The sequence below is a fragment of the Flavobacterium azizsancarii genome (assembly GCF_027980145.1).
Lineage (GTDB): Bacteria > Bacteroidota > Bacteroidia > Flavobacteriales > Flavobacteriaceae > Flavobacterium > Flavobacterium azizsancarii.
Genome location: NZ_JAMZNK010000016.1, coordinates 57672 through 115342, shown reverse-complemented (window position 1 = coordinate 115342; position 57671 = coordinate 57672). Strand labels below are relative to the sequence as shown.

General features: G+C 36.0%; 40 protein-coding genes and 2 riboswitches (2 of these 42 cut by a window edge). Of the genes, 14 read left to right on the top strand and 26 right to left on the bottom strand.

Translation table 11 applies throughout. The features are described 5' to 3' along the window. Nucleotides 1-1455, top strand: partial view of a glycoside hydrolase family 130 protein gene (locus tag NJT12_RS11900; protein WP_271336131.1) — the 3' portion only. Its footprint begins 12 nt before the window's first position; only the last 1455 of its 1467 coding nucleotides appear in the window; the start codon falls outside the window, past its left edge; the stop codon is at nucleotides 1453-1455. Nucleotides 1456-1529: 74 nt separating this feature from the next. On the opposite strand, the gene NJT12_RS11895 is transcribed toward NJT12_RS11900, so the two are convergent. The 3 genes from NJT12_RS11895 to NJT12_RS11885 all read right to left on the bottom strand — a co-directional run bounded on the left by NJT12_RS11895 (nucleotide 1530) and on the right by NJT12_RS11885 (nucleotide 5344). Next, nucleotides 1530-2864: an anaerobic C4-dicarboxylate transporter family protein gene (locus NJT12_RS11895; protein WP_271336130.1), complete on the bottom strand. Its 1335-nt coding sequence runs from the start codon at nucleotides 2862-2864 to the stop codon at nucleotides 1530-1532. Nucleotides 2865-3021: 157 nt separating this feature from the next. After that, nucleotides 3022-4071 (bottom strand): type II asparaginase, encoded by a 1050-nt coding sequence (locus NJT12_RS11890; RefSeq protein WP_271336129.1) that lies wholly within the window; start codon nucleotides 4069-4071, stop codon nucleotides 3022-3024. 31 nt (nucleotides 4072-4102) lie between these two features. Beyond that, complete coding sequence (locus NJT12_RS11885) at nucleotides 4103-5344, bottom strand: DcaP family trimeric outer membrane transporter (protein ID WP_271336128.1); 1242 nt, start codon at nucleotides 5342-5344, stop codon at nucleotides 4103-4105. Between the two features lie 661 nt (nucleotides 5345-6005). Here NJT12_RS11885 and NJT12_RS11880 point away from each other — a divergent pair. After that, a complete protein-coding gene (locus NJT12_RS11880; protein ID WP_271336127.1) occupies nucleotides 6006-7394 on the top strand; it encodes a S41 family peptidase in 1389 nt (462 codons plus the stop codon). A 67-nt stretch (nucleotides 7395-7461) separates the two neighbouring features. Here NJT12_RS11880 and NJT12_RS11875 read toward each other — a convergent pair whose 3' ends face one another. Together NJT12_RS11875 and NJT12_RS11870 are read right to left on the bottom strand one after the other, a co-directional pair. Next, nucleotides 7462-8559, bottom strand: coding sequence for an SDR family oxidoreductase (locus tag NJT12_RS11875; protein ID WP_271336126.1), 1098 nt, complete (start codon nucleotides 8557-8559; stop codon nucleotides 7462-7464). A gap of 95 nt (nucleotides 8560-8654) precedes the next feature. Continuing rightward, nucleotides 8655-9227 (bottom strand): Crp/Fnr family transcriptional regulator, encoded by a 573-nt coding sequence (locus NJT12_RS11870; RefSeq protein WP_271336125.1) that lies wholly within the window; start codon nucleotides 9225-9227, stop codon nucleotides 8655-8657. A gap of 285 nt (nucleotides 9228-9512) precedes the next feature. On the opposite strand from NJT12_RS11870, the gene NJT12_RS11865 reads away from it, so the two are divergent. From NJT12_RS11865 to NJT12_RS11845, 5 genes are all read left to right on the top strand, one after another. Continuing rightward, nucleotides 9513-11621 (top strand): M13 family metallopeptidase, encoded by a 2109-nt coding sequence (locus NJT12_RS11865; RefSeq protein WP_271336124.1) that lies wholly within the window; start codon nucleotides 9513-9515, stop codon nucleotides 11619-11621. Nucleotides 11622-11960: 339 nt separating this feature from the next. After that, a complete protein-coding gene (locus NJT12_RS11860; RefSeq protein ID WP_271336123.1) occupies nucleotides 11961-14639 on the top strand; it encodes a T9SS type A sorting domain-containing protein in 2679 nt (892 codons plus the stop codon). A 212-nt stretch (nucleotides 14640-14851) separates the two neighbouring features. Then, nucleotides 14852-15445, top strand: a complete 594-nt coding sequence (locus NJT12_RS11855) for a hypothetical protein (protein WP_271336122.1) — start codon at nucleotides 14852-14854, stop codon at nucleotides 15443-15445. Between the two features lie 335 nt (nucleotides 15446-15780). After that, complete coding sequence (locus NJT12_RS11850; RefSeq protein WP_271336121.1) at nucleotides 15781-18165, top strand: TonB-dependent receptor; 2385 nt, start codon at nucleotides 15781-15783, stop codon at nucleotides 18163-18165. A 60-nt stretch (nucleotides 18166-18225) separates the two neighbouring features. Beyond that, nucleotides 18226-18963: a hypothetical protein gene (locus NJT12_RS11845; RefSeq protein ID WP_271336120.1), complete on the top strand. Its 738-nt coding sequence runs from the start codon at nucleotides 18226-18228 to the stop codon at nucleotides 18961-18963. A 127-nt stretch (nucleotides 18964-19090) separates the two neighbouring features. On the opposite strand, the gene NJT12_RS11840 is transcribed toward NJT12_RS11845, so the two are convergent. Further along, nucleotides 19091-19396 carry a VOC family protein gene (locus tag NJT12_RS11840; protein WP_271336119.1) on the bottom strand — a complete coding sequence of 102 codons (306 nt, stop codon included), beginning with the start codon at nucleotides 19394-19396 and terminating at the stop codon, nucleotides 19091-19093. An 11-nt stretch (nucleotides 19397-19407) separates the two neighbouring features. Further along, nucleotides 19408-19536, bottom strand: coding sequence for a VOC family protein (locus NJT12_RS11835; protein ID WP_271336118.1), 129 nt, complete (start codon nucleotides 19534-19536; stop codon nucleotides 19408-19410). A 71-nt stretch (nucleotides 19537-19607) separates the two neighbouring features. Here NJT12_RS11835 and NJT12_RS11830 point away from each other — a divergent pair, with 71 nt between their 5' ends. Continuing rightward, entirely contained in the window at nucleotides 19608-19937 is a 330-nt protein-coding gene (locus tag NJT12_RS11830; protein WP_271336117.1) for a winged helix-turn-helix transcriptional regulator, read from the top strand. Between the two features lie 168 nt (nucleotides 19938-20105). On the opposite strand, the gene NJT12_RS11825 is transcribed toward NJT12_RS11830, so the two are convergent. The 7 genes from NJT12_RS11825 to NJT12_RS11795 all read right to left on the bottom strand — a co-directional run bounded on the left by NJT12_RS11825 (nucleotide 20106) and on the right by NJT12_RS11795 (nucleotide 33272). Then, nucleotides 20106-21602, bottom strand: coding sequence for an aminotransferase class V-fold PLP-dependent enzyme (locus NJT12_RS11825; protein ID WP_271336116.1), 1497 nt, complete (start codon nucleotides 21600-21602; stop codon nucleotides 20106-20108). A 14-nt stretch (nucleotides 21603-21616) separates the two neighbouring features. Next, nucleotides 21617-23077: an amino acid permease gene (locus tag NJT12_RS11820; RefSeq protein WP_271336115.1), complete on the bottom strand. Its 1461-nt coding sequence runs from the start codon at nucleotides 23075-23077 to the stop codon at nucleotides 21617-21619. Between the two features lie 414 nt (nucleotides 23078-23491). Then, entirely contained in the window at nucleotides 23492-25657 is a 2166-nt protein-coding gene (locus tag NJT12_RS11815; RefSeq protein ID WP_271336114.1) for a S9 family peptidase, read from the bottom strand. An 18-nt stretch (nucleotides 25658-25675) separates the two neighbouring features. Then, nucleotides 25676-26917, bottom strand: coding sequence for a M14 family metallopeptidase (locus NJT12_RS11810; protein WP_271336113.1), 1242 nt, complete (start codon nucleotides 26915-26917; stop codon nucleotides 25676-25678). 639 nt (nucleotides 26918-27556) lie between these two features. After that, nucleotides 27557-28546: a TlpA disulfide reductase family protein gene (locus NJT12_RS11805; RefSeq protein WP_271336112.1), complete on the bottom strand. Its 990-nt coding sequence runs from the start codon at nucleotides 28544-28546 to the stop codon at nucleotides 27557-27559. A 79-nt stretch (nucleotides 28547-28625) separates the two neighbouring features. Beyond that, nucleotides 28626-30083, bottom strand: a complete 1458-nt coding sequence (locus tag NJT12_RS11800; protein WP_271336111.1) for a RagB/SusD family nutrient uptake outer membrane protein — start codon at nucleotides 30081-30083, stop codon at nucleotides 28626-28628. An 18-nt stretch (nucleotides 30084-30101) separates the two neighbouring features. Beyond that, nucleotides 30102-33272 carry a SusC/RagA family TonB-linked outer membrane protein gene (locus tag NJT12_RS11795; protein ID WP_271336110.1) on the bottom strand — a complete coding sequence of 1057 codons (3171 nt, stop codon included), beginning with the start codon at nucleotides 33270-33272 and terminating at the stop codon, nucleotides 30102-30104. Nucleotides 33273-33528: 256 nt separating this feature from the next. Further along, nucleotides 33529-33628: riboswitch (SAM riboswitch) on the bottom strand. Between the two features lie 654 nt (nucleotides 33629-34282). On the opposite strand from NJT12_RS11795, the gene NJT12_RS11790 reads away from it, so the two are divergent. After that, a complete protein-coding gene (locus tag NJT12_RS11790) occupies nucleotides 34283-35440 on the top strand; it encodes a BamA/TamA family outer membrane protein (RefSeq protein WP_271336109.1) in 1158 nt (385 codons plus the stop codon). A 158-nt stretch (nucleotides 35441-35598) separates the two neighbouring features. Here NJT12_RS11790 and NJT12_RS11785 read toward each other — a convergent pair whose 3' ends face one another. From NJT12_RS11785 to NJT12_RS11755, 7 genes are all read right to left on the bottom strand, one after another. After that, nucleotides 35599-36021: an MgtC/SapB family protein gene (locus tag NJT12_RS11785; RefSeq protein WP_271336108.1), complete on the bottom strand. Its 423-nt coding sequence runs from the start codon at nucleotides 36019-36021 to the stop codon at nucleotides 35599-35601. 271 nt (nucleotides 36022-36292) lie between these two features. Then, nucleotides 36293-37513 carry an ABC transporter permease gene (locus NJT12_RS11780; protein ID WP_271336107.1) on the bottom strand — a complete coding sequence of 407 codons (1221 nt, stop codon included), beginning with the start codon at nucleotides 37511-37513 and terminating at the stop codon, nucleotides 36293-36295. Beyond that, nucleotides 37500-38261: an ABC transporter ATP-binding protein gene (locus tag NJT12_RS11775; RefSeq protein ID WP_271336106.1), complete on the bottom strand. Its 762-nt coding sequence runs from the start codon at nucleotides 38259-38261 to the stop codon at nucleotides 37500-37502. The genes NJT12_RS11780 and NJT12_RS11775 overlap by 14 nt, the downstream gene beginning before the upstream one ends. A 94-nt stretch (nucleotides 38262-38355) precedes the next feature. Beyond that, the gene (locus NJT12_RS11770) at nucleotides 38356-39633 is read right to left on the bottom strand and encodes an efflux RND transporter periplasmic adaptor subunit (RefSeq protein WP_271336105.1); all 1278 of its coding nucleotides are present in this window, start codon (nucleotides 39631-39633) and stop codon (nucleotides 38356-38358) included. Nucleotides 39634-39643: 10 nt separating this feature from the next. Continuing rightward, the gene (locus tag NJT12_RS11765) at nucleotides 39644-40984 is read right to left on the bottom strand and encodes a TolC family protein (protein WP_271336104.1); all 1341 of its coding nucleotides are present in this window, start codon (nucleotides 40982-40984) and stop codon (nucleotides 39644-39646) included. A gap of 455 nt (nucleotides 40985-41439) precedes the next feature. Beyond that, complete coding sequence (mgtA, locus tag NJT12_RS11760) at nucleotides 41440-43992, bottom strand: magnesium-translocating P-type ATPase (protein ID WP_271336103.1); 2553 nt, start codon at nucleotides 43990-43992, stop codon at nucleotides 41440-41442. Nucleotides 43993-44085: 93 nt separating this feature from the next. Further along, the gene (locus tag NJT12_RS11755; protein ID WP_271336102.1) at nucleotides 44086-44439 is read right to left on the bottom strand and encodes a winged helix-turn-helix transcriptional regulator; all 354 of its coding nucleotides are present in this window, start codon (nucleotides 44437-44439) and stop codon (nucleotides 44086-44088) included. A 159-nt stretch (nucleotides 44440-44598) separates the two neighbouring features. Here NJT12_RS11755 and NJT12_RS11750 point away from each other — a divergent pair, with 159 nt between their 5' ends. After that, nucleotides 44599-45129 carry an NAD(P)H-dependent oxidoreductase gene (locus NJT12_RS11750; protein WP_271336101.1) on the top strand — a complete coding sequence of 177 codons (531 nt, stop codon included), beginning with the start codon at nucleotides 44599-44601 and terminating at the stop codon, nucleotides 45127-45129. A 455-nt stretch (nucleotides 45130-45584) separates the two neighbouring features. Here the strand turns inward: NJT12_RS11750 and NJT12_RS11745 are convergent, their stop codons facing one another. The 3 genes from NJT12_RS11745 to NJT12_RS11735 all read right to left on the bottom strand — a co-directional run bounded on the left by NJT12_RS11745 (nucleotide 45585) and on the right by NJT12_RS11735 (nucleotide 50066). Then, nucleotides 45585-46796 carry a cell surface protein gene (locus NJT12_RS11745; protein WP_271336100.1) on the bottom strand — a complete coding sequence of 404 codons (1212 nt, stop codon included), beginning with the start codon at nucleotides 46794-46796 and terminating at the stop codon, nucleotides 45585-45587. Between the two features lie 79 nt (nucleotides 46797-46875). After that, entirely contained in the window at nucleotides 46876-48021 is a 1146-nt protein-coding gene (locus tag NJT12_RS11740; RefSeq protein ID WP_271336099.1) for a YncE family protein, read from the bottom strand. Then, entirely contained in the window at nucleotides 48018-50066 is a 2049-nt protein-coding gene (locus NJT12_RS11735) for a TonB-dependent receptor (RefSeq protein ID WP_271336098.1), read from the bottom strand. The genes NJT12_RS11740 and NJT12_RS11735 overlap by 4 nt, the downstream gene beginning before the upstream one ends. 110 nt (nucleotides 50067-50176) lie before the next feature. Continuing rightward, nucleotides 50177-50380, bottom strand: a riboswitch (cobalamin riboswitch). Nucleotides 50381-50806: 426 nt separating this feature from the next. Between NJT12_RS11735 and NJT12_RS11730 the strand changes: the two genes are divergently transcribed. Beyond that, complete coding sequence (locus tag NJT12_RS11730) at nucleotides 50807-54085, top strand: T9SS type B sorting domain-containing protein (protein WP_271336097.1); 3279 nt, start codon at nucleotides 50807-50809, stop codon at nucleotides 54083-54085. Between the two features lie 137 nt (nucleotides 54086-54222). Here NJT12_RS11730 and NJT12_RS11725 read toward each other — a convergent pair whose 3' ends face one another. After that, entirely contained in the window at nucleotides 54223-54471 is a 249-nt protein-coding gene (locus NJT12_RS11725) for a hypothetical protein (protein WP_271336096.1), read from the bottom strand. Between the two features lie 220 nt (nucleotides 54472-54691). Between NJT12_RS11725 and NJT12_RS11720 the strand changes: the two genes are divergently transcribed. From NJT12_RS11720 to NJT12_RS11710, 3 genes are all read left to right on the top strand, one after another. Beyond that, nucleotides 54692-55255 carry a Crp/Fnr family transcriptional regulator gene (locus NJT12_RS11720; RefSeq protein ID WP_271336095.1) on the top strand — a complete coding sequence of 188 codons (564 nt, stop codon included), beginning with the start codon at nucleotides 54692-54694 and terminating at the stop codon, nucleotides 55253-55255. Between the two features lie 173 nt (nucleotides 55256-55428). Further along, nucleotides 55429-55818, top strand: a complete 390-nt coding sequence (locus NJT12_RS11715; RefSeq protein WP_271336140.1) for a RidA family protein — start codon at nucleotides 55429-55431, stop codon at nucleotides 55816-55818. A 420-nt stretch (nucleotides 55819-56238) separates the two neighbouring features. After that, nucleotides 56239-56484: a hypothetical protein gene (locus tag NJT12_RS11710; protein ID WP_271336094.1), complete on the top strand. Its 246-nt coding sequence runs from the start codon at nucleotides 56239-56241 to the stop codon at nucleotides 56482-56484. A gap of 28 nt (nucleotides 56485-56512) precedes the next feature. Here NJT12_RS11710 and NJT12_RS11705 read toward each other — a convergent pair whose 3' ends face one another. Next, on the bottom strand, nucleotides 56513-57671 hold the 3' portion of the coding sequence (locus NJT12_RS11705; protein ID WP_271336093.1) for a glycoside hydrolase family protein. The gene runs 356 nt beyond the window's last position; 1159 of the gene's 1515 nt are visible here — the last part of the coding sequence; its start codon lies beyond the right edge, outside the window — the gene reads right to left on this strand; its stop codon occupies nucleotides 56513-56515.

The window sequence follows — 57671 nt, the reverse complement described above, 5'->3', positions numbered from 1 at the left end:
GTCATCCGAAAAAATATAAAATTTACCCCAGATTCCAAAAGAGTTGTTGCCCGATATTTTATAAATGGTGATGAGCGAACCCAACAAATGGTTGCCCGAATAATGATGCTTGATGAAAAGCAGGTATTAGAAACACTGGAACAAACTCTACGCGAGTTTGCGAGACGCCATCGAAATATTTCGGCTATATTTTTTAGACACTGCGAAAAAATAAGACCCGTAATAGAAGGAATGCAAATAGATTATGAAGCCATTTCTCTGGATCGAAAAATGCTGATTGGTTCTTATTGTACAATGGAATATGCAATAGAATCTGCTGCAATTTTTAATCCCTCTATTATAGAAGATTTTGATCAGTCTGGTTTAGAATTGGGAGAAAAACGCGTTATAATTTCGTTTCGCGCAACCGGAGAAGGTCATATCTCATCAATTGTTTTTAGAAGAGGGATTCTTGACAAAGACAATAACCTTCAGGTAATGAAAATTGGTCATAACATTGATAAGGCCGAGATTGAGCATAAAACCTTATTTAATAAAGAGCGATTTCTATTGAAATTGTCTGAAATGCATACTCAGGATAAATACATCGCGCAAATCATGCAGGATCTGCCCGATGAATTTGAGTTTGCAGTATTAAAAAGTATGGTCAATACAACCCTAAGCGATCCATCGATTCGTCAGGAAAGAAGAACAGCGCTCGAAGAAATCATCTGGTTAGCCGATTCGTTTTATGACCTGCAATTCAAACATGATTCTGATATTACAGAACGTGTTATATTTCCGATATCAGACTCTGAAAGCCGTGGTATCGAAGATGCCCGTTTTGTACGTTTTACAGATGATGATAATTCGTCTCGTGTTATGGCGACCTATACGGCTTATAATGGTCATACAATATTACCCAAACTTATTTCTACCGAAGATTTTTACACCTTTAGAGTCATGCCACTACATGGTATTGGGGCACAAAATAAAAATCTTGCTTTGTTTCCCCGAAAAATAAAAGGCAAATATGCAATGCTTGCCAGAATAGATGGCGTAAACAATTATATTATGTACTCTGACAGAGTTACCCAATGGAATACGCCAATTCTTCTGCAAGAACCACGTTATACCTGGGAGTTTACACAAATAGGAAACTGCGGATCTCCACTATGGACCACAGAAGGATGGCTTGTTATTACTCATGGTGTGGGTACAATGAGACGTTATTGTATTGGCGCATCATTGTTTGATCTTGACGATCCGTCTAAAGAAATTGGAAGACTTGAAGAACCGTTGCTTTCACCGCTGGAAGATGAACGAGAAGGTTATGTGCCTAATGTGGTCTATTCCTGTGGTGCCATTATTCATAATAACAGCTTGATATTACCTTATGCCGTATCTGATTATTCCTCTACTTATGCTATAGTCGATATGGTGGATCTTATCGATGCTTTGAAAAAAAGCAAGTAATTAAATCACAAACAATAATAATTTGTTCTCCTGAAATTTACAGTTCAATTCAGGAAACAAATTATTAATTGATATTATAAAAACATACTTAGAAAAAAACCTGAAGCAATTGTAACAGCAACAGTAACAATACCGGGAATCATGAAACTATGATTCACTACATATTTGCCAATACGGGTTGTACCTGTACGATCAAAGTCCATGGCAGCAACCAAAGTAGGATAACCCGGTAAAATAAAATCTGAATTAACAGCAGGAAACATTGCGATAAGATGTGGCTGTCCAATTCCCAAAGACAATCCTATTGGCATCATGATCCTCGTAGTAGCGGCCTGACTAAAAGTCAATGCGCCCATAATAACTAATGCAAAGGTAAAAGTAAAAGGATACTCTGATGTAATATCCCTGAAAGTACTTTCTATCAAAGCTTCATTCGCGCCCATAAAAGTAGCACTCATCCATACGACACCAAGCACGGATACAATTGCGGTAGCCATTGAGGTAAACAAGCTCATTTTTGATACTAATACAGCAGATGTTTTTGTTATAATCATTATCAATGCCGAAGCTGAAAGTGTGATTATTATTATTAATGCCGTAAGATTAATTGCGCCATCTGCTCCTACTGCAAATCCTGCCGCGCCTGGACCAACATTTGGAAGAAATTGCGGAAAACCGCCAAAGAATATAATTAGTAATATGGCGCCTGCAAAAATAAAAACAGCCGTTTTGGCCCCGGGTTTTAATTCCCTGTTTGATTCTGATGTTTTGTCTATACTTTCTGCAAATTCAGGATCCTTCATTTTTTCGATAAATCCCGGATCTTCATCAAGCTCCCTGCCTTTCTTCCATACAGAAATTACACCGGCAATTATTCCTATCAAACAAGCAGGAATACATATTTTCATTATATCTACAACAGCTGTAGAATAAGCAAGTATCGCAGCCAATGATGCTGTTGCTGCGCTCATAGGACTTCCTGTAAGCGCCATATGAGATGCAATAACAGATATGCTCAACGGTCGTTCCGGTCGTATTCGTTTCTTGGCAGATACTTCGGCAATGATAGGAAGCAGCGAATATACAATGTGTGCCGTACCCGCAAATAAACATAAAAAATAAACCGTAAAAGGCGCTATAAATGTGATATACTTAGGATTGCGACGAATAATTTTTTCGGCAATGCTCACCAAATAATCCAAACCGCCTGCAGCCTGTAATGTAGCGGCTGTGGTAACAATGGCTAAAATAATAAGTAGTACTGCTATAGGCGGCTCTGCCGGACGCATATGAAAAAACAAAACAAAAATAAGCAACCCTACCATTCCCATAACCCCCAAACCTATTCCTTTAAGTCGCGACCCAATAAGGATCATTGCCATAAGTATTGCAAACTGTAATAGTATCATGAAGTGATAATTTAGGATTAATACGCTTTTTTTATAGGCTAAATAAGTAAAGTTGCTGATGCTGTACTACTGCCAATTGTACTTAAAACCTCTTTGGCCTGTATTCAGAAAAGTCATTTTGTTTACAATATTTACTCCACTGTTATTTATTAAATGATTAAAAACGGAAGAAATAATCTTGTATCTCTTTTTTATTTTTTGTTTTGGTAAGCCCAAGCATCAGTAATATTCTTGCTTTCTGCGGACTTAGATTGTCTGAAACTACAGTTCCTAATTCATTGTCATTCGTTTCGCCATCCAGCACCACTCTGCCTTCGATACAACGACTCGCACGACATACTGCAATATTCGCTTTAGTGGCTTTTTTTATAGCTTCAGTAAAAGCTTTCGAAAAATTTCCGTTGCCAACACCAGCAATTACAATACCGTCAACTTTTTGTTTCACCAGATAATCAATATAAGCAGGAGATGCATCAGCATACATATAAACGATTTCTACTTTAGGCAATTTTGTACTTGCATTTACCCCAAAAGGTCCTTCTTTAGCAATTTCTCTCACTGATGATTTATAATATACCACACGTCCGTCATATACCTCACCAAGCGGGCCAGAATCCGGAGACTTAAAAGCATTTACTTTTGTAGTGCTCGTTTTGGTAACTTCTCTCGAATCATAAATAGATTCATTAAAAGATACTAATACGCCACGTCCTTTACTTTTAGGATCAGCAGCAACCGTAATGGCATCAAAAAGATTTTTAGGCCCATCTGCACTAATAGCTGTTGCAGGGCGCATAGAACCTGTAATTACTACAGGCAATTCATGCGGTAAAACCAAATCAAGAAAATAAGCACTTTCTTCCTGAGTATCTGTACCATGAGTTATAACAACACCATCGGCCTCATTTTTACTAAATATTTCATTAATACGTACAGCTAGTTTTTTCCAAATTTCAAGACTCATATCCTGACTGCCTACAGATGATATTTGTTCCCCGCTAATATCTGCAATAGCATTTACGCTTGGGATACTGCCTATAAGATCTGACACAGGAATTTTACCAGCTGTGTATCCCGCTCTATCCGAAGATTTTCCTTCGCCGGCAATAGTTCCGCCCGTTGCAAGAATTATAATTCTTGGCTTTTGTTGGGCAAAAACCAGAGATGTTGCAATACACAACAAAAATACAAGTAGTAATTTTTTCATTTTTTCAATATTTATAAAGTTAATCCTGTTATTAGAAATTAAAAAGTATTCCAAAATTGATCCGGACAGCATTCGCTCCCTGCGTGCTGCCATTATCATACTGCAGTTCTTTGTAGCCAATTTGCGGCTCCAGCCCTATCGTGAGATAATCAAAGAAATCATAAGAGGCATTAAGTGTAAATTGGTAGTTGGTCATTTGATCCCAACCCGCCTGAGTACCTGCTCCTTCATAAAAATGATTATAAGATGTCATTATCATTGAGTGAAACTTTGTATTCCAATATTTCTGATAAGAAATAAATCCCGCATGTACCGGCAGAAGATTCAGTTTTCCTGAAAAATCAGATTTTGCGAAACCATCCAGACCCGAACCTCCTACGGCTAGAAAGTAGTCACTTATCCCCTTACCAATCGTCCATTGTGCTTGTAGATTATTTACTAAACCTGATTTTTTTCTAAAAAATATACTAGTAATAGCGGTAACCCCACCACCGTTTTTAGAAGCAAAATCAAAATCAGTTTCTCCTGTGGCAATATCCTGCGAATCATAAGCTACACTGCGATAAAGTCCCGCAAGTTTCATAAATCCAGCATTATCAAAAGTATATCGTATCCCTGCTACAGCATCAGGCGCCCTTGAAGGTGCATAATCAACCCCATAACCTGGGCTCAAAGTATAATCATACAAACGTCGCGGTTCCATGTACTCTGCCGAAAGTTCAAAAGAAGTATGACCATTTTTCCTGAAATTTGCTGTATATCGAACCTGAATCCTTCTGGAAAGTACCATTCCCGTAGGTCCATCCCAGTCTAATAATGATGCCGGCCATAATGAATAATCCCCAAAATTTGACCAGTTCTGACCAATCATCCAATGATCGTACTGAATCCAGGCGTGACGAAGCCTAAACTGAGAAGTATTGTTTGCACCCTCAAAATCAGCTTCTAACATTGATTTTAATTCTTTACCGTTACTTAATTGTATAGTGCTTACAAAACGCAATTGCGATTGTCTCATATCCATACTAAAAGCAGGTATATCAAGACCGGAAACATCGTTTTTATGAATAAGAAAAGAACTATTACCATTCAGACTTCCCTTAATATCGTAAATACCATTTAGTTTAAGCCTGCCTATAAGTCTTGCTGTAACTTTTGGTTTTCCATTCAGCGTATCTTTAGATTCAACCGCCATTAATTGCGCATTAACAGTATTGGATAATAAGATGCAGGAACAAAAAATGATCAACAGTAAAATTTTGTTTTGTTTCATAATCAATAAAAATTGAAGAAATAGATTAAATGACAGCTTACTGAAATTGATGGTAATTATAACGTCACTGCAAATTCAGAATATGACGCAGTATGAAGCTTATAAAGATTAAATTATTAGAATCGTAGAAGTGTAGATGTCACGCGGTACGAAGAATCTAATACGAATGCTGACCGAAGATTTAATACATTCAAAAGGAATGAATTTTATTTCCATTACTAAACGATTAGCGAAGACTAATGAAAACTGCCGATAAAATGATATCTTATTCATATAATTTCTAGTATTAGAATTTATTTTATAAAATCACTGATCACACAAATATAAAAAAAATACCGCAAAATCTTACAAAATATCATTTGTTTATTCTCAAATAATTGCGTACTATATAATTTATCCCTAGTTAAATTTCAAATAATTCATTTTTATTAAAAAAATTGAGTTAAAATTAAACATTTAAATAATCCAATCATTTAAAGTTGTTTTTGAAACTTGTCTATAATTGAAGCTAAATTTTTCTTTACTGTAACATCTTCTTTTATTTTATGTCTCTTTAAAAAAGAATATTCAATTACTTTTTTCAAATCACGATGATATTACTCTTTCGTTTTTCTTGTGATTTTAATAAAATAGTAATCATCTAATAATCAAAAAAGAATCTATGTCCTATTTCAAAAGAATTTTAGCTATTTCTACTTTATTATGCGGAGTTTCCGGATTTTCACAGCAAATCAATGTTGTACAAAATAGTTTCTGGCTGCAAGAAGGTTACGATCGTACCCTGACCATAAAAGATGCCGATTATGCTTATTATAATATCGACAATGCAAACTGCAAAGCATTTGTTGAAGGAAATTTTGCCGGTAGATTTTCCGTTGTTTCTGCAACAGACAGCTTGTTGGTACTAAATCCGGGCGGCATTGTAGATTATCGTTTTAGACGTATTAATAAACTGCCTGCTCTTTGTACAGAAACTGCAGTAAAAGACCCTTCTTTCGAAAAAAACTTTAAAATTTTCTGGCTTACTTTCAATGACAATTATGCCTTTTTTAAAGAGAGAAATATCAAATGGCAACAGGTTTACAAAGACTATTTGCCAAAAGTTGAAAAAGTTGAAACAGAACAGAAGTTTGCTGCAATACTTCGCGAAATTGTCCAGGAGATGAATGACGGACATATTCGTCTTGAAATCCCGAAAGCCTTAAATCCAAAAGTTACCCAGACCGTTACCAAACCTTCAAAATCCAAGAAAGAAGTCATTGCAGATTTACAGCAAAAATATGCTGAGAATATGAAATCCTATAATGATGGAGTTATACAATGGGGATTTTTGAAGAGTAGTAAGACAGGATATATAATCATTAACGACATGAATAATTTTGCAGATTATGTTCCTGCTTCAGAACAAAATTCTAAAGACTTTATCAAAAAATACGAAACAATTAGCACAACTAAAGTTCCCTTGAAAATGTTTGAAGATGAACTTAATGGTGTCGAAAAAATAATGAAGATTATTCTTGATGATTTAAAAAATACAGAATCGGTGGTGATTGATCTTAGATTTAATGGCGGTGGATATGAAACTGTTGCGCTTAAACTGTTAGGTCATTTTGTTTCGGACAACAAAACCATACTTTCAGTAAAGGCAAAAACTCGTCTGGGTTTCTCCGCCAGTCAGCACTACAATTTAGTTCCTGCACAAAATCCTTACCGTAAAAAAGTATATGTACTAACAAGTCATAATACGGCCAGTGCAGCAGAAATCTTTACACTGGGTACTTTAAGTTATCCTGAAATCGTGCGAATTGGCTCTCCGACAGCAGGAATATTTTCAGAGTTATTATGGAAAGAACTTCCTAACGGCTGGGAATTCAGTTTGTCTAATGAAGTCTATTCAGATAGTAAAAATAAAAGTTATGAGAGCGTTGGTATTCCTGCCAACTATGAAATAAATTACCCAAAAGAACGTACAGCTCTTTATGATAGTTTTTACTCAAGCAATGGTTTTACAGACAAAGCGCTTGAAAAAGTGTTTCTTTTAGAAAAGTAGTTTTTTTGTTTTTTTATAATTTTAAATACGAAACGCTCCATATTGTGGAGCGTTTTGTATTTAAAATTTACGGTATGATTTTATCGTTTCTTAATTGTGTAAACAACTCAAAAAACGAATCTTTTGTACTTTTATAGGCTGTAAATCCAAGTTTTCGGCTTTTCGACATATCTGTCATAACTTCTAACGGACGTCCCAGATCAAGATCGGTATGCCATGCAGAGGCTAACTTATTCAGATTTTTTTCCGTTAATTCATTCTCTTGCACAATTTCTGTCCAGATTGATTGTTTATCATTTAATACACTTTCAAGCGGCCTTATGGTTCCATTGTAACCTTCAAAATCAATTTCGAACCATTGCGCTATTTGTGGCCACAACCATTTCCAGCGAAAAACATCTCCATTTGTTATATTAAATGCCTCATTGTGCGCTTCGGGTGTTGTTGCTGCCCATATTAGCTGTTCTGCCAAAATTTTAGCATCCGTAACATCTGAGATTCCGTTCCATTGTTCAGCAGATCCCGGCCAGATCAAGGGTAAACCTTCACGCTTGCAAATACTTGCATACACCGCGAGTGTAGTCCCCATATTCATCGCATTGCCAACAGTTTTACCAATAATAGTATGTGGGCGATGTACATTCCAGGTAAAACCGTACAATGCAGCAGCTTCATAAACTTCGTCTTCCTGAGCATAGTAAAAATTTTCAAGGTCCAATCGGGGCATTTCCTCTCTTAGTGGTGTTTCCGGCAAAGTTCCTTTAGCATAAGAATCAAAAGGTCCCAGATAATGTTTTAAGCCCGTTACCAGCGAAACATGTTTAATACATTTTTTAGCAGATAAAACTTGTAATAAGTTACGAATCATGGCACTATTTACCCTGATATTTTCTTCTTCAGTATCATTTCGCATCCACGTAGTAAAAAATATATGTGTAGGAAAAACATCTTTTAATGCTGAAGATAATGGGTTACTGTCCAATAGATCAGCGGCGATTGGGGATAATCCCTCAATATCACTTTTTGGATTTCTGGCAAGACCATAAACTTTCCATCCTTTTTCTATCAATTTTGAGGCAAGATTACTTCCTGCAATTCCGGTTGCTCCAACTACCAGGGCTATGTTGTCATCTGTAGAAGGTGTAGCTAATTTTTGAGTATTCATAATTTAAATTTTTATCAAAATTACTTCTAAAACAACGCTCGGAAAGATGACCTAAAACAAGAAATTCGATTGATCTAAATCAAGTATTGTTGTCCCTACATTACATTCTTTTTTAAACGGCTTAAGGTTTCAGGAGAAAGTCCCAGATAAGAAGCCAGTAAATTTTGTGGTACACGCCTGATCAGATCGGGATTCTTTTCTACCATATGCTTGTATTTCTCTTCGGCAGTATGTGTATGAGAACTTATTAACCTTCTTTCTTTTGTAATTAAGCTGTTTTGAAAAAGCAAGCGGAAATACCGGTCCATGACAGGAACCTGCAACGTTAGGTTCTCAAAATCTTCACTGGTGATCACCAGCACTTCTGAGTCCTCCATTGCATTAATACTGTAAAATGAAATTTCTCCCCTGAAAAAACTATTCATATCTGATGTCCACCAACCTTCAGGCGTAAACTGATTGATGTGTTCATTGCCTTTTTCATCTGTATTATACGCTTTTAAAAGACCTTTTGTAACAAAACTTAAATATTTGCAAACATGCCCTTCCACAACCAAAAATTGTCTCCTTTTTAGTTTTTTAGGCGTAAAGAAGCTGGCTACAAGTTCTTTTTCGCCTGAAGTTAAGCTCACTTTTTCTTCAAGATGTTTGAAAAGTATATCGTACATACGGGATATTGTCTAATTGATTACTATAATAAACAAATGTAAGATATTTATTTTTCAGCTTTTTGTGATTACTAGCCTATACCACCTTGCCTCATACTTTTGAAATCACTATCATTTTCAATCAGTTATAACATTATTAACTTTTAAATAATATTTTTACATCAGTCGTAAGTTCAATTTCAGGCTTTCAACACAATAGATTAGTTAATTAAAAAAAATCTATTCGCATTTATACAATCATAATTCAAAATCGAAAGCTAGCTTTGGCGCGTTAAAAATCGTAAAATGAAATATAAGACCAAATTTTTAAAATTGTTTACTGCATCTAAATTCCCAAAAACCTTGTCGATAAAACTGATAGGGAAATTTAGTATTATTGTCTTCCTTTTTTCTAATCCCTATACTATAAAAGCCCAAACAACAGATGCTACAAATGGTAAAGCAACTTTTGGAGATTGGGGAATCGAAACTCAGTTCATAAGTAAGAAAGTATTACCGGGAAATGATTTTTATAAATACGTTAACGAAGGCTGGCTGGAGTCTAAAACGATCCCGGCAGGTGCTTCAGGATTTAGTAATTATAGCGAAGCTAAAAATAGAATTGACGAAAGAATAGCTTATATTATTCATGACGGCGCAGCCAAAATCAAGACGAGCAAAGGTGCAATAAAACAAGTAGGAGCGCTTTATCTGGGGTATACCGATACTGACAACATCGAAAAACTGGGACTTAAAACAATTCAGCAGGATTTAGAACAAATACTTGCTTTAAAAAGTTACGAAGACGTTGCTAAGTGGATGGCAAATCCAAAGTCTTTTTCGATTATCTCTATTCACACAGCTCCTGATATCAATAACAGAAGCCGATTTCTTGTTGCATTGGGTGATAGCGGTATAGGACTTCCCTCGCCGCAATGGTACGAAAAGCAAGATGGTCTTTATCCGGGATATCGCAAGGCATATAAAGAATATATTGCACGTACTTTTGAACTTGTCGGTATTTCTAATGCTGAAAAACGCGCTAATGATATTCTTGAAATTGAAACTCAGTTGGCAGCAGTACAATGGACACCTGCACAAATGCGTGACAGCAAGATTAATTCACGCTTGTTGCCCACATCAGAACTCTCTACTTATGCTCCGGGTTTTCCCTGGAAAGTTTTTTTGGCCAGCAGACAGGTAGACCATGTAAGTGAAATAATCTTGCAGGCCGACTCCGCAATAAAGGCAAAGGCGGCCTTATTTGCAAATACATCAACAGACATTTGGTCCTCTTATCTTGCGTTTCACTGGATTGTGAATCATTCTACTCTTTTACCCGAGCAATTCCGCAAAAATCAATTTGATTTTTATTCCGGTACTTTAAGTGGAATTACAAATGATGCTTCAAGAGAAAAAAAATCAATTTTATACGTAAACAATCGTCTGGGGCAAGTCGTTGGGAAGCTCTATGTCGAAAAATACTTTTCTTCTGAATACCTGAAAAATACTAAGGATTTGGTCGATTACATCCGAAAGGCATTTTCTATCAGACTGCAAAAACTGGACTGGCTGGACGACAGCAGCAGAAAAGAAGCAATAGCAAAACTAGACGCTGTGACGGTAAGAATAGGATATCCTGAAGTTTGGCGCGATTACTCCTCGTTAAAATTTGATATCAAAAATCCTATTGGTAATGAGCAGCTTATTGCACAATCGAACTGGGAGAATGAACGCTCGATGCTGCAAAAGGTTTACACTAGTAAAAATTGGTATCAGGTTCCGCAAACTGTAGATGCGACAAGCAGTAAACTATACAATTCGATCGAATTTCCTGCTGGTATTTTGCAGGCTCCATTCTTTGATCCCTTTGCTGATCCTGCAGTAAACTTTGGTGCGATAGGTGCAATAATCGGACATGAATTAGGGCATTGTTTTGATGACGAAGGCTCTAAGTTTGATGGTAATGGTATAATGCGTGACTGGTGGACTCCACAAACCCGAAAATCATTTGAAGAACGTACCACGAAACTTGTTGATCAATATAACGCTTTTTCGTCTGATGGAATTCATGTTAACGGAAAACAAACGCTTGGAGAAAACATTGGCGATCTGACCGGAGTAGTCGTTGCTTATGAGGCTTACCAACTTTATCGTGCCGATCATCAAAATATTCCCTCAGTTTTAAATGACTACACAGATGACCAACGCTACTTTTTATCTTTTGCCCAAACCAATCGGAGTCTTTACACTCCGGAAGCATACCGTATAACGTTATCGCAGGATTATCACGCACCTGCAGATTATCGTGTAAATGGTGTTGTTCGTAATGTTGATGCCTGGTACAAGGCTTTTAATATAAAACCGGAAGACAAACTTTATTTGTCACCGGAGGAACGGGTACGCATTTGGTAATGATAACAAAGTTCAACTCTACAGTCCTCACTCTAAAAATATAACCTGATAGAATATGTATCAAAAATTACAATCTTGTACCTGTCAGGCCACAACAAATTGTCTTGTTTTAAAGTTTGAAAGCTACTTCTGACTGATTTCACAGCCTGTCACAATTTAAAATGACAAAACAATAATTTTATTTTCATCAAAATTTCCATAAATAATAAACACAAAAATCAAACAAACCGATTCAAAATAATTAAATCGATTATTTTTTAACGTTATATTAATATTTTTCTTATCATTGTAGCACAGTATAGAATAGTACTGCATCTTAACTAATTAGAATGAATTATTATGCAAGAAAAAATTACAAAAGAAAAATTATCATTTAAAATCTTCCTTACCACATTATTGCTGTTATTCGCAATATATGGCTCTGCTCAAACTTATGAATTCGAAAATGGTGTCCGCACTAATAGTGCCGATATACAAAACTGTGATTCCTGTTCAGGCAAAATAGTAGGCAATTTGGGCGGTACAAGCAGTGTTTCGGTAAACGTGAATGTTACGGCGAAAGGCTGGCACAATCTGCAATTATTCTATTGCACGGGCGACCCCAGAACTATTCGCTTAACAGCCGGATCAGCTACAACCATTGCTATTCCGTGTGAACCAAGTGGCGGATGGAGTACTGCTGCTTCAAAAAATATAAGTGTTTATCTTAACAGCGGAACCACTACCCTTCTCTGGGACAATACGAGTTCATGGGCTCCAAATCTGGACAAATTTGTTTTAACACCAATGGGTTCTTCCAATCTAAAAACAGTGCCTTTTGGTAATAATAATGCTATTGTCTATAACTTTAGCAATAAAACGTACAACATAAAATTCAATGGCAGTACGGTAATTACCAATGCGTCAGCGTATGCTTATAGCGATCAAAAATATGCGAGTGGTAACTTCGCCTCGGCAACTTACACCTCAGAATCTTTTACGGATAATATTGGCAGTGGAACTAAGCATATTTTTACTTTAAATGGAAATTACACATTGGGTATGCAGCAAATTTTTTATACCTATACTAATAAAAATTATCTGGCTGTACAGGTTGTCCTTACAGGAAACGGAGCTAACTGCTATAAAATGTCTCCATTGACGAGTTATCAGGTTACACCCAACTTTGGCAGTGGAGACACCAGGGCTCTTTTTGTACCTTATGACAATGATGCCTGGATTCGCTACAATGCCTTTCCCCTTAACTCAGCTGATTTTACAGCATCTGAGGTGACGAATATTTATAATAATAACAATCGCAAAGGTCTGGTTATTGGCTCGCTGGAACATACAAAATGGAAAACCGGCGTTACAGTAAGTGGCGGCGGCACATCATCAGCCTACGTTTCGGTAGTTGCAGGATGGACAAAGAAAGATGTTACCCGAGATACCCGTGATCATGGTTGGGTAAATGTTGGACAAACAAGCTGTCCTTCGCCGAAAGTAATGATAAATGCAACTCAGGACTGGCGAACAGGTTTCGAGGAATTCGCGCAAGCCAACGCTGCCATGCAACCTAAATACATTTTTGACTGGACTGCTCCTAAACCTATCGGATGGAACAGCTGGGGCGCCATGCAGTCTAATATTACTCTGTCTAAGGCCAATGCTGTTGTAGATTTCTTTCATGATGATTGCCCGGCGTATAAAACCGAAGACAACACACTATTTATTGACCTCGACTCGTATTGGGATAATATGACGGATGCCCAGCTGGCACAGTTCGTTACCTATGCAAAAAGCAAAGGATTTAAAGCGGGTATTTACTGGGCGCCTTTTGTAGATTGGGGCAAATACAACCGCCAGGTCGAAGGAAGCTCTTACAATTATGATCAGTGTTGGACAAAGGTCAACGGGAATCCTTTTGAACTTGATGGCGCCTATGCCATGGATCCTACAAGTCCGGGAACGAAGTCCAGAATAAAATATTTTATAAACCGTTTTAAAGCGGCAGGATTCGAAATGGTAAAAATCGACTTTTTGACTCATGCGAGTATCGAAGCAGATGGTTTTGCGAACAATCAACTGCATACCGGTATGGAAGCGTATCAGGAAGGAATGAAGTTTTTGATCGATGAGATTAATGGGACAATGCTGGTTCAGGCAGCCATATCGCCTAATCTGGCAACAGGACCGTTTGTACATGTACGTCGGGTTGCCTGCGATGCTTACAGTAGTATTAGTGAAACAGATTATACACTAAATAGTACAACTTATGGTTGGTGGCAAAACCAAATATATGATTATCTCGATGCTGATCACGTGGTTTTTGGCAACGCTTCTATAGGAGAAAATCGTGCCCGACTACTAAGCAGCGTCGTAACGGGTACTATCACAAGCGGTGACGATTTTTCTGTGGAAGGAGCCTGGAAAGCTAAATCACAAAACCTTTTACAAAATAATGATGTTATGAATGTTGCCCGTGCAGATATGCATTTTATTCCTGCTGATGGAAATACGGGTTACAATGCAGCCAACATTTTCTCCGCCACGCATAACAATGTCACCTATGTAGCAGTGTTTAACTACAGTGATAATGCAAGTACAAATACGATAAGTTTAAGTCGGCTTGGATTAGGTTCCGGAAATTATACAGTCAAAGAATTGTATTCCGGCACTACAAGTTCAACACAAGGAACGCTAAATGTAAAACTGCCTAAAGCTGATGCGGCTTTGTATGCCATATCGCAAGGATCAAAATTCAATATTCCGTTCTGTAACTGGAATACACCAACCAATTATATTTTTCCGAATCCTGCATCATCAACCTTCAGGATAAAATTTGATCACCCTATAAATGGATCTGTCGCAATTGGGGTTTATAACATTTTCGGGAAAGAAGTATTAAAAACCACTACTGTAGTTCAGGACATGACGAGTTCAGAAGTACCTGTAAACAGCTTGCCTAAAGGAATCTATATGGTAAAGGTTTCCGAAACCGGAAATACGATACAATATTTGAAGTTCATTAAACAATAAATTCCAACAATGACATAAGAACCTGATTTTCAAGAACAATGAAAATCAGGTTTTTTATTACTGACACTTCAGATAAAATCAACAGTTCCGTAATACTCTTAAATAAATTTTAGGCGAGACAATAAATGATTGAATTAAATGTTTGTATGTAAGAATTAATCTGTTTAAATTTAAGGATTGATTGCTTTTATATATTAAAACATTTAAAGTTTATGAAAAGGATATTATTTCTGATTATTATAATGAGCACTGCTCTGCAAGGATATGCACAAAAAGAATTGAAGGATAAATACAAGCCTATCCCATCCAAAAATTCTGAAACCAAAGAAAGTCTGCCGCCACCAGAGACGCCACCAAACCCGGAAACGCCACCTCTGAAAGACGGGACGGTTTTAAAAATCAATCCGGATGATCTTTATAAAAATAACATTCTGTATAAACCGGAGGCCAATGTCGAGGGAATTTTTTACAGAAGAAATGAATACTTAGGAAGTTATGTAACCAATACAGCCACTTCTACAGTGCGTTATCGTGATGCAGCTTTTGTAGACGGGGATAAAATCAGGGTTTACCTGAATGATAAAGTTATTGAAACAGAAGTCACTTTAGAAAGTGCGTTTCAGGGTTTTAAAATAGATTTGGTTAAAGGAATTAATAAAATTGATTTTGAAGCGTTAAACGAAGGTTCCGCTTCACCAAATACAGCTGAATTTCAGGTTTTTGATGATAAAGGAGCGGTTATTAAATCCAGTCAATGGAATGTTGGAACCGGATATAAAGCTACAATTATCTTGTATAAAGAATAAATTTGGAGCTGTTTCAAATACAGTTCCCTCCTGCACAATCTATTGTGCAGCACTTTTAGAAATTTTTCCAATGCCTTAAGTTTTCTCTCATCGAAAGAACTTAAGGCATTTTTTTTTGTGATAAAATCAAATCGATTGTCACTACTTTTCATTTTTATTTTGTCTTCTTTATTATACTTGAATATTTTCTGACAATCTCTCCTTTGCTTCTAACTTTCAACAACAGATGAATGTTAAATCTTTTGATGAATTAGTATTTAGAAACCTTTATCAAGACTAATTCTAAATAATTGTTTATTTTTGCGCCCATTAAATAAACACCTTATTTTAAATTTATGCACCATTTTTTACGTTGTTTTCTGGTAATGATTGTACTGGCAAACCTAAATACTGCTTACGCCCAAACTACGGGTACAATTTCTGGTCAGATAAAACTTGTTGACGGACAACCATTTGCCTCTGCTTCGGTTTCTATTACAGAACTAAACAAATCTACTCTTACAGATGAAGAAGGAAATTATAGTTTTAAAAACATTCCACCTGCAAACTATCGTATCATGATACAGGTTTTGGGTTCTGCAGAAAAAATTATTGAAGTCACTGTAGTTTCAGGACAAATTACAACAGCAGATTACCAATTGCCTAAAGAAAACGTTATGGCATTGCAAGAAGTTACTGTTTCAGGAAATGTAAATAGGTTTTCTAAAAAAGAAAGTAAATATGTCGCTCGTTTACCTCTTAAAAATCTGGAAAACCCACAGGTCTACAATACTGTATCAAAAGAACTTATACAAGAACAATCTGTTGTTGACCTTGGAAGCGTCTCTAAGAATGTACCTGGTGCCGGTATCCCGATGATTGCCAATCAGGGACGTGTAACTTTTCGTTCCCGCGGTTTTGAGACAGAACCAAATGCACGAAATGGTGTAGCCGGACAAGCTTTTTCTTCTATCGACCCTGTTAATCTGGAGCGTGTTGAAGCTATCAAAGGTCCCTCGGCAACATTGTTTGGAGCAAGTGTCGCAAGCAGTTATGGCGGAGTTTATAATCGTGTGACCAAAAAACCTTATAACGATTTTGGCGGCGAAATAGCCTATGTTGGCGGAAGTTACAACTTTAATCGTCTTACAGTAGATGTTAATACTCCTGTAAACGAAGACAAAACAGCTTTATTCCGACTAAACGGAGCCACAACGCAACAAAAAAGCTTTCAGGATCTTGGCTTCTCAAAAAACATCAGTATAGCACCAAGTTTCTCTTATCAGATTACTGACAAGTTATCACTTTTGCTTGATGTTGAATTTGGTCAGGAAGAAGGAACATCTGTTGTACGTTTTAATCCGTATAACAAAAGCAATACAACAAGATCTATTGTAGATATCGCTTTTCCTTACAAAAGGACTTTTATGAGTAATGACCTGGTTTACAACACTCAGATGTTGAATATATTTGGACAAATTAATTATAAAATATCCGAAGAATGGACGTCTCAGACTATTTTCTCAAGAGCACGTTCTACGATCGATGGTAACATCACCGCAATAAACGCTTTGAGCGATACCACTGCCCGTGTTCAGGTTATATCAGGAAACACAAACTTTATTGCTACTGATATTCAACAGAATTTTATTGGTGATTTTAAAATAGGAAGATTTAGAAACCGTATGGTTGTGGGCTTAGATTATTATAACAATTATAATGATTTTGACCGACTTACAATCACTACAGATGCTTTTGATTTCATAAATCCACCGGCAAACTCTGGCGCAAACTTACAAACCGTAAATTCTCTTGCACAAGCAGGAAAAGGAGTATTACGCAAGGAGAAAAACAGGGACAATACATATGCTGCTTATGTATCTGATGTTTTTAATATCACAGATCGCTTATTGACTATGGTAAGTTTACGTGTAGATCGTTACGAATATCTTGGTGTTTATAATATTGCAACAGGTGTAACCGCTGGCGGAATTGGCGCTAATGGTACATCAGCAGGACCTTATAACCAAACTTCGCTATCGCAAAAACTTGGTGCTGTTTACGAATTAAGCAAAGACCATTTGTCATTGTTTACGAATTATATGAATGGTTTTCTTAACAAAAGCGGACAAGCGCTTGATGGTACGGCGTTTAAACCGGAGCATGCCAATCAGTTGGAATTTGGTGTAAAAGGTGACGTATTTAACCATCGTCTTGTGGGAACACTTAGTTATTATGACATACAAGTGGCTAACTCATTAAGACCGGATCCAACAGATACAAATTATTCGATACAAGACGGAACGCAACAAAGCCGTGGTTTTGAAGCTGAATTTACCGCAAATCCTTTCTCAGGTTTCAATGTGGTAGCGGGATATGCTTATAATGATAGTAAGTATACAAAAGCTGACCCAACTGTCAATGGCTTACGCCCTGCTCTTTCTGGTCCGGCAACTACAGTAAATTTCTGGTTGAGTTATCGTATTCCTGAAGGTAAATATCAAGGTTTAGGCGCTGGTTTTGGTGGTAATTATGGTACTATGTCCTATGTTATCAATACTCAAACTACTAAAGTTACTATTCCTGAATATACGATGCTTGATGCTGCTTTATACTATGATCAGCCTAAATACAGAATAAGCTTGAAAGTAAATAACCTAACTAGTGAAAAAGCCTGGAACGTGAGACTTACTCCTCAAATGCCTGCTCAATTTTTAGGTAGTTTTGCACTGAGATTTTAAAACCTTTTATTTAAGAGCAAAACGGTATCAGATCAAAAATAATAAAAAGAGAATGTCTTTATGAAAAACAAATCTTTAACCCAATTTTATATCACATTTTGCTTGTGCCTGCTTTCTTCTGTTCCTGCAATGGCAAGCGCTTACTGGATCAATGTAAAAGGTTCCGGCAAGATAAATGAGCCTGTAAACATCGAATTATGTTATGGCAGTATGGATGAATTTGGGGTGAGACGCAGAGATGCAGGTAAAGAACTTGAACTGACAGGTGATTTTCAGATTAGGATTGTTGATCCAAAAGGCAACCAGCAACTACTTGAACTTATTATGCAAAAGGATCATTGGCTGGCTGTTTTCACACCTAAAAGCGAAGGTCAGTACAGGATTCTAGGAATAAATGACAAACATCCTGTAATTGATCGCTCTGCATCAAAAGGCGAAAATGTTCTCCCTATTGATTATATAGCATCAGTTTATAATGTTGGTACTTTGATTGAAACCAACAACAATTCTTTGCAGACACTTGATATCATAACTATTGTCGAGGAAAAAAAAGTAACGCTTAAAGCTTTTTTTCAAGGTAAAGCTTCAAAAGCAGGAACTAAACTTCGTGTTTTTAATCCTGAAAACTGGGAAAAAGAAATTGTGCTTGATAAAAATGGTGAAGCCGTATTTTATACTACGATGAAAGGTTTGTATATCATTCGACAAGATTGGATCGAACCCGTTTCAGGTGAATACAAACAAGTGAAATTTAATAGTAAACGCCACCGCTGCAATTACTATTTATTAGGACAATAGAAGTACTTTATAATACAAAAAAGCCATTCTGATAATTATTCGGAATGGCTTTTTTTTAGCATTTTGTGGCACTATAAAAGATTTTACGGCAAAATGTGTCAAGATTTAGGCAAAGTTTATAAGATTCCTAAAAAGCAACAGATTCCAGAAATTCAATAACTTCCCCATTCGGGCTATAAACCAGACTATTGCTAACGGTTACCGTTTTTATTTGATCTCTTAATTCTAACGTTTCTTTGGGAGACAAAGGTTTTGCACCATTTTCTATCGCTTCATCGTATGCTTTTTTGGCATCTCGAACTGTAAAACAAATATGCAAAAGAGAATTTTCGACATAAGGATCTCCTTGTTTTCTTTTGCGTCCCTGTGTAGGGAAATCAGCATTGCTGTCGCATATTTCGATATGGCAGTCAAATGCTTTATTCTTGAGCATTACACACTTTTCTAAATTAAATTCCGGTAAACTCCAACCATGCACCCTTCAAAATTAAGTGTTTCGTAGAATTGTACTGTTTTTTCAAAATCCTGTGCCTTAATGGCAAAATGATGAAATCCTATTATGTTATTATTCATTATGATTACTTTTGTGATACAAATATAGTTTCTTATGGCTGTGACATGGCCACCTTACAAAATTGTTAGCGATGCGAAAAGAAAGTTCAACCAACTTTGAAAATCAACAAACTCTTACTGATTTCTGCAATGCTTCTAAAACCCTACTGCTTATTTCAGGGCGATGGAAGCTTTCTTTACTTTTTTGCTTATTGGAACATGATTCCAGAACATTTTCTGATTTTAAACAACTTCTGCCGTCTATAAGCGATCGAATGCTGGCACTTCATCTCAAACAATTAACGAATGATTTTTTGATCATTAAAGAGAAAAAACATGAATCAGTCTGTTATTCATTAACTAAAAAAGGAAGATCGCTTGAAGATATTCTATCTGGTCTGGCGCAATGGCAAATTAATTAATCGCATCAAGGAAACAGAATGGGCAAACACGAATTTCACGAATTTGAACTAATTCGTTTGTGAAATTAATTACACAAACTTGGCTACATCATTAAAAATTAGTGCAAATTCGTGAATCTAAACTGAAGCCGAACAGACGAAGTGGTTCGTGTTTATTATAAACCAAACCTATTCTAACCAAAACCATTCCTTTACATCCCTCTCGATACTTGATTCTGTTACAATACTTTCGTATTCGTTTGTAGCGCTATTGTGCTCGTAATCTCCCTGCCAGTTTTTATAATTTAAAACTACTTGTTGTATCGCATCACAAATAAACAGAAGTTCTTCATTAGTCATGATAGGATGCAACGACAAACGCACCCATCCCGGTTTATTACTCTGATTTTTTTGCAAAAGCTCTTCTGTTATAACATTAGATTCCGCTTCGTCAATATCAAACAAATAATGGGCATATGTACTTGCACACGACCAACCACCACGAACCTGAATTCCGAAACGATCGTTCAGAAGTCGGACAATTAAATTATAATGAATATCCTTAATTATAAAAGAAACGCAACCAATTCGATCTGTTTCAAGATCTCCTAAAATAGATAAACCCGGAATTTTTTTAAACTCTGAATAACACAGGTACAGCAATTCTTTTTCTCTTTTTTTGATGTTTTCAATTGCCATCTGATCTTTCAATTTCAGGGATAAAGCTGTTCTTATTACTTGCAAGAAACCCGGAGTTCCGCCATCTTCCTTTACTTCAATTGATTCACTATAAGAATAACTGCCCCAAGGATTTGTGTATTTTACATTTCCTCCACCCGGATTGTCCGGAACATCGCTTTTGTACAAATTTTCATTAAAGACCAAAACACCGCAACTTCCGGGTCCGCCTAAAAATTTATGCGGAGAAAAGAAAATAGCATCCAATCGTTCTTCAGGATCTTCCGGATGCATATCGATTTGTACATATGGTGCAGATGCAGCGAAATCAACAAAGCAAAATCCATTGTTCTGATGCATAATTTTAGCCAGTTTATGATAAGGCGAAATAATTCCCGTAACATTTGAACAAGCCGAAAACGAACCAATTTTCAATGTTCTGTCTTTGTATTTTTCAAGTAATTCAGAAAGCTTTTTCGGATTTACTAAATTGTTTTCATCAGGCGGTAAAACTACCACATCGGCATTGGTTTCGTACCAGGAAACCTGATTCGAGTGATGCTCCATATGAGTGATAAAAACTACCGGTTTATCAATATTATCAAACTGAGCTTTAGATTTATTATCAGCAGCACGCAATCCTATATAACGCTGTAATTTTGATAAAGCAGCCGTCATTCCTGTTCCTGTGGTTACTAAAACATCTGATTCATTGGCATTGACATGTTTTTTAATCACTTGTCTGGCATGATTATAAGCATAAGTCGATGCTTTGCCTGTTTCGCTTGAAAAAGAATGTGTATTCGCAATCATTGGGCCTATTTTATTGAGCATAATATCCTCAATAGGCAGATATAATCTTCCGCTTGCGACCCAATCAGCATATAACAGTTTTTGTTCTCCGTATGCCGATTCGAATGTATGATTTACTCCAATTGTATTTCCTCTAAACTTAGAAAAATAGTATTCTAATTGACTTGGTTTCGTTTTCTTTTCAACTGCATTCATTTCCTTATCTTTAATTATTTCTTTAATTCCTCATTTTCTTTTCTTAATTTACTATGTCGTTTTCCGTATAAAAAATAGAACACGATACCTATTGCCATCCAGATAAACAATCGTTCCCAACTTTCAAGAGGAAGTCCCGTCATTAGGAATACACATACTCCAATACCTAAAATGGGTACAAAAGGCACGAACGGGACTCTAAATCCCCTTTTTATCTCAGGACTTGTTTTTCTTAGAATAATGATCCCCAATGCAACAAGCGAAAAAGCAAATAATGTTCCGATACTTACCATATGTCCTAAATCTGAAATGGGTACAAATCCGGCCAGAATACTCACAAATACCATAAAGAAAAGGTTGCTTTTCCATGGGGTTTTAAACTTGCTGTGTATATCGCTGAAAAAAGAAGGCAAAAGTCCGTCTTTAGACATGCTGTAAAAAACTCTGGATTGCCCCATTAACATCACAAGAATTACAGAAGTATAACCTGCCAAAATCGCAATAATCAGCGCACTATTCAGAAAATGATACCCTGTTACAGCAAAAGCTGTTGCAGCGGGACTGGCATCTCCTATAAAAGTTTTATACGAAACCATTCCGGTCATCACGTAAGAGAATGCAACATACAAAACGGTAGCAACCAGAAGTGATCCTATGATCCCGATTGGCATATCTTTCTGAGGATTCTTAGATTCCTGAGCTGCTGTCGAAACGGCATCAAAACCTATAAAACCAAAGAAAACTACTGCGGCTCCCCTAACAATTCCTGACCATCCAAAATGTCCAAATTCTCCCGTGTTTTCAGGTATAAACGGATGATAGTTTTCGTCCTGAATAAAAGACCAGCCTAAAACAATAAAAAGAACAATTACGCTCAGTTTTAGCAATACCAATAAATTATTCATTGTAGCAGATTCCTTTGTTCCTTTTGCAAGCACAAGCGAAAGCAACGCCACAATAACTATTGCAGGCAAATTGACGATACCTCCCGCTAAAGTTGATCCGTCAGCGAGCTTTACCGGATCAAATGGAGAACTTGTTAATTCCGGAGGTAAATTGATATGAAGCTGTGCCAGTAATTTTGTGGCATAACTCGACCAGCTTACCGCAACCGTAGCAGAAGCAAGCGCATATTCAAGAACTAAATCCCAACCGATGATCCAGGCCATAAATTCTCCCATTGTGGCGTAAGTATACGTATAAGCTGAGCCTGCAACAGGAATCATCGAAGCATATTCGGCATAACATAAAGCACAAAAAGCGCAGGCAACAGCGGCCAGAATAAACGACAGAATAACCGCAGGTCCAGCATTTTCTGCCGCTACAATTCCTGTAAGAGAAAATATTCCCGCTCCAACTATTGCACCTATTCCAAGAGCGACAAGATTTATTGGGCCAAGGGAACGTTTTAGTCCAGCTCCTTCACTTTGCTCATTCTCAGAGACTAATCTTTCTATTGATTTTTTGAATAACATAATTTTATTTTTGAATATAAACGATTCATTTAACTGATAAGAACGTTTTTTCCAGGCACATAGAAACATAGCTTTTGAACCTTAAGAAGGTATTTCACTTTTTATAATTCACATAGCCAATTGCGCCGGAAAATCAGAACAAAGTTACGGAGGGGCGCCATATTTATAGCCAATTGACCTAATAAACCAACATAAATCTCCAACGTGGCGACATATTTATAGCCAAACGACATATTTATAGTCAATTAACTTAAAACACCAACGCAAAGCCCCAGCGGAGCGACATAACGTTTTTTATTTATAACTAAATAAGACATCAGATGGGTTTTCTTAAATAATTTTCTATAAACATGTTGTCCGACTGGTACTTAAAAAATAAATACATTCAATGCGTATCTTGTTTACTCATTTTTACTAATAATTGAATCTTTCAAAGAATTCAAAAGTTCGAAGCAGTTGATCTATTCTTTGTCGGTTATCACCACTTCTGGTAATTTCATGGCTTGCGCCGGGTTGTCTTACATATTCGACAGGTTTACCAAGCACTTTCAGGCTTTTGTAAAGCATCTGGCTTTGCGAAACTCCTGTACGATTATCATTATCACCATGAATGATTAAAAACGGAATGTTGATATTTTCTACGTAATTAATTGGGGATTCACGTTCCAGAATTGCTTTTGTTTTTTCTTCCCACGGATATCCTCCAAAATATCTTGGAATCATGCGCCAAACATTGGCTTCTCCAAAGAAAGTCCCAAAATCATAAACACCACGCTGACTTGAAGCAGCTTTAAATCGTTGATCGTGACTGATAATCCATGTGGTTAAATAACCGGCATAAGATCCTCCTGTAATAAACAATCTGCTGGTATCTGCCCATCCCTGTGCAACCGTTTTATCTAATGCTATCAATACATCGCTGGCTGGTCCTGTACCCCAATCGTTGATGTTAGATCTCAGGAATTTTTCGCCATAACCTGATGATCCTCTCGGATTACTATAGACTACACCATATCCCTGAGCACAGAAAAACTGATATTCCAACCACATACTACCATCGCCAGGACCAAACATTGAAGCGGGTCCACCATGAATTTCAGTTAGTAACGGATATTTTTTTCCTTGTTCAAAATTGATGGGTTTCATAATCCAGTATTCTACTTCAAGACCTTTATCGTTTATAAAAGTGCCTTTTTCAGAAAAGCTGATTTCTTTATTTTTAAGCCAGAATGTATTAAAATCAGAGACTAATCTTGGTGCTTTCAACTTGAGATCAGACACATATAATTCAGATGGATTTTTGACATCTGTTTTAGCGAAAGCCACTACTCCATTATTAACATCATAATCTGTTATTCCCTGATCGACAGAACTCAATATTTCTGGTTTAAGTGTGTTTAGAGAAACGTTTACGAGAACATATCCTCCGTTACTTGACGAGATGAAATAAAGCTGTTTCTCGTCTTTAGAAAACCTTACATTGGTATTATTTCGATCGTAATCAATTACTTTAGTTTTGGCTGAAAGATTTTCTAAGTTGAAAATTTTTAGTACCGGAACAGACAAATTATTAATGGTACTTTCCTGATACGCCAATTGTTTTCCCGAAGGAGAAACCGCTAAAAGCTGAAACACCAAATTTTCTGCGCCCAGCAACTCCGTTACATTTGTTCCGTCAGTATTAATCGTGTAAATTTTAGTTTCTAAAATTCTGTCGGGATGTCTTTTTTCATTAAGATTTCCGTTGAAAGCAATTTTGGTATTGCTTACGAAATAAGGATTTGTGTACGAGTAAAACCCTTTTGAAATGGCGTATTCTTTGACTCCGGGTTTGGCATCTATAATGAAGACATAAGAAAACCTCAGTTCGCTGGTAAGTCCGGTTTCAGTTTGAAACTGTAACTTATCTATTACTTTTGCCTTTTTATCTTTTTCGTTAATTTCAAGATAAGCCCTAATCGCTTCAAGGTTTCCGTTAGGATCTGCTTTTATTTTGTTTACTTTCAGGTTTTCGTTCGCAGCAAAACCGGGTTTTTCGAAACTCCAGATTGGCAATTCTTTTTTAGGATTTAAAACCGAATCCTTAACTAATTCGTTGATTAGAATTGAGGCAGTAAACAAAAGCTGCTTACCATCCGGACTCCATTTTGGGTTTGATGCGCCGTATTTTGAATCGGTTAACTGAACGGCTTCTCCACCTTCATCTACCTTTAAAAGAAATACTTGCGATTTTCCTTTTACATTTCTCGTAAAGGCAATCTGTTTTCCGTCAGGGCTAAAAACAGGAGAACCCGATCCTTCTTTTCCGAAAGTTAGTTGTCTTGGTGCACTTTTATCTAAAGTTTTTGCTAACCAAAGTTGCGTATCGTAATCATAATCCAATGAATTTTCAGCATTTTTGATGATGCTTTTTACCGTAAATACGGCTGTTTTTCCATCTTTCGTTAATTCTACATCTCCAACTGTTTTGATTTTTAGAAGATCAGTAACCTGAATGGGCTCTTTTTTTTGCTGACTGAAACAACAGACAGAAGCAATCAGCGCTAAAACAATGTAAATTCTATTTTTGATTTTGTTCATCTCTATATAATTATAAAATTATTTGACAGTTGCCAATATTAGTTTCATAAATTCTTCTCCGGAAACTTCTCCTTTCTTTTTGATAAAATCCTTTGGTGTATTGTCTCCAATTTCAAATACCAATGCTTCTGTTTTATAGGTTTCAAACAAATAACTGAACAAGGTAAAAGTTGGAGGTTTGAAATACAAAGGTTTTACGTGAGGCGTATAACCCGGAATTCCATCTTTGACTTTATTTAGCCAGTTGGGTACAAAACCGGGAATATTTCCTTTTAAATTTGGATCAACTGTATAATAAATATCATCATGAGTAGAGTGAAAATCAATTGAAAACAATAGCTTATTTGAATCTTTGATTTCACGTTTCAAAAAATCACGAACTGCTCGGGTTTCGGGTTGATTGAATTCATTATAATCCCTGTTTAAATCGATTCCTCCCGAATTATGCCTCCAAAACCCTCCATCAACTCCGTCAGGATTTAATAACGGAATAACATATACCTGAAATTTGCTCCTGAATTTTTTTGCCAGCGGAGTATCTGCTGTTAACGATGCAACAAAAGCTTCCAGCGCATAATGTCCTGTAACTTCCGGTGGATGATTGCGTCCCGAAATCAGGATTTTATTTTTGGAAGAAGAATTTCCGATACTAAACACAGGTATTTTTCGACCTTCAGCAGTTAATCCGATAGACGTTTCTGCAGTATTATTTTTATTTTTTAATGTCGAAATCCATTCGTTTATATCTTTAGAGGTTTTAAGTTCCTGCGCAGCGATCCAAGTGGTGTCTTTGCTTACATTAACTTTTAAAACATAATTAGAATCTTTTTCTGTTTTTACAAAAGTTCCGTTTTCAGAAGCGATCCATTTTTTTCCATCTCCGCTGATTTTCGCATTATAGCGATGTTTTACATTGGGCGGATAATCAAATCTTATTTTAATTTCCTTATTAGTTTTAGACCAAACTTTAAAAGCATACCAAGGACTTCCGTTAATGGGCGTATTTTCAGGCGTAATCAAAACGCTGAACGTTGTATCATCAATTTTGACTACTCCGTTTAATCGCGCTCCGGTAAAATCATTTCCGAAAAAAACCTCATCACCCGTTTTATCAAAAACTCCTTTCCATTGTTTCTCAACCGGACGTGTTACGGTCGAAACCGCCGTAATAGGATCTTGCCCCTTAAAGCCGCCTTTGACTTGTGCATTCGCTGAAATAGCTAGTAACACAGCAGCTGAAAAAAATAATTTCGTTTTCATTTTTCTTGTTGTTTTGTATTTATTTTGAAATAGAGACTATGACTGTTTTGTATTTTAATATTTTCCGCATAATTATTTTAACACATAGAAACATAGCTTTTCTTTGTTTGTAAAGGCTTTTATTTAAAGCCACATCGCTATTTGTGAAAAACTACCAAGCTATGTTTGTCATTTCGACGGAGGAGACTCAAGCGATAGAGAACAGGCGAAGCAAATCACACTCGCTGATCGACAAAGACTTGTTCCTTTCTTTGTGGAGTTTCTCGTGTGATCCCTCGTTCCTCGGGATGACAAGATTGTGTTTTTGTCATTTCGACGGAGGAGAAATCACACTCGCTGATCGACAAAGATTTGTTCTTTTCTTTGTGGAGTTTCTAGTGTGATCCCTCGTTCCTCGGGATCACAAGATTGTGTTTTTGTCATTTCGACGGAGGAGACTCAAGCGATAGCGAACAGGCGAAGCAAATCACACTCTCTAATCAACAAAGATTTGTTCTTTCCTTTGCTGAGTTTCTCGTGTGATCCCTCGTTCCTCGGGATGACAAACTGTACGGTTACTTTATGAACAATCCTTTCCCTCTATACTCTTTGCTCTATACTCTATATTCTATATTCTTTTCCACTTTCCACTCTCCCAAACTAATTATTCTGATTCAAAAGTGATTTAAGAGTCGATTGTAATTCTTCTCCACGAAGATTTCTGGCTACGATTATTCCTTTAGAATTTACTAAATAGTTTGCAGGAATGGCTCTCACGCCATATAATTTGGCGATTTCGCTATTCCAGTAAATTAATTCTGAAACTTGTAACCAGTCTAAGTGATCGTCTTTAATCCCTTTGATCCAGTTTTCTTTCTTTTTATCCAGAGAGATTCCGATGATGTTAAATCCTTTATCGTGATATTCTTTATAGGCTGCTACGATATTCGGGTTTTCTTTTCGGCATGGCGCACACCACGAAGCCCAAAAATCAACTAACGTATATCCTTTTAGATTTTCTGAAAAACGAACTGATTTTCCATCAGGATCTTTAGACGTAAAATCCGGTGCTTTTTTTCCGACTTGTAATCCGTTTAGCACGGTTACCAATTCCTTTAATTCTTTTACGTAAGTAGAATTTTGCTGACTTTTATCTAATAGTGCAATATTCTGTAAAATTTGCTCCGGAGTCAATCGGTACGACCAGTTTCTATATAATACATAAGCTGAAACTATAGAGCTGGGATGTTCTGTGATAAATTTACTTATATCAACATTTTGTGTTTTCTTGTACACATCGAACAAATCCTGAGATGCGGAGCCTGATACAACTGAATTGCTGTAATATTTGGCAGGACTCAATTTTACGGTGATCGGTGCTTTTTCAAGGAATATATAAAGTGGGGTATTCGCTGTATTAACGCTTAATCCGTACAATTCAGGAAGTTTTACTTTTGTTTTAAAACTAAAATTTCCATTAACCACTTTTACTGAGTCTATAGTGGTAAACATCTTGTTATGGAATTTCTGCAAGTAAACATATTGGGCGACAGTATCTACAACTGTTCCTTTTAGCTGCACATTGGCTTCTTGTGCCTGAGTCGCTGTTGCTCCAAGGCAAAGCGTAAGAAATAATAGTATTTTTTTCATTTTATTTGAGTTTAAGTAAAACTTTGTCAAAGTTTTGAACTTTGACAAAGCCCACGGTTGATTATTATGAATGATTTTTTTAATATAATTTATTGGTTGCCAACTCTGTATTTGCCGGCGGAAATATATAATTAGCATCAGAAGGTGTTACTGCGGGAGTTTGTAATTTACTGTCGCCTTTGGCAGGAAGTGTCTGCAGATTTCTTAGCAAATCCGGTCCACGGAAACCTTCTCCCAATAATTCGATTCTTCGTTCTTTCAAGATGGCATCAATTAACTGGTTTGGATCTGAAAGTACTGTGGGAGCAAAAGCATACGAAGCATCTGAACGCTGGTGAACCGCTTTAAGGAGATTAGCCGAAAGGGCCAGGTTTCCGGTTTTTGCAGCAGCTTCGGCGTAATTCAATAATACTTCAGAATATCTAATTACTGGAATATAATCCAGGAATGGCGATGGTTTTGCGTACTTTTTAAAATATTGTTTTCCTGAAACTGTTCTGGTTAAGTCGCGGCGTTTATCAGTTGTTCTCCATTGCGCATCTCCCAAAATACCTGTTGGATTTAGATAATACTCTAAATTGGTATTGTAGATGTAAGCGATGGAAGATTGCCCTGTATAGGAATCTAAAGAACTCATCGGAATACTGAAAATAGATTCGACCGTTGCATAATTTGAAGAAAATAAAACCGTAATATCCGGCTGTAAAGTGTGTTTTACATCACTTGCAGTAGTAGAAAATGGTGCTTGTGCCTGAGGGGCTAATTTTACAGCTTCTTCAATTACTTTTGTCCAGTTGTTCATGGTCAGATATACTCTTGTTTTTAGGGCAATTGCGGTACTTACGTGTGCTCTGGTGGTATTAAGATCTGCCGTTGCATAACTTTGCGGCAATGCAGCTTCAGCTTCATCTAAGTCTTTCAATATCTGCTTGTAAATTTCTGCAACAGAACTTCTTGCGAGATTATTATTGGCTGCTCCTGTTTCTGCTTTTAAACGAAGCGGAACTCCTTTTGAGGCTCCGGCATCTTTATTATAAGGCTGTCCGTAGCTGATGATCAGACTGTAATAAGAAAGCGCACGAACCAATTTGGCCTCGCCAATGTATTGCTTTGCTTTTTCTTCTGTAATTACACCTTGGTTTATCGCCAGTCCTTCAATCAAAATATTAGCATTATTAATTGCTGAATAAGCTGATCCCCAAAGGTTATTAATATCATTTGAACCTGAACTGTATGAGTTATTCCAGCTTTCGTATCCTGTAAAGTTGTTGGCTGTAATATTGATAAAATCTTCTCCGCGCTGATCCTGATACAAAAGGAAACGTCCTCCGTATAAACTGGCGCCTTTAAAAGCTTTATAAATTCCGTTTACCAAACCTTCAATTCTTGCCGGAGTTTTAAAAATATCCTTATCAGAAACGGTTGTTTCCGGTGCTATGTTCAGGTCTTCGTTATTTTCACAAGAAGTAAAAGCAATCCCTGAAAGCAGTAATAAGGCAACAACTAGTTTTTTATATAATTTAAAATATGTTTTCATTTTGTTTTTTATTAATGATTAAAACCCGACGTTAAGACCAAATGTGAACGTTCTTCCCTGCCCTACAGAATTTTTCTCGACTCCCATAGAAGTTGTTGATGCTCCGTTTGAGGAGGTTTCCGGATCTGATCCCGTATAAGAAGTAATCAGGAAAAGATTGGTTGCCTGCGCATAAACCCTGATAGAAGATAATTGTGCTTTTTCAAGGATTTTTTTGGGAAGTGAAAAACCAACCGCCAATTGCTGTAATCTTAAGAAATCTGCTTTTTCGGCATTCTCAGAAATTGCAAAACCACTTGAACCATTCGAAATAACGTCGTTATAAACTAATTTAGGAATATCAGTTACCTGCCCCGGAGTTGTCCAACGGTTCAGAACATCCGTAGAGTTGTTGTAAAAACGCTGGTCTAAAAGTGTTCCTCTGGTATTATTCATTACTTTATTACCTCCTGAATACGTGAAACCAACCGTAAAGTCAAATGCTTTGTATTGAAATACATTTGTTAAACCTCCGTACCAAACCGGTAATGCATTACCCAAAACTTGATAATCTGCAACTGTAATGGCCGCCGCAGTTCTTCCGTCTAAATACGTCCAGTTGCTTTGCCCTGATGGCACTGCGGCACTGTATTGTACTTTTTCTCCATTTTTATTGATGAAAATTCTGCGCCCGTTGTCCGGATTTACGCCTCCGCTTACTGCTCCGTAAAGACTTCCGGCAGAATATCCTACTCTGGTAATATTATTGGCTTCTGTAGTTACCTGCGTGTAACCAATAATGTCTGTGTTTCCTTCGGCAAGTGCTGTAACTTCATTCTTTACGTGTGTGTAATTGAAGGACGCTTTCCATTGAAAATCTTCCGTATTTGCAATTGTCGCGGTAAGTCCAAGTTCGATTCCTCTGTTGTACATTGATCCAACGTTAGAAAGAATGGCGTCTCCGGGAATTCCTTTTGAAGGTGATTGAGGAGTACTTAAGATCAATCCGTTTACATTATTATTGAAATAATCAGCGGTAAATTGCAATCTGTCTTTAAAAAATCCTGCTTCAAGTCCAATGTTGGTCTGATCGCTGGTTTCCCAACCCAGATTCTCATTTCCTGCCTGAGAAATTGCCCAGGTCGATGCTGATCCATAAATGGATGCGCCGTAAAGATTTTGTGAAGCATACGCTGATGAAAGGTTTCCGTTACCTACTCTTCCCCAGCTTCCTTTTAGTTTAAGTGAACTTACATAATCTGTAATTTGACTGTCTTTAAAAAAAGATTCTTCACTTATGGACCATCCGGCAGAGATACCTCCAAAATTTCCGTATTTATTATTTAAACCTAAAGCTGAATTTCCGTCTTTTCTGAAATTTCCTGTAATGAAATATTTTCCACCATAATCATACGATAATCTAAAAAAAGAGGAAAGAAAAAGTCTTTCTGACAAGCTGTTTCCGGAAGACCTGATTGTTCCCCATGTTCCCTGATAGTATTCAAAGAAAGGATCAGAAACGTTGGTTTGATTGGCTCCCCACGAAGAGTTTTCATATTTCTGAACATCATATCCTGCCAATGCTGCAATGTGATGTTTGGCTCCAAAACGCCTGTCGAAAGTAAAACTGTTGGTAAAATTGTAATTGTTTCTTAGTGCAGCAATATTAGTTGCAGAACCACCTGTAGAAAATGCAGAAGATCCAAGATTAGGACTTAAATAGGTAATATTCTCGGCTCTTAATCTGTCGATTCCGTAATTACTGTCGAATTTAAATCCGTCGAAAAAGGTAATCGTAGCATGAATATTCCCTACCATATGATCGTTTGAACTGGTATATTTACTGTTTTCAAACAAGGCGCCGGGATGCCATAATGTATTGGTAAATAAGTTATTTCCCGAACTTGCAGTTCCTGTCGAACTTAAATTATAAGAACCATCAGCATTATAAGCTGCAACGTTTGGAGGCAATACCAATGCAAGACGTGCTGCACCAATCAATAACAAACCGCTGCTGCTTAATGATCCTGTATTTTGAGCCTGATTGAAAGTATTGTTATACGATAGATTTCCTCCCAGTTTCAACCAGCTGTTTACATCGTGATCGATATTAAACCTTGCTCCTTTTCTTTCGAACTCATTATCTTTTGTAATTCCTTCCTGTTTAGAATAATTGGTAGAGAAAAAATACCTTGTTTTGTCTGTTCCGCCGGAAATACTTAGGTTATGATTTTGAGAAACCGCGTCGCGATATACCTGATCCTTCCATTTTGTATTGACACGTGTACCATCTGCGTTGAAAGACGGAAAGAAAAGTGCTGAGGCTACAGCAGGATTATTTTCATTTCCGCTTAATATTTTGCTATTCAGTACGGCTTCATTTTTAATGTCTTCGTATTGTGTATTGTTTAAAAGGTCAGGTAATCTGGTGGCTCTTGTAATCCCTACCCAGGCATCATAATTTACTTTAGCTTTTCCTGCTTTTCCTTTTTTAGTAGTTACTAAGATTACTCCACCAGCTGCACGTGAGCCATAAATTGAGGTAGACGCTGCATCTTTCAAAATATCTATCGATTCAATATCTGATGGATTAATATCGGATAACGGATTATTGGCTACTGAATTTGTTGTAGAAACATCACCGGAATTAACCGGTATCCCGTCAATAACAATTAATGGAGAAGTACTTAACGAAATTGAATTTACCCCTCGAATTCTAATTACCGGAGGATCGTTTAATACCCCACTTGGCGTAGAAACATTTACTCCGGAAGCTTTACCAATAAGTGCCTGCTCAAAACTTTGCACGGGAATGTCCTTAATTGTTTTCGAGGTTATTCTTGCGGCTGATCCTGTAAATTCTTTTTTACTTTGAGTTCCGTAACCTACGACTAAAACTTCTTTTAAAGCAGTATTAGAGGGATTAAGCCGAATGTTGCTAAAGGATGAACCGGCTCTTTTTTCGAGTGTTTCATAACCAACATAATTGATAGAAACTGTATTGTCTTGTGGCGTTATCGAAAGAGAAAATTTTCCGTTTCCGTCACTAATAGTAGATTTACCACTTTCTGTGGCAATGATTGTAACTCCGGGTAACGGTTCTCCGGTATCAGAACCTCTGACGGTACCACTGATCGTTCGGTCCTGTGCGTGTAACACACTGGGAAGTATGCTAAACAAAAAAATTAAGCTGAGTAAGATTTTTTTCATTTTGGTTGGGTTAATTAAAAATTGGACATAGAAATTCCCGGACCACTCTTAGAATGGCCTATCATTTTATTGATAAAAAACAGGAGATTGGTTAATTAAAAGCTAAGTGTATTGCATTCGGAAAACGTGGACATGGTTCTCCTCTTTCGAAAATTCAGGTTGTTCTGATTGGGCGTGTAATATTAGTTGCGTTTTCATTCTAAAAAATAAATGACTTTAATAATAATGATCTTACTCAGATTTTCTAAAGAAATCTTTCTTATCTGTCCACCGCAGCGGAAGGATTTAGCACCTTATTGAGTAACAGGTTGCTAAGACATCATCGGGCCTAATCCCTCAGTCTTTCTGGATAAGTTCACGTAGATTTTTTCTACTCTGCAAATATATATATAAATTCTATGTAATTAGTAGAGTTTAAATTTATTTTTTAGAAAACAGAACTTAATAAGCAGTAAAATTAGTTGCAATCTCCCTTTATACAGTTAAAAATAAATGCTCTTAAAAAACAAATAAAACACACAAAATCAAAACATTACAACACTACAATACGTTATTTTTTTTTACAGATACATACTTTTGTAGCTTTATATATTTTTTTATTTAATTTTTAAAAGCTGAATTCAAAGCAAAAAAAAGATTACAAAAATTTACTTTTCGCTAATAATTTCATCCGGTAATACCACGTTATTTCTTAATAAAGCCATATCTAAAAGTCGTCTAAAGAAGAAATAAAACGATATTAAAAACTGCTTTTCTTGTTATGCACTTCTACCCTTTTGTCATATTAACAAATTTTTTTTTTTCTTTAAGTACTACAAAATGTAATTATACAAATAGAGAAAGCGAAAGAAATCCTGTTTTTTATTTACTTTTTTAAGGCATACCCTAAAAAAATGCATCGCGTAAAAGCAATACATTAAAAAAATTTACCATAGCAGTATTATTTTTTGACATACATTCTGAGAATACATTTACCGGTTTATAATGCATAACTTAAAAATAAATCCACAATGCAGAAAAATTCATTTTTTATATTTCTATTCTTATGCTGTTCTCTGGCATGGTCTCAAACAAAATTGGCTGATAGCACAGCAACGACACCTAAACCAAAGGTCAAAAATATTGATTTCAATATAATGCCTTACCTTAATTACAACAGAACTCTGGAATTTATGTTTGGTGCGATCCCAATGATGATGTACAAGGTGAACAAAGCAGATACAATTTCGCCTAAATCGTTATCCGGTATTTCTGCCGTTTATAGTACCAACAAATCTTATTTTATTGCCTCTTTTAATAAATGGTACATTAAGGAAGATAGCTGGAGGGCACAACTTTTTTTCGCAACAGGCAATCAAAACGCACAATTTTATGTAGATGATATCGACGTACCTGATTTTTACGATTATGGAACTAAAGCGTCGATGGTAAACTTTATCCTGCAGCGTAAGGTTATAAAATCCTTATACGCCGGTATTGGTTATGCGTATGCGCATTATGACACAAAATATGAAGATGACATAAAACCCTCTTCTGTGACTCACACAAATGGCCTGCAATTTAATTTGATGTATGATACCCGTGATGCTGTTTATTATCCTACCAAAGGTGATAAAATAAAGCTGCGATGGCTTACGTATCCGGAATGGTTTGGCAATGATGTGAATGCCAATAAAATTCTTTCTGAGTACAATACGTATTTCCCAATGCGACACGGAACAGATGTACTGGCCGCAAGATTTTCAGGTAAATTTGGCTTAGGAAATATTGCTTTCGAACAACAGGTTACGATTGGTAATGAAGATATCAGGGGATATTCTGAAGGGAAATATCGTGGCGACGGACTTATGGCGATACAAGGCGAATACCGATATAATTTTAATAAAAAAATGGGATTGGTTGGATTTGCAGGAGTAGCGACAATTTACGGTTCTGACACATCAAGTTTTAACTGGGGTTTATATCCCGGAGCTGGTGTAGGATATCGCTACAGGGCTTTTAAAACCGAAAAATTCAATATTAGGATTAGATGCCGCAGTAGGAAAAGGAGATTGGGGACTTTATTTCCGTATTGGAGAAGCTTTTTAAGGGGAAATAATTTTAAAAATTTTACCAAATACTTGTTTGTCTTAAAAAGTGCTTCCGTAAACATTACCAATAAGAGATAATCCCTCAGGATTTACATATTGGTAACAAAACACCTACCAGATAAAACTATCCTCTTTATTCTATAATCTTTATTCTATCCTCTTTATTCTTTCCTCTTTATTCTATAATCTTTATTCTATAATCTTTATTCTATAATCTTTATTCTATTCTCCATTCTCTACTTCCTATTTCTCAACCATTTATCTACAGGTTCTAAAACAGTATTCACAGTTGTTACTAAAAAAGTACAAATCAAAGCTTCAATAAAATAACCTGATGCAGCAATACAGCCAATTGCGGCACTGCACCATATTGTGGCGGCAGAATTTAGGCCGTGTACATTGGGTCCTTCTCTAAAAATAACTCCCGCTCCCAGAAAACCAACTCCCATAACTACTTGGGCCGTAATACGTGTAACATCTATATTGGGTTCTGTTGCGGCAACTTTTATAGACAATAATACAAAAGTAGCTGCTCCTGTTGCTACCAGCATATTGGTTTTTAATCCGGCTTCTTTATGATGCCATTGTCTCTCAAAACCTATAATTAAGCCTGCGAATAAAGCGATTATAAGTCGGGTAAAAAATTCTGTTGTACTCAAAATTATTGTTTTATATTATTAAATATTCTTATTCCCTTTTTTTAATAAAGAAATACAAATTGTTGTTGGTAATCATTTTAACACATAGAAACATAGCTTTTAGAATCCTGTAAAAGACCGTTTCACTTTCAATATTACCACATAGCAATGTGAAGCAAATATTTGCTTATTTTGATCTTTATTCAAAATAGAAAAAAATCTATGTTTTTATGTGTTATTTCTTTACTCTCAATGAGCTTATTCAAAACAACAAATATAAGAATTTTCAGCATTATTCAAAATGCAAAGCTTCAATTGGATCTAGTTTGGATGCTTTTAATGCCGGATAATATCCAAAGAAAATACCGGTTATCGCACAAACCAGAAAAGATAGTATCACCGAAGATTCTGAAATCAAAGTAGGCCAATGCAAAAAGAATTGTATTAACTCAGAAGCTACTATTCCTAATACAATCCCGATTAATCCTCCGGTAAGGCTGATTAATATGGCTTCGACTAAAAATTGCAATAAAATATCTCTTCCGTTTGCGCCTATCGACATACGCAATCCTATTTCTTTGGTTCGTTCTGTAACCGAAACATACATAATATTCATAATGCCGATTCCGCCAATCAATAGCGAAATTCCTGAAATAGCGGTTAACAATACGGTCAATAACTGACTGGTAGAACTAAAAGTATTGATTAATTCGGCTTGTGTTCGTACGGAGAAATCGTCTTCATCTTTTGCTTTCAATCGATGTGCTGTGCGCATAATTTGCTCAATTTCATCTGTTGCCAGTTGTGTCTGACTTTCATCGACTGTCGAGGCATAAATGTTTTGAAGATAAATTGAGTTGGTTATCCTTTTTTGTACGGTGCTGTAAGGAGCAATAATGATATCATCCTGATCTTGTCCAAACGCATTTTCTCCTTTTGATTCTAAAACCCCAATAATCCTAAACGGAATTTTATTAAACCTAATAATCTGCCCGATTGGATCTACGCCATACGGAAAAATATTATCGACTACGGTCTGACCAATCAAACACACTTTATTTGCCGTATGCACATCTGATTCTCGAAAAGCGATCCCTTCTTTTAGTGGCCAATCTCTAATTTTGAGGTAATCAACACTTACGCCCTGCATACTTGTTGGCCAGTTCAAAGCACCATTAATCGCTTGCCCTTTACTGGAAACGGCAGGAGAAATCGCATTAAGATGTACCGATTCTTTTTTCAGGGCTTCTACATCACTAAGTGTCAGCGTTTGTACGCTCGAAATATCCAGACGCGCTCCGGCAGTAACATTACTGTTTGGACGAATGGTGATCATATTAGATCCCATACTTGATAGTTGATCCTGAATGCTTTTTTTAGAACCCTGACCTATGGCAACCATTGCAATTACAGATGCTACACCAATAATGATTCCGAGCATGGTTAGTAATGCACGAAGCTTATTACGGCGTAAAGCCTTTAAGGCGATGAGAAAAAGATTAGCTATTTTCATATTTATAATCTTCATCTACATGAAAATCTGCGAGCATTTGTTTGGCAGATTTTATGCTTTGGTTATTAAAATCTTTCATTATTCTTCCGTCTCTCAGTGTCACAGTTCTATTGCTAAAAGCAGCGATATCAGGTTCATGGGTTACAAAAATGATTGTTTTTCCCTGTGTATTCAATTCCTGGATCAACGCCATGATTTCATAAGAAGTTCTGGTATCCAGGTTTCCCGTAGCTTCATCGGCAAGGATCATAACCGGATCGTTTACTAATGCTCGCGCAATTGCTACCCGCTGTTGCTGTCCTCCGGAAAGCTGATTGGGAAAGTGATCCAGACGATCTGCTAACTTGACGGCTTCTAAGGCATGAATGGCTTTTTCTCGTCTTTCTTTTGTAGAAACACTGGGATTATACAGTAAAGGCAGTTCTACATTTTCTATTGCAGAGGTACGCGCCAAAAGATTATACGATTGAAAAATAAAACCAATCTTGGTATTACGTAGTGCCGCCAATTCATTTTTAGATAATGATTTAACGTTGACTCCGTCTAATAAATAATTCCCGTCTGATGGTTTATCCAAACAGCCTAAAATATTAAGCAAAGTCGTTTTTCCGGAACCGCTACTTCCCATAATGGTCAGGAATTCGCCTTCCATAACATCAAAAGAAATCCCTTTTAGTGCTCTGACGGTTTCAGATCCCATCGTGAATTCTCTTTTCAGGTCTTGTATTTCAAGAATCTTTTTTCCCATTACAATTTATTTTTTCTCAATGTATTTAATACTTTGGGCATAATTATTTTAACACATAGAAACATAGATTTTATAAATAAAAATCTATTATAATTTATCTTTTTCCGCCGCCTCCACCACGTTTTGGCATAAACGGACTTGATTCTGTTGCTTTGGTGCTTTTGGATTGTTTTAAGGAATTGACTCCGGTAACAATTTCATCTTGTGCTGTTATTCCTTTAATAACCTGCACATTGATGTCATCATCCAATCCTATTCTGATATGTTTGGGAATTATAGAATCTCCTACCCTTTTCCAGACAATCGCCTTTTTATGATCGATAGTATCCGGAGCTTTATTATTGGATTGTGAGTTACTTCCATATTTATTTCCATTCCCACCGTTATGGTTTCCTTTGTGTTTTCCTTTATCATTTCCTAAAGACAATTTTCTGATTTTAAATTGCTTTCCTAAAGTAGAATCAGGCTGAAATGCCACTGCTTTTGCAGAAATCAGCAAGGTGTTTTTTACTACATTGGTGTAAATAATGATATTGGCCGTCATTCCGGGCTTGAGCTTTAAATCATCATTTGGAGCGTTGATAATAGTGGTATACGTCACAACATTTGATGAAATCGTGGGTTGCAAACGCACTTCGATCACGGTCCCTTTAAACACATCATCCGGAAAGGCATCTACGGTAAAACTTGCATTTTCTCCCACCTTTACGTTTCCAACGTCAGCTTCATCTACAGATGCCTGAACCTGCATCTTGGTTAAATCTTTGGCGATACTAAATAATGTTGGCGTATTTAAACTTGCCGCTACAGTTTGTCCTTCGCTTACTTTTCGCGATAAAACAGTACCGTCTATTGGCGAAAAAATATTGGTAAACGAAAGGCTTTTTTGTACTGATTTTAATTGTGCGGCAACGCTGTTTACATTGTCTTTTGCCACTTCATATAGGTTTCTTGCTGTTTCATAATCGGCTCTGCTGATTCCTCCTGCTTTGTATAATTCACTCTGTCTGTTGAAATTAGATTGCTGGTAACTCAGGTTATTTTTTGATAATTGTAAATTGGCTGCAATTTGCTCTACTTGTGCCATCAATAATGATTGATCTATCTGGGCTAATAATTGCCCTTTTTTTACAACGGAATTAAAATCTACAAATACCTTTTGTATTGTACCTGAAACTTGTGTTCCTACTGCGACAGTATCTACGGGCTGAATTTTTCCTGTGGCTGTTACACTGGTCGCGATATCTCCATAATGAGGGTTTTCGGTAACCAATTCTACTTTATTACCCTCTTTATGAAAAATAAAGTATCCTATACCTCCTATAACTAACAACCCAATGATGATAATGATTATTAATTTATTTTTTTTCATTTTGCTCTTTTTATAGTTTGATTGGATCTCCTTTAAAGAAATCGTATATTTTTAAACTCACGATCGCATTGTATTTCGATTGTATAAAATTTTGAAATGCCTGAATGTACAGATTCTTTTCCAGCAGATAATCTACAGTACTGATTCCGCCTAACCTTAATTGTTCGTTTGCGATTCGGTAATTTTCTGTGTTCGCATCGAGTTGCTCTTCAGCAGCCGTAAACTGAGATTGCGCATTCAATACATTTATATACGCTTGCTCTACTTTTTGAGAAAGTATGGTTTGTGTATTGGTAAGATCGAGTTTGGACTGATCAATTGCGATCTTCGATTTTTCGACACCGGTTTTGGCTATTCGGTTATTAAATACCGGAATGGTCAGTGAAAGCCCCAAACGCTGGTAAAAATTATTGTCGATCTGTGTAGGATATGGCGTGTTCTGATTATCCGAATATCCTGATGCCAGAGTTCCGCTTGCTGCAAGTGTAGGTAAAAAACCTGCTTTTGCTTTTCGTAATTCCAGATCAGCAGCTTCTTTTTCTAATTGACTGCTTTTTATTTCCGGTCTTTGTTCTAAAGCTATTTTTTGAGCATCTTCTAAATTTACAACCGGTAAAGTAGTTTCTAAAGTTCCCGGTTTCTGAATATTCAAATTATATCCTGACGGCAGCTGTAGTAACTGTTTTAAGGTCAAAATATTCTGGCGCTCGGTGTTCTGAGAAGCAATCAGATTATAATTGTCTGTTGCGACTTGTGCTTTTAATAAAACAAAATCTTTTTTGGCAATACTTCCGGCGTTGTATTTTAATTCTCCTAATTTGAGCTGTGCTTTAGAAGTTTCTAAAATCTCACTCAAATAAACACTGTTTTCTTTGGCTAAAAGAATGGTTAAGTACGATTGTGTGATCAACACCGTAACATCATTCTCAGCAGCTTCGGCATTAAATTGTGCTGATTTAATAAAAAGTTCTTTCTGTTTTATGTCATTATTCAGATACCCTCCGTTGTATAAAACCATCGAGGAATTTAAAGCATAATTACCTGCAAAACTTGCTTGTGTCTGAAAACCACCCACAACTACATCTGCATTTTTGGCATTAGTAAATGTTTGCGACGCACTCCCAAGAAGATTAGGGAATTTAGCGGCTTTTGATAACAATAAATCCTGTTCTGTAGATTTTGTTGTTAAACGCAATGTGTTAATTTGAATGTTTTGCTCTTTTGAATAGGCAATACATTGTTCAAGACTCCATACTGTTGGCAGCTTATTTTGTTCAATCGTTTGTGCAGAAACATAAACTGAATGAACAATAAAAACCACCATTAAAGTATTTATCATAAATGATCTCATACCTGAATTTAATTTAAATTAAAAAAATAAATTGTAACGTGAGTATTAGACAACAAAAAATGCTTTATGCGTATTGTGGATTTGTATAAAGGGGATTTGATACGTTATTCATAGTAATGGTAGCTAAAACGAATAAGTATATCAAATATAACGATTATTTTAACGCTTTTACCGAAGCAAACCTTATTTTAATCATAAATAAAAGATAAATTATTTCATAAAACCCGGTGATCCTAACAGGTTTCCAAAACCTGTCAGGTATTGAATCGATTTTTAAAATACTAAGAAAATTGGCCCTTATTAATTACTTAATATCAGTTAAACGTTGAGACTGCGATATACGAATACCTAACAGGTTTTGGAAACCTGTTGGGATAATCTAATGTAATAAAATTTGGTTAATTTGATATGGGATACCTAACAGGTTTTGGAAACCTGTCAGGACACAAAAATCTTTATCGATGTTTTCGATGTTTTTTCATCATTACTTTATAGAACTTATGCTTTACAAGCTCGGCAGATACGATATAGGTTGCTATTAATAAGAACATCCACACATAAAGCATAAAGGGTAATTTTACAAAATCAAACCATCCTGCAAATGGTGTAAAAGGCAATGCCAGAACAAACAATACAATTATTGCTGTTGCGATTGACAAATATTTACCGGGCAAGCTCTTAAAAAATGGTAATCTGGTTCTAACAACAAGTACGATTAAGGTTGCTGAAATTACTGATTCTATAAACCATGCGGTCTGAAATTCTTTTTCTTTGGCATGAAAAATAAACAATAAAACACCAAACATCAGAAAATCAAATACAGAACTTAATAATCCAAAAACAACCATAAATTTTCTGATAAAAGAAATATCCCAACGTTGCGGTTCTTGTATATTAAGATCATCGACACGATCTGTTGCGATTGCCATTTCAGGAAAATCAGTCAACAAATTTGTCAATAGAATTTGTTTGGGTAATAATGGTAAAAAAGGAAGAAATAACGAAGCTCCTGCCATACTGAACATATTTCCGAAATTGGCGCTTGTTGCCATAAAAATATATTTCATGGTGTTGGTAAACGTTTTTCGGCCTTCGACGATACCATTTGTCAAAACATCAAGATCCTGGCTTAGCAATACAATATCTGCGGCTTCTTTGGCCACATCTACTGCTGTATCTACAGATATACCCACATCTGCGGTATGCAGCGCCGGAGCATCATTGATCCCGTCCCCCATAAAACCTACTACATTACCTCCGCTTTTCAGGATCGAAATAATACGTTCTTTTTGGTTGGGTTCTACTTCTGCAAAAATATCGGTATGAATCGCCTGATGCATTAATGCGGCTTTGGTCATTTTTTGCAATTCGGCACCAGTTACTATTTTTGGATCTTTAATCCCTACCTGCAACGCCAGGCTTTTTGCTACCAGGGCATTATCTCCTGTAATAATTTTAAGCTTTACGCCTAGTGTATTCAGTTTGTTGATTATCGCTTCGACATTTGGTTTTGGAGGATCAAATAATGTGATGAATCCTAAGAAAATCATATCTTTTTCGTCGTCGCGATTAAAATCACCTGCATCTTTAACGGGTTTGTATGCGACACCTAAAGTTCTAAAACCGGCTTCGCTTAATTTTTCATATTGCGCCTGGATTGATGCTTTAGAATCTGCAATATTGGATAATTTTCCTTCGGCCAATTCAGCCTGACTGCAAATTGATACAATAGAGTTCAAAGCGCCTTTGGTAATCGCCAGATTTTCTTTTTCTCCTTTGACTACTATGGTAAGACGTTTTCGGATAAAATCATACGGGATCTCAGATTGTACCGTAAAAGTTTTCGCTGTTTCTTTATAAGCCAAAACTATGGCCTCGTCTATAGGATTTTTAAACCCTTGCTGAAGGGAAGCATTTAGCCAGGCATATTCTAATACTTTATCATTATGGTTTCCGTTAATGTCTAATGTATCTTTTAAGTTTACTTTTCCTGCGGTAATTGTACCTGTTTTATCTGAACAAAGAATGTTCATGCTGCCAATATTTTCTATAGAAGAAAGACGTTTTACAATAACCTGTAATTTTGCCATTCTTTTTGCTCCTGTCGAAAGATTGACACTGATGATAGCGGGAAGTAATTGTGGTGTCAAACCTACAGCAAGTGCGAGAGAAAATAAGAAGGAATCAAGAATAGGTTTATTAAGAAATACATTGACACCAAAAATAATAATGACCAGAACTAATGTTACTTCCATCAACAAATAGCCAAACTTGCGAATTCCGAGTTCAAAATCTGTTTCGGGTGCTTTTGACTGAAGTGTAGTGGATATTTTACCGAATTCTGTTTGTTTTCCGGTTGCCATTACAAGTGCTGTTGCTTTTCCGCTTATGACACTGGATCCCATAAACAAGGTATTGCTTCTTTTAGAAAGTACTGTATTTGCCGGAAGCGGATCGCCACTCTCCTTTTCTACAGGAAAGGTTTCTCCGGTAAAAGCGGCTTCATCAACAAATAATTCTTTGGAATCTAATAAAAGACAATCACCGGGAATAATATCTCCGGCTGATAAAGTAACAATGTCTCCGGGAACAACTTCTTCGACAGCAATTTCTTTTGAAGTTCCTTTTCTGATTACCCGACATTTTAAGGTAACCATTTTCAATAATTCTTTTACTGCATTGGCTGCTCCTTTTTCCTGCCAAAAACCAAGAAGACTGCTTAATATTATGATACAGAGAATAATTACTGTATCTGAAATATCTCCTAAACCTGCTGATAAAATGGCTGCAACAATAAGCAGAATGGTAATTGGACTTTTAAACTGCGAAAGAAACAGAATAAACATGGAGGTATTTGCATTATTTTTTAAGGTATTGGGACCGTATTGCTTTAATCTTCGGGCAACTTCTGTATCATCCAGTCCTTTTGAGTTTGCTGCTAACTTACGATAAGCATCATCAATACTTAAATTCCAAAAACTATTTTCGGAGTCAGAATTACTTTCCATAAAACGTTTTATTATATGTTTTATATAAAGGTAATCAATAACTTACTACTATTTAAAAATAATAAGCTCTGCTATTCGAAGGGATTTAATCTTTTAATCTTCTGTTTCTAAAATCTTTTTTAACTGAGGTGCAAATTCTAATCCCCATTTATCAATAGCGACAATCAAGGGCATAAGAGATTCTCCGGATGCTGTTAGAAAATATTCTACCCGCAAAGGAATTTCTGTATAGATTGTTTTTCCTAAAAGTCCGTGAAATTCCAGTTCTTTTAATTGATTTTGCAATACTCGTTTTGTAATTCCATTTACAGCGTTAACAAGGTCTTTGGGGCGTTTTGTCCCTTTTGAAATTTCATCCAGTAAACAAAATTTCCATTTAGAACCTACTACTTCCATAGCTACATTGAGTCCGCAATTATAATCAATTGGTATTTTTCGCTGATACATCTTTTATCTCTTTTAGAAATACAAAAGTAAAGACAAAAAAGAGTTTTCCTGTAGATTCATTATGGTGATTAATTTATCACTGTATGATTAATTCGCCCCTTATTGTTGTATTTGTTTATCAGCCCGACCTTTGCATCTCTAAATTTTAATACTTATAAAATGAAAACTCTTATCATTATAATTCATCCAAACCTTGAAAACTCATTAATAAACAAAAGATGGATCGAAGAATTGAACCAATATCCTGACCAATACACTATACATGATTTATATGCCTTATATCGGGATGAAAAGATTGATATTGAAAAGGAACAGCAATTAATAGAAAACCATGATACGATTGTATTTCAGTTTCCGTTTTACTGGTTCAATAGTCCGCCTTTACTAAAAAAATGGCTGGATGAAGTTCTAACGCATGGATGGGCTTATGGCAGTAAAAGCGGTTATAAGGTTGCTGCAAAAAAAATTGCATTGGCCATTTCTGCCGGTATTAACAAGGAAGATTATAGCGAAACCGGAAGATACAAATACACTTTAGAACAACTAACGACTCCGTTTGAAGTTACTTTTGATTATATCAAAGCGGCTTATAAACCTTTGTTTGCTTTTTATGGTGCGGAGCATGATGCTTCTCCTCAAAGAATTGAAAAAAGCACGCAAGAGTATCTTTCTTTTCTTGAATCTCTATAAAATAATTAATTCAAGTTGCTCGTTAATCATGTGTAGTCTACAGGCAACAATATTAAGTTAAAAGATTTCTGAATACGGGTTAACTATTTCTGTATCAATAATTCTATCAGAATCCGCTAGATTGTCATCTCGACGAAGGAGAGATCACAAAAGAAACTCGATAAAGATTGGCAATATCTGAACGGAAACACTAGTGTGATCTCCTTCGTCTGTTCGCTATCGCCCGGATCTCCTTCGTCGAGATGATAAGATTGTGTTTAAACTTTGCAACTTTGAAGGAAAAATTATGATCAAAAAAGCTTAACTTAATGGCATTGCCTGCAAGGATTATATTTAAATCTCTTTTTAAAGTCAGTTCATTTGCTGAATTGTTAAATTAGCAACTTGAATTAATTATAATGATCCTTCTTTTAATATAAAAACCCCTTTACTAAAACTAGTAAAGGGGTTTTCGATTATTTAAAATATAGGTCATAAGCTCCTGAAACTTCTGTAGAAACTTCTCCTAACCATCCGGCTTCCTGATTGATTCCGGTATATACTTTTATAAAATCTATTCCGGGAAGTTTAACGTATTTTCCGTTTTTATCTACTGCCCACGAAATATCGATATTAGATGCTTCATCATTATTTGGAGCGTTATCAGCATATCCAAAATCAAAAGATTTACCTACCCAATAATTTCCTGTACCGCTCTGATCGTAAAAATTGTCTTTTATTTTTGTTCCCTTTAAACTGTACGACGCTTCAGCAATCCATAATGGATAATAGCTTTGATCGTGAAATGCATTTTGTGTTTTATATCCTGAAGCACCCTGATTATCCTGCCATTTAATATATTCTATATTCGTCTGCCAAAACTCATCTCCTGCAACGGGTAGTTTATTGGGATCGGGTTTAAAGTACGTGATGCTGTAATTCTTTACTGTTGTATTTTTAAAATATTCACTTCCTGCAATTTCATACCATTCATCTTCATCGGGTTTTCCGTTTTTGTTTTTATCATAAGCCACCAGAATAATTCCGGGTTCACAAGATCCAAAACGCTCCTCATTTGCTTCACTTCCAAAAAACGCATTACCTAAAATCTTAAAATCCCTGCCATCCAAATTTGGGATCGTATGGTCAAAACCAAATACGACATATCCGCCAAAACCTCCTAAAGATATCATACTGCTATTTGGGCCAACGATTGCTTTTTTTGCTGCGCTGATAAGATTTGCTTCGGTATTTCCTGGTAAATATTCCGGAATTCCATTAGTAAACTGACCTATTGCAGGGCGAAAATCAAATACATTTGATATGTATTTGCTATAATTTCCCGGCTCTTTTGTTACATTTATTAAAGATGAATATGTTTTTACGGCTCCATTTGTCGTCACCTTTAATGTCAGTGGATAATTCTTTAGATAAGGAGTGATAAAATCCAACTCGGCATTTTGTGAAATCACTGAATCATTTACACTCCATGTCAATTGAGAGTTGGCAGGAACTTTCGGGACAATATTTAGTACTTTAAAACGATCAATTGTATATGATTCTTTGAGTATAACGGTGGGATCTATAATTCCCAGATCATCTTCTCTATCAGTTCCACATGCAATAAATCCCAGTAAGAGAGTTAAAGACAATGTGGCTTTTAAAATTTTAAAGTGTTTTTTTTTCATAGTATTTAAATTGGGTATTTATTACAAATGCAATTGCACGTAATAGGAAAGGATTAAAAAAAATGTGGTTTTTATTGTTCTAATTTTTGGTTATAAAAGCGATATGTGCCGGAATGTTTCCTGCTGTAGTTTTCCATTTTAATTTTCCATCGGGAGTAAAACAATAGATATAACCTGTTACTACATAATTTTGTGCATCCGTAATGTATATTTCTTTTGTTTCGGGATTTACCTGAAGTCCATACGGAATCATTATTTTTTTGTCTGTACCGTCTGTGATTACTTTATCACTAATTACTTTTTTTGTTTTGGTATCTAAAATTCCGTACGTAACTTTATTACTATTGGTGAGATAACTCCAGGAAACACTATAAAAATAAAGCAGATCATCTACAAGGCACATTCCTGAAACGGGAATATCAAGCTGCATTTTTTTCTCATCTGTCTGGCTGTCTATCACAAAAAGATTAGAAGGTGTATTGTAATAATCTCCTCTTGAACTTACATAAATATCTCCTCTGCTGTCTATTTGCATACCATAGAGATTGATTCCCACATCTATTTTTTTAGTTTCGGTAAAGGTTTCCAGATCAATAACGGAAACTGTGCTGTCGTAATTAGGAACTCTGTAACCTCCTGAATTTGCTACATAAAGTTTGCCGTTACGTATTACCATTTGTTCAGGTTGATATCCAACTGTTACTTTTCGTTTTATTTCTAATGATGTTGTATCAATTTCAGCAACAAAACCTATCTCAGCATTGGGATCAATGGCTACAGGACCTGCGTAAGAACTTATATAAGCTTTGTCTTTATAAAAGGCTACATATCTACAATTGGGAATGTCTATTTTCTTAATTCGTTTTGCTGTCCATTTGTCTATGACCTCAACTTTGTTTGAGCAATTGATTACTGCATACACTTTATTGCCGTATATTTTTATATCATTACCCACATCTCCCAGTTCTTTGACAACTGTAGGATTGCGTTCTGAATAAATATCTGTGGTATAATTTCCGGTTCTGTAATTGAATACATCAATACTGGCACGATTCATTCCCATATTACCCTCGTTAAGAAGATAAAAACCTTCGACTTTACCATCGCTTCTGGGTGCAGCAACGCTTTTATCTGAGGATGGAAAAACTGTTTCTTCTTCTCTGCAGGAAACAAAAGCAACGGCTATAAATAAACTAAGGACTAATTTTGTTGTTATTTTTTTCATAGCTCAATACTGATTATAAATTTTAATGTTCGGCCCGGCATTGGATAATTATAAATTACCTCGTACTGCTGATTGAGGACATTATTAAGTTCTACTGATCCTTTCATTTTATACTGCTGAAATGCAAAAGATTTTTGTACCGCTAAATCGTGGGTATACCAAGGCTGAACTTCATTTACTTTTATATTGTTGACATTACCATTGTATCGCTTTCCTACATATATAAAACTATAATTGAAATTCCAGGTTTTATAATCAGCGTTTAATATTCCGGATCCGCTGTGCCAGGGTGTATATGGAATCTGATCTCCATAAGATGATAATTCTAAACCTGCAAATTTTGTATAATCCCTGCTTTGTGAATACGTATAAGTAAGATTTGTGGCTAGATTTACCTGACCAAAATGCATTCCCATATTCACTACAGATTCTATTCCTTGTCCTTTTACCTGCCCTATATTGGTCATCATCCATCGGAATAAGTTTCCGGTTGGGGCTGCTACTATTTTGTCTTTGGTATTGGTATAATAACCGTCAACCTGAAAAGATAATTTATCGAAAAAACCTTTTTCTATTGGCAAATTATAAGTAAAACCAACATCATACTGATTCATGTATTCCGGTTTTAAAGTACTGGAACCAACCATCGTATAATACAAATCATTGAAAGTGGGCATTCTGAAAATACGTTTGGCAAATGCTCTTACAGTAAAATCATATTGCTTAAACGGTGTGTAACCTATAAATAATGCAGGCGTAAACTCTTGTTTGTCGGGAGCTTTTGCATTGTATCGCACTTCTTCCTGAACATAAGTGCCTACAACATTCCCCAAAACTTTAAATCCTCCAAATCTGTAAGAACTTGCGAGAGAAAATAACGCTGTATATCGCTGTGGAAATGAAAATTGGGTTTGTATTCCTCTTCTTGTTGCGTTTAACTTGTTGTACTGAAAATCTGTAGACAGCGAAACATCCCAAGTTGGTAATATGCTGTACATATTTACTGCTGAGAAATAATATTCCTGTTGATAATAGCTGTCATCTGATTGTGCACCTTCGGTAACCGTTTCGCCTAATATATTGGTAGTGTCTCTGGCCACATAATGCGTATAATCGTAAGCATATTTTGCCTTTGCCTGAAATTTATATTTATCTGTAAAATCTTTCACTAGGGTACCTTGTGCGAAAAAATTCTTATCGTACTGTCTAAAGCCGTCAGAAAACTTATTCTCGACAATCGCTCCCGGTGCTCCTCGATCTGAATCGTAATAATATACTTTAGCATCCCAGGAACCATTATTTATTTTTCCGTAAAGCCCGGATTCAAATCGTAGTGCTTCTATATCGCTGTTATGTCTGGTGGCAGTCGTATCATATGCAACAGATCCGTCTAGATTGTTTCTTTTGTACCTGTATTTGTATTCACCATTAGATTTAATGTATTCAGAGCTTACACTCATACTTACTTTGTCGCTCAATTTTTGCTCCCACCTAAATGAAGGATCAATATAATTGATAGACATTGTTTTATATCTTACTAATAAATTTGTTTTTTTTGTACCAACAAAAACAGGACGTTTTGTCCTTAAATAAATAGTAGAAGCAGCGGCAAAATCTTTGGCACATTGGAAAATTTCACTTTTCTGTCCGTTATACATCGTCAGTGATTCCATATCATCTAAGGAGTATTTTCCCAAATCTGTTACGCCATTCTGAGCATTTCCTAATTGTATCCCATCATAAAAAACACCTACATGATGTGTTCCCATATTACGGACATCTACTGTTTTGAGTCCGCCAAGACCACCATAATCCTTAATTTGAGTTCCCGCAAAATACCGAAGAGCATCTGCAACGTTGTGACTTGCCAAATTTTCGAGCAATTTTCCTGAAAGGGACTGTACCGGAATTACTTCCTGATAAGGTTTTCCTTTTAATATTACTTCTTTTAAAACCCGCAAACTATCATTTGATACTTGTGAATGAAGCAAAAACGGAGCAAACAATATAAAAATGAAAAAGAGTATTTTTTTTGTATTATACATCACTGATTTAATTAAATAAACTCCAGAATAATAATCAAAAGCAATAAGAGAGAATCCCATTATAAATAACAGGTCAGTTCTTGTTGTTTGACTTTATTCCACGAAAGTCTTAAACTATGTGATTTGTGGCAGGTCTCCTGACTTGTTCCATCTTTAAACAACCTTCTCATCCGGCTCAGCGAACAATGGCATTAGTAACGTTTAAAGACTTGTGTAGAACTTACAGTAGCGGGTCTGTTCAGGATTTGCACCTGATTCCCTTTTAACTATTTTCTTAAAAACTAAAAAAATAGACCAAAATCTGGTGCAAAGATAGAATTATCTTTATAAAGAAGAGGTATTATCAAATGCAATTTATGTTTATCGCAATAAATGAAGAATTAAATACAATATCACATTAAAAAGTTAATTGACCAGTACTAAACTTCGGACGTTAACAAATTATATAGATAATTGATCAACACCTTAAATTCATGTCATAAAATCACAAAAACCACTAACAATCAATAAATTAACACTTATTCTTGTTAATAATTAATTAAAAAAAATTAAATTTAACTATTGTTTTAAAATTACTATCAACTAAATCCAATTTTGATATGAATTTAAGATCTCTACACTCCCCTTATTTCTATTTATTTGTATTGTTTTTTTTCTGTAGTTCAAACGTTTTTTCTCAATGTTTTGAAATCCAGAGTATCTTGGTTGATGCTTGTGGGGTCCAAGAAGGGCGTAACGAAATGGTACGCTTTAAAGTTGGTAGTGCTCCATTAAACATAAATACCTTAACAGTAACATGGCCCAATAATGCTTGGCAGGGCATTGTTCAGGATTTGACAACGGCAGCTGTTGTCGCTCAATTAAATACTGATATAAGTGCTGCAGGCGGATGCGGACAAATACTAGAACCTCCCGGAGGAATATTACCTGCTAATGCAACCGCTATATTAGTTACTAGTTATCTGATGGTTACTAGTGATAATTCATTTGGTCCTTTATCCGAAAATATATATATGGTTTTTCAAGATGCTACAACTACTGTTGGGCACTTTGCCAACCAATCTATCGCACCTCCTAATGGGAGAACGCTTGTGATGAATTTTAGTGGTTGTTTGGATACTGTTACCTATGACAAATCAATGTTGACTAATACAAGTGGGGCAAATACTCCCGCTGACGGTGCTACAGTAAATTTTACCCCAGCCGGACTTGCCACTTACACCAATAACGGTTGTAAAGCACCTGTACCACCTTTTACAGTTGATGCCGGACCTCCTACCTTAACGGCTTGTGCAGGAGCAACAATTACTTTGAATGGTACTGCGGTAGGGCAAACTTCAGTTGCCTGGTCTGCGTCGTCGGGTTCTTTTTCTCCATCAACTACAACTACAACCGATTATACAGTTCCGACTGCAGCGGGTGGAACAACTATAGTATTGACGCTAAAAGCTACTAATAGTTGTGGGCTAGATATTACTGATAATATTAATTTATTAGTAACGTCCAACACAACACCAAACTTTGCAACAACTTTGACTTTGTGCAGCAGTGATACCGCACCAACTTTGGCTCTGACTTCTCCAAACGGAATCACAGGAACATGGAGTCCAAACATTATTGACACTGCAACAAGTGGCAACTATACTTTTACTCCAAATACAGGACAATGCGGCACAACCGCAACTCTTGCAGTGACCATAACTCCACCAACAATTCCTGATTTTGCTACAACTTTGACATTGTGTAATGGCGATACTGCACCAACTTTGGCTCTGACTTCTCCAAACGGAATTACGGGAACTTGGAATCCTGCAGTAGTCAATACTACAACAAGTGGCAATTATATTTTTACGCCTAATGCAGGACAATGTGCGACAACTGCTACTTTAGCCGTTACCATAAATCAACAAATAATACCTGATTTTGCTACGACTTTGACTTTGTGTAGTAGTGATATTCCACCAACTTTGGCTTTGACTTCTCCTAACGGAATAACGGGAACCTGGAGTCCTGCGGTAATCAATACTACAACAAGTGGCAATTATATTTTTACGCCTAATGCAGGACAATGTGCGACAACAGCTAGTTTAGCCGTTACCATAAATCAACAAATAATACCTGATTTTACTACGAGTTTAACGTTATGTAGTAATGAGACTGCACCAACTTTAGCCCTCACCTCTCCAAACGGAATTACGGGAACCTGGAGTCCTGCAGTAATCAGCACAACAACAAGTGGCAATTATATTTTTACTCCAAATGCAGGACAATGTTCGACCACTGCGAGTTTAGCCGTTACCATAAATCAACAAATAACTCCTGATTTTGCTACGAGTTTACCGTTGTGTAGTAGTGATACTGCACCAACTTTGGCTCTAACCTCCTCAAATGGAATCACAGGAACTTGGAATCCTTCAGTAATTAATATGACTACAAGTGGCAATTATATTTTTACGCCTAATGCAGGACAATGCGCAACAACTGCTAGTTTAGCCGTTACCATAAATCAACAAATAATACCTGATTTTGATACGAGTTTACCGTTGTGTAGTAGTGATACTGCACCAACTTTGGCTCTAACCTCCCCAAACGGAATTACGGGAACCTGGAGTCCTGCGGTAATCAATACTACAACAAGTGGCAATTATATTTTTACGCCAAATGCAGGATTGTGTGCAACAACTGCAACTTTAGCCGTTACCATAAATCAACAAACAATCCCTGATTTTGGTACAACTTTGACATTATGTAATAGCGATACTGCGCCAACTTTGGCTCTAACCTCCCCAAACGGAATTACGGGAACCTGGAATCCTGCGGTAGTCAGCACAACAACAAGTGGCAACTATACTTTTACGCCTAATGCAGGATTGTGTGCGACAACTGCAACTTTAGCCGTTACCATAAATCAACAAATAATACCTGATTTTGCTACGACTTTAACGTTATGCGGTAATGAGACTGTGCCAACTTTGGCTTTAACTTCTCCAAACGGAATTACGGGAACCTGGAGTCCTGCGGTAGTCAGCACAACAACAGATGGCAATTATATTTTTACTCCAAATGCAGGACAATGTGCGACATTTGCTACTTTAGCCGTTACCATAAATCCGCAAATAATACCTGATTTTGGTACAACTTTGACATTGTGTAGTAGTGATATTCCACCAATTCTGGCTTTGACTTCTCCTAACGGAATCTCGGGTACATGGAATCCTGCGGTAATTAACACAACTACAAGTGGCAATTATATTTTTACTTCAAATTTGGGGCAATGTGCTTCTACTGTAACTTTGATCGTTACCATTACACCTGCAATCGTGCCTGATTTTCCTGCTAAGCTTAATTTCTGCGACGGAACTACTCCAATTTTGCAGACAACATCTCCAAATGGAATTAGGGGAACCTGGAGTTCATCAACTACTAACAATAGTGGTAATTATACCTTTACTCCTATTCCTGGTCAATGTGCAACAACAGCTTCCGTAGAAGTAACTTTTACGTCGCCCGCGTATTCAATAACAAAAGAATGTGTAAACAATCGATATCTTATAAAGGTCGAAACCACATCTTCTTCTACTAATTATAGTTATTCCTGGGTTGACGACAAAGGGAATCCGGTAGGATCAGATAATGCGACTTTTGATTTTTCAGAATACAGCGAAAATTATAACGGATTATTACAGTTTCCGTTGCAATTTAAAGTTGCTGTCAATGATGGATCTTGCGAGGTTGAAGAAGTAATCGAAGTGTCAAATAATTTATGCGGTGTTCCCAATGCAGTTTCTCCTAATGGTGATGGAGTCAATGATACTTTCGATCTTACTGATTTTAATGTAACTAATATTGAAATATACAATCGATGGGGAAGAAAGGTATATGACTATGTTGGCAAATATGACAAACAATGGTACGGACAATGGAAAGAGGGAAATATGTTGCCAACCGGAACCTATTATTATATTATTTCATCTGAAAATGGAGATCAAAAAGCGGGATGGGTATTTTTAAGTTACTAACTCACTATAGTTCTCCCAATTTAAAACACAACAAATCAGTTGAATATATAATAAAAACAGACTTTATAATAGCTTATTATTTTTTTCCGTTTTATTAAGATTCTATTCAAAAATTGATCATATGAGCATGTAAAATACTATCTAAAAATTGTGATGGTATCTGTTAGATTTTCTTTGCAGATAAATGCTTTAATGAATTCCTGAACTTCATTATTAGTTTCAGATGGTGTAGCAAAAGAATTAATATGAAACTCATCATCCTGATCAAGGATGTGTATAATTTCGGTATATCCTTTGGAAATTAAACTACCTTTTAATTTAATTATATTCAACTGTTGTTGACTATCCAACTCCTTACGAACCTTTAGTTTTATAGCTTTATCCATTGTACATATTTTTAAATTAACTGACTTAGTTTCATTCTCAAATATAAATATTAATTAGTTACGAATATTCATAAAATTGCTCCATAAAATATTATTTATCAACATACTAATAAACATTAGTTTAAGAAATTGTTATTAATTTACTAAAATATCAATTTGATTTTTCAGTAATTTTAACTAGATTAATAAACCAAAATTTCAATAACTTTGAACTCTGATTATGCGAGCAAACCTTAGAGAACATATTGAAAAAATAATACCGCTTACAGATGAGGAATTTTCCTTTGTCTCTGCTCATTTTATCCCAAAAAATTTTAAAAAACATCAATTCCTTATTCAGTCAGGTGATCCTGTAAAGTATTCTTACTTTGTAATTTCGGGACTTTTAAAATTAGTTCATACTGATGCGACAGGAAAAGAACATATTGTTTCTTTTGCTATGGAAGATTGGTGGGAAAGTGATTATTATGCTTTTTATACACAAACAGAAGCTACAATGTCACTAGAATGTCTTGAAGATACTGAGGTTCTTTGCTGTTCATTTGATGATTATAAAAAACTACGGGATGGATTGCAAAAAATGGAACGTTTTTTTCTCGAAAAATCTACTTTTGGTTTCCTGGGATCACAACGCCGCATAATATCTTGGCAGACTTCTAACTCAAGAGAACGTTACGAACAGCTTTTAAAACAATATCCTTCACTATTTCAGCGCGTTCCCAAAAGTCTTATCGCGTCCTATCTGGGAGTTTCGCGTGAAACCCTAAGCAGATTATCTTCTTAATGTGACATTTCTCACATCATATTCGTGAGAAATATCAAGACTCTATTCCGGATGTTATTCACAATTTTGCAGTACAATTTTAAACTGTAATCGTGAAAAAAACATCAAAATTTTTAGCCTTACTATTATTAACTATTACGCCGGTATTGGCGCAAACAAAAAAAGCTAAACAATTGGAAATTAGAGTAATTAATCCGTGGGAATGGCAGAATGAACGTAGTTACGTGCAAGCTGTTGAAGTAAAAAATCCAGAAGGAACATTGTATGTTTCCGGTCAGACGGCAATAAGTGCGGATGGAATTTCAAGTGATGAAAACATGGAATCCCAAATAATTCTGGCTCTAAAAAATCTGGAAGAAGTAATCACCAAAGCCGGTTACGAATGTAAAGGAATTGTGAGACTAAACATCTACACGACTTCTACAGCTGAACTTTGGCCGCACTTTGCTATTATTCAGGATTGGGTAGCCAAACACGGTATTAAACAAGCCACTACTCTATTGGAGGTAAAAAGCCTTTTTGAAACACTGAAGGTTGAACTGGAGGCTACGGTTGTAAAATAACTGATCCAAATTAACAAGATAAGCCGTTTTTTCTTACTTAAGAAAAAACGGCTTATTTGTATAAAAAATATTTTTGATCTCCTTTTCTAATTAGTACACTACTAATATTGTTCTTCAAAAATCCGGAAGGATCTTATTTTACAGCTGTTTTTCAAAATAAAATAGAAAACAAAAGCTATTCTATTCTACCCTTAAACAAAAGAAATTCAAACTGTTAGGTCATTAAAAAATAAGTTTCACAGGAAAATATTTAACTTTTTTGAATTATATTTCAAACTAAAAAGTCAATTATAACGTAATTATCAGAAACGATAGTCTTGTAATGAGATAAATTCAATTCACTATTACGTTTTTGGAAAAATATTGAATTTTATCTTATTCCTGATTATCGTTATTTATTAAATTTAAGAAGATTTAACTGTGGACAAAATTAATGTACAAAGATTAAAAAAGACTTTGGCTTATCTGGAAAGCAAACAACGCGAATTAAAAAGAAATCATGAAAACGATACCAGAACTATTGAATCAATGATAAAATTTCTAAAAAAAGATATGCTCGAACAATTTAAACTATCGCATTATGACATCTACATTAAGAATGAAATACACAATACCGAAACTTTTATTCAAAGTGTGCAAAGCATTATAGATAGCAATTCTCATTAAAAATTAATGAGAATTACTTTTTTTAAAATTATGCATTTTGCGTTATTTTATTAAATTCTTCCAGAGATTTATTAGGATCTGCCGTTGCATATTCGTTTTCGGGTTCCGGAATTACATGAATTTTTGAATCACTTAAAGATACAATTGCAGAACAAACGTATACTCCTATTTTGCCTTCGCTATATTTAAAATCCAATAACGTTAACTTGACTATTTCGTTGATAGAAAGCTCATAATAATTTCCGTAGCGGATAATTTTAAAATAAATTTCTTTGTTTTCTACTATCTCAAATTGATTGGTTTGAATGTTTTCAAAAACAAAATTATTCTTTACATCCTTTTCATTAAATCCCCATGCCCTAAATTGCACAAAGCCATTTACAAAATCAATTGATATATAATAGGCTGTTCCCTGCTCATCACATTCGATAACAAAACCTGTTTTTCCCATTCCTTCAACAGCCAGTGTACCTTCCCAAACAAAGTTTTCCGAAGGTTTTTCAAAACAAAAAACTTCATAACCACTTCTGCAGCCAATTCGCCATTTATTTTCATTTTCCACAACAAAATTAGCCGATGGGTTTCCCAAAATTGGAACAGGAATTGGTAAGTTTCTCTGATAAATTGTTCTTTGATAAAGCGTTCTCCAATGGTGATATGTTTTTAATAATAATCTGCCGTTACTGTCAACATCTAATTGTTTTGGTGGCGGAATAACGCGAAGTGTGTTGACATTCCCGCCAACAAAGTAAAAGTTATAAATCAAATAATAATCTCCTTCTTTTACAATTCGTGCTGCATAATTGCCTTGTGGCATTAATACATTGTTATGAAAAGCGTGGTATTCTCCTTTAAAATCCGGAGAGAACCAATAACGAACTTTTATATCTTCGCGAATCGAACCTAATAAATAGTGCATTCCTTTTATTTCGACCACACAAGGACATTCAATATCATCATAAACATAGGCTACATGCAGCGGTTTTTGAAGAACAAAACCTTTCTCTCCTCTTTTTGCCACACCAATGCAACCTCTTCTGTATGTTGGTCCTACTGCGCTGCGGGCACAAATTAATAAATAGTCTTCTCCTTCAAACTGGTATTTAAAAGGATCTCTGAAGCTGAGCCATTCCCGCGGGTTATTATCCCTGCTTTCATAATAAGGCGCATTACTTCTAAGCGGCAAA

Bases quoted from the DNA above. Each gene is read 5' to 3' on its own strand.
- NJT12_RS11895 (WP_271336130.1), bottom strand. From the start codon at position 2,864: ATGATACTATTACAGTTTGCAATACTTATGGCAATGATCCTTATTGGG.
- NJT12_RS11890 (WP_271336129.1), bottom strand. From the start codon at position 4,071: ATGAAAAAATTACTACTTGTATTTTTGTTGTGTATTGCAACATCTCTG.
- NJT12_RS11885 (WP_271336128.1), bottom strand. From the start codon at position 5,344: ATGAAACAAAACAAAATTTTACTGTTGATCATTTTTTGTTCCTGCATC.
- NJT12_RS11880 (WP_271336127.1), top strand. From the start codon at position 6,006: ATGTCCTATTTCAAAAGAATTTTAGCTATTTCTACTTTATTATGCGGA.
- NJT12_RS11875 (WP_271336126.1), bottom strand. From the start codon at position 8,559: ATGAATACTCAAAAATTAGCTACACCTTCTACAGATGACAACATAGCC.
- NJT12_RS11870 (WP_271336125.1), bottom strand. From the start codon at position 9,227: ATGTACGATATACTTTTCAAACATCTTGAAGAAAAAGTGAGCTTAACT.
- NJT12_RS11865 (WP_271336124.1), top strand. From the start codon at position 9,513: ATGAAATATAAGACCAAATTTTTAAAATTGTTTACTGCATCTAAATTC.
- NJT12_RS11860 (WP_271336123.1), top strand. From the start codon at position 11,961: ATGCAAGAAAAAATTACAAAAGAAAAATTATCATTTAAAATCTTCCTT.
- NJT12_RS11855 (WP_271336122.1), top strand. From the start codon at position 14,852: ATGAAAAGGATATTATTTCTGATTATTATAATGAGCACTGCTCTGCAA.
- NJT12_RS11850 (WP_271336121.1), top strand. From the start codon at position 15,781: ATGCACCATTTTTTACGTTGTTTTCTGGTAATGATTGTACTGGCAAAC.
- NJT12_RS11845 (WP_271336120.1), top strand. From the start codon at position 18,226: ATGAAAAACAAATCTTTAACCCAATTTTATATCACATTTTGCTTGTGC.
- NJT12_RS11840 (WP_271336119.1), bottom strand. From the start codon at position 19,396: ATGCTCAAGAATAAAGCATTTGACTGCCATATCGAAATATGCGACAGC.
- NJT12_RS11835 (WP_271336118.1), bottom strand. From the start codon at position 19,536: ATGAATAATAACATAATAGGATTTCATCATTTTGCCATTAAGGCACAG.
- NJT12_RS11830 (WP_271336117.1), top strand. From the start codon at position 19,608: ATGCGAAAAGAAAGTTCAACCAACTTTGAAAATCAACAAACTCTTACT.
- NJT12_RS11825 (WP_271336116.1), bottom strand. From the start codon at position 21,602: ATGAATGCAGTTGAAAAGAAAACGAAACCAAGTCAATTAGAATACTAT.
- NJT12_RS11820 (WP_271336115.1), bottom strand. From the start codon at position 23,077: ATGTTATTCAAAAAATCAATAGAAAGATTAGTCTCTGAGAATGAGCAA.
- NJT12_RS11815 (WP_271336114.1), bottom strand. From the start codon at position 25,657: ATGAACAAAATCAAAAATAGAATTTACATTGTTTTAGCGCTGATTGCT.
- NJT12_RS11810 (WP_271336113.1), bottom strand. From the start codon at position 26,917: ATGAAAACGAAATTATTTTTTTCAGCTGCTGTGTTACTAGCTATTTCA.
- NJT12_RS11805 (WP_271336112.1), bottom strand. From the start codon at position 28,546: ATGAAAAAAATACTATTATTTCTTACGCTTTGCCTTGGAGCAACAGCG.
- NJT12_RS11800 (WP_271336111.1), bottom strand. From the start codon at position 30,083: ATGAAAACATATTTTAAATTATATAAAAAACTAGTTGTTGCCTTATTA.
- NJT12_RS11795 (WP_271336110.1), bottom strand. From the start codon at position 33,272: ATGAAAAAAATCTTACTCAGCTTAATTTTTTTGTTTAGCATACTTCCC.
- NJT12_RS11790 (WP_271336109.1), top strand. From the start codon at position 34,283: ATGCAGAAAAATTCATTTTTTATATTTCTATTCTTATGCTGTTCTCTG.
- NJT12_RS11780 (WP_271336107.1), bottom strand. From the start codon at position 37,513: ATGAAAATAGCTAATCTTTTTCTCATCGCCTTAAAGGCTTTACGCCGT.
- NJT12_RS11775 (WP_271336106.1), bottom strand. From the start codon at position 38,261: ATGGGAAAAAAGATTCTTGAAATACAAGACCTGAAAAGAGAATTCACG.
- NJT12_RS11770 (WP_271336105.1), bottom strand. From the start codon at position 39,633: ATGAAAAAAAATAAATTAATAATCATTATCATCATTGGGTTGTTAGTT.
- NJT12_RS11765 (WP_271336104.1), bottom strand. From the start codon at position 40,984: ATGAGATCATTTATGATAAATACTTTAATGGTGGTTTTTATTGTTCAT.
- mgtA (WP_271336103.1), bottom strand. From the start codon at position 43,992: ATGGAAAGTAATTCTGACTCCGAAAATAGTTTTTGGAATTTAAGTATT.
- NJT12_RS11755 (WP_271336102.1), bottom strand. From the start codon at position 44,439: ATGTATCAGCGAAAAATACCAATTGATTATAATTGCGGACTCAATGTA.
- NJT12_RS11750 (WP_271336101.1), top strand. From the start codon at position 44,599: ATGAAAACTCTTATCATTATAATTCATCCAAACCTTGAAAACTCATTA.
- NJT12_RS11745 (WP_271336100.1), bottom strand. From the start codon at position 46,796: ATGAAAAAAAAACACTTTAAAATTTTAAAAGCCACATTGTCTTTAACT.
- NJT12_RS11740 (WP_271336099.1), bottom strand. From the start codon at position 48,021: ATGAAAAAAATAACAACAAAATTAGTCCTTAGTTTATTTATAGCCGTT.
- NJT12_RS11735 (WP_271336098.1), bottom strand. From the start codon at position 50,066: ATGTATAATACAAAAAAAATACTCTTTTTCATTTTTATATTGTTTGCT.
- NJT12_RS11730 (WP_271336097.1), top strand. From the start codon at position 50,807: ATGGTACGCTTTAAAGTTGGTAGTGCTCCATTAAACATAAATACCTTA.
- NJT12_RS11725 (WP_271336096.1), bottom strand. From the start codon at position 54,471: ATGGATAAAGCTATAAAACTAAAGGTTCGTAAGGAGTTGGATAGTCAA.
- NJT12_RS11720 (WP_271336095.1), top strand. From the start codon at position 54,692: ATGCGAGCAAACCTTAGAGAACATATTGAAAAAATAATACCGCTTACA.